36 protein-coding genes, 1 tRNA gene and 3 pseudogenes are annotated in these 42,085 nt (G+C 61.3%); 22 read left to right on the plus strand and 18 right to left on the minus strand.

Annotated features, from left to right (window positions below):
* On the minus strand, positions 1-227 hold a 227-nt coding region (locus J6525_RS38395; protein WP_225648522.1), incomplete at its 3' end, for a helix-turn-helix domain-containing protein.
* A gap of 151 nt (positions 228-378) precedes the next feature.
* Positions 379-1,404: a LysR family transcriptional regulator gene (locus tag J6525_RS38400; RefSeq protein WP_225648523.1), complete on the minus strand. Its 1,026-nt coding sequence runs from the start codon at positions 1,402-1,404 to the stop codon at positions 379-381.
* Positions 1,405-1,905: 501 nt separating this feature from the next.
* Between J6525_RS38400 and J6525_RS38405 the strand changes: the two genes are divergently transcribed.
* From J6525_RS38405 to J6525_RS38415, 3 genes and pseudogenes are all read left to right on the plus strand, one after another.
* A complete protein-coding gene (locus J6525_RS38405) occupies positions 1,906-2,901 on the plus strand; it encodes a helix-turn-helix domain-containing protein (protein ID WP_225648524.1) in 996 nt (331 codons plus the stop codon).
* Positions 2,902-3,115: 214 nt separating this feature from the next.
* Positions 3,116-3,661, plus strand: a complete 546-nt coding sequence (locus J6525_RS38410) for a carboxymuconolactone decarboxylase family protein (RefSeq protein WP_225648525.1) — start codon at positions 3,116-3,118, stop codon at positions 3,659-3,661.
* Positions 3,662-3,701: 40 nt separating this feature from the next.
* A pseudogene (locus J6525_RS38415) lies at positions 3,702-4,040 on the plus strand (DUF488 domain-containing protein).
* Here J6525_RS38415 and J6525_RS38420 read toward each other — a convergent pair.
* The 9 genes from J6525_RS38420 to J6525_RS38460 form a co-directional block, all read right to left on the minus strand.
* On the minus strand, positions 4,037-4,534 hold the full coding sequence (locus J6525_RS38420; protein ID WP_225648526.1) for an OsmC family protein: 498 nt from the start codon (positions 4,532-4,534) through the stop codon (positions 4,037-4,039). The pseudogene J6525_RS38415 and the gene J6525_RS38420 overlap by 4 nt on opposite strands.
* Positions 4,535-4,553: 19 nt before the next feature.
* On the minus strand, positions 4,554-5,240 hold the full coding sequence (locus J6525_RS38425) for an antibiotic biosynthesis monooxygenase family protein (RefSeq protein WP_225648527.1): 687 nt from the start codon (positions 5,238-5,240) through the stop codon (positions 4,554-4,556).
* A 174-nt stretch (positions 5,241-5,414) separates the two neighbouring features.
* Entirely contained in the window at positions 5,415-6,179 is a 765-nt protein-coding gene (locus J6525_RS38430) for an FAD-binding oxidoreductase (protein ID WP_446471737.1), read from the minus strand.
* Positions 6,154-6,759, minus strand: coding sequence for a sulfite oxidase-like oxidoreductase (locus J6525_RS38435; protein ID WP_225648528.1), 606 nt, complete (start codon positions 6,757-6,759; stop codon positions 6,154-6,156). The genes J6525_RS38430 and J6525_RS38435 overlap by 26 nt, the downstream gene beginning before the upstream one ends.
* A gap of 117 nt (positions 6,760-6,876) precedes the next feature.
* The gene (locus tag J6525_RS38440) at positions 6,877-7,290 is read right to left on the minus strand and encodes a cupin domain-containing protein (RefSeq protein ID WP_225648529.1); all 414 of its coding nucleotides are present in this window, start codon (positions 7,288-7,290) and stop codon (positions 6,877-6,879) included.
* Positions 7,291-7,427: 137 nt separating this feature from the next.
* The gene (locus J6525_RS38445) at positions 7,428-7,952 is read right to left on the minus strand and encodes a DUF1003 domain-containing protein (protein WP_225648530.1); all 525 of its coding nucleotides are present in this window, start codon (positions 7,950-7,952) and stop codon (positions 7,428-7,430) included.
* 214 nt (positions 7,953-8,166) lie between these two features.
* Positions 8,167-8,448: a DUF427 domain-containing protein gene (locus J6525_RS38450; protein WP_225648531.1), complete on the minus strand. Its 282-nt coding sequence runs from the start codon at positions 8,446-8,448 to the stop codon at positions 8,167-8,169.
* 215 nt (positions 8,449-8,663) lie between these two features.
* Positions 8,664-9,548 (minus strand): LysR family transcriptional regulator, encoded by an 885-nt coding sequence (locus J6525_RS38455; protein WP_225648532.1) that lies wholly within the window; start codon positions 9,546-9,548, stop codon positions 8,664-8,666.
* A 28-nt stretch (positions 9,549-9,576) separates the two neighbouring features.
* Positions 9,577-9,780 (minus strand): hypothetical protein, encoded by a 204-nt coding sequence (locus J6525_RS38460; protein WP_225648533.1) that lies wholly within the window; start codon positions 9,778-9,780, stop codon positions 9,577-9,579.
* Between the two features lie 402 nt (positions 9,781-10,182).
* Between J6525_RS38460 and J6525_RS38465 the strand changes: the two genes are divergently transcribed.
* On the plus strand, positions 10,183-16,617 hold the full coding sequence (locus J6525_RS38465; protein ID WP_225648534.1) for an AAA family ATPase: 6,435 nt from the start codon (positions 10,183-10,185) through the stop codon (positions 16,615-16,617).
* Here J6525_RS38465 and J6525_RS38470 read toward each other — a convergent pair.
* Positions 16,583-16,972, minus strand: a complete 390-nt coding sequence (locus tag J6525_RS38470; protein ID WP_225648535.1) for a response regulator transcription factor — start codon at positions 16,970-16,972, stop codon at positions 16,583-16,585. The two genes, J6525_RS38465 and J6525_RS38470, sit on opposite strands and share 35 nt — an antisense overlap.
* Before the next feature lie 587 nt (positions 16,973-17,559).
* Between J6525_RS38470 and J6525_RS38475 the strand changes: the two genes are divergently transcribed.
* The 6 genes from J6525_RS38475 to clpX all read left to right on the plus strand — a co-directional run bounded on the left by J6525_RS38475 (position 17,560) and on the right by clpX (position 21,996).
* Entirely contained in the window at positions 17,560-17,754 is a 195-nt protein-coding gene (locus J6525_RS38475) for a hypothetical protein (RefSeq protein WP_225648536.1), read from the plus strand.
* A 253-nt stretch (positions 17,755-18,007) separates the two neighbouring features.
* Entirely contained in the window at positions 18,008-18,643 is a 636-nt protein-coding gene (locus tag J6525_RS38480; protein WP_225648537.1) for a response regulator transcription factor, read from the plus strand.
* 527 nt (positions 18,644-19,170) lie between these two features.
* Positions 19,171-19,632, plus strand: a complete 462-nt coding sequence (locus J6525_RS38485; RefSeq protein WP_225648538.1) for a winged helix-turn-helix domain-containing protein — start codon at positions 19,171-19,173, stop codon at positions 19,630-19,632.
* Between the two features lie 328 nt (positions 19,633-19,960).
* The gene (locus J6525_RS38490; RefSeq protein ID WP_225648539.1) at positions 19,961-20,269 is read left to right on the plus strand and encodes a hypothetical protein; all 309 of its coding nucleotides are present in this window, start codon (positions 19,961-19,963) and stop codon (positions 20,267-20,269) included.
* Between the two features lie 208 nt (positions 20,270-20,477).
* Complete coding sequence (locus J6525_RS38495; protein ID WP_225648540.1) at positions 20,478-20,699, plus strand: DUF6894 family protein; 222 nt, start codon at positions 20,478-20,480, stop codon at positions 20,697-20,699.
* 7 nt (positions 20,700-20,706) lie between these two features.
* Positions 20,707-21,996 (plus strand): ATP-dependent Clp protease ATP-binding subunit ClpX, encoded by a 1,290-nt coding sequence (gene clpX, locus J6525_RS38500; protein ID WP_225648541.1) that lies wholly within the window; start codon positions 20,707-20,709, stop codon positions 21,994-21,996.
* A 76-nt stretch (positions 21,997-22,072) separates the two neighbouring features.
* On the opposite strand, the pseudogene J6525_RS47670 reads toward clpX, so the two are convergent.
* A pseudogene (locus tag J6525_RS47670) lies at positions 22,073-22,153 on the minus strand (hypothetical protein); the annotation flags it as partial.
* A 527-nt stretch (positions 22,154-22,680) separates the two neighbouring features.
* On the opposite strand from J6525_RS47670, the gene J6525_RS38510 reads away from it, so the two are divergent.
* From J6525_RS38510 to J6525_RS38525, 4 genes are all read left to right on the plus strand, one after another.
* Positions 22,681-23,748, plus strand: a complete 1,068-nt coding sequence (locus J6525_RS38510) for a sensor histidine kinase (RefSeq protein ID WP_225648542.1) — start codon at positions 22,681-22,683, stop codon at positions 23,746-23,748.
* 31 nt (positions 23,749-23,779) lie between these two features.
* Positions 23,780-25,648, plus strand: coding sequence for a Na+/H+ antiporter NhaA (nhaA, locus tag J6525_RS38515; RefSeq protein WP_225648543.1), 1,869 nt, complete (start codon positions 23,780-23,782; stop codon positions 25,646-25,648).
* A 42-nt stretch (positions 25,649-25,690) separates the two neighbouring features.
* A complete protein-coding gene (locus J6525_RS38520) occupies positions 25,691-26,095 on the plus strand; it encodes a host attachment family protein (RefSeq protein ID WP_225648544.1) in 405 nt (134 codons plus the stop codon).
* A 308-nt stretch (positions 26,096-26,403) separates the two neighbouring features.
* Positions 26,404-27,135 (plus strand): ATP-binding protein, encoded by a 732-nt coding sequence (locus tag J6525_RS38525; protein WP_225648545.1) that lies wholly within the window; start codon positions 26,404-26,406, stop codon positions 27,133-27,135.
* A gap of 195 nt (positions 27,136-27,330) precedes the next feature.
* Here J6525_RS38525 and J6525_RS38530 read toward each other — a convergent pair whose 3' ends face one another.
* Positions 27,331-28,716, minus strand: a complete 1,386-nt coding sequence (locus J6525_RS38530) for a tyrosine-type recombinase/integrase (RefSeq protein WP_225648546.1) — start codon at positions 28,714-28,716, stop codon at positions 27,331-27,333.
* A 99-nt stretch (positions 28,717-28,815) separates the two neighbouring features.
* On the opposite strand from J6525_RS38530, the gene J6525_RS38535 reads away from it, so the two are divergent.
* The 4 genes from J6525_RS38535 (at position 28,816) to J6525_RS38550 (ending at position 34,140) form a co-directional block, all read left to right on the plus strand.
* Positions 28,816-28,908 (plus strand) — tRNA-OTHER (locus J6525_RS38535).
* 216 nt (positions 28,909-29,124) lie between these two features.
* Positions 29,125-31,908, plus strand: a complete 2,784-nt coding sequence (locus J6525_RS38540) for a UPF0182 family membrane protein (protein WP_225648547.1) — start codon at positions 29,125-29,127, stop codon at positions 31,906-31,908.
* A 528-nt stretch (positions 31,909-32,436) separates the two neighbouring features.
* On the plus strand, positions 32,437-32,832 hold the full coding sequence (locus tag J6525_RS38545; protein WP_225648548.1) for a hypothetical protein: 396 nt from the start codon (positions 32,437-32,439) through the stop codon (positions 32,830-32,832).
* Positions 32,833-33,042: 210 nt separating this feature from the next.
* Positions 33,043-34,140, plus strand: coding sequence for a radical SAM protein (locus J6525_RS38550; RefSeq protein ID WP_225648554.1), 1,098 nt, complete (start codon positions 33,043-33,045; stop codon positions 34,138-34,140).
* A gap of 85 nt (positions 34,141-34,225) precedes the next feature.
* Here the strand turns inward: J6525_RS38550 and fabF are convergent, their stop codons facing one another.
* From fabF to J6525_RS38565, 3 genes are all read right to left on the minus strand, one after another.
* Positions 34,226-35,488 carry a beta-ketoacyl-ACP synthase II gene (fabF, locus tag J6525_RS38555; RefSeq protein WP_225648549.1) on the minus strand — a complete coding sequence of 421 codons (1,263 nt, stop codon included), beginning with the start codon at positions 35,486-35,488 and terminating at the stop codon, positions 34,226-34,228.
* Positions 35,489-35,866: 378 nt separating this feature from the next.
* Positions 35,867-38,176 (minus strand): tetratricopeptide repeat protein, encoded by a 2,310-nt coding sequence (locus J6525_RS38560; protein WP_225648550.1) that lies wholly within the window; start codon positions 38,174-38,176, stop codon positions 35,867-35,869.
* Positions 38,177-38,477: 301 nt separating this feature from the next.
* Positions 38,478-39,596, minus strand: a complete 1,119-nt coding sequence (locus J6525_RS38565; protein WP_225648551.1) for a glycoside hydrolase family protein — start codon at positions 39,594-39,596, stop codon at positions 38,478-38,480.
* Positions 39,597-39,960: 364 nt separating this feature from the next.
* Here J6525_RS38565 and J6525_RS38570 point away from each other — a divergent pair.
* The 3 genes and pseudogenes from J6525_RS38570 to J6525_RS38580 all read left to right on the plus strand — a co-directional run bounded on the left by J6525_RS38570 (position 39,961) and on the right by J6525_RS38580 (position 40,839).
* Positions 39,961-40,377 (plus strand): annotated as a pseudogene (locus J6525_RS38570) (hypothetical protein).
* A 98-nt stretch (positions 40,378-40,475) separates the two neighbouring features.
* Positions 40,476-40,685, plus strand: coding sequence for a hypothetical protein (locus J6525_RS38575; RefSeq protein ID WP_225160057.1), 210 nt, complete (start codon positions 40,476-40,478; stop codon positions 40,683-40,685).
* 1 nt (position 40,686) lies between these two features.
* Entirely contained in the window at positions 40,687-40,839 is a 153-nt protein-coding gene (locus J6525_RS38580) for a hypothetical protein (protein WP_176937076.1), read from the plus strand.
* Positions 40,840-41,235: 396 nt separating this feature from the next.
* Here J6525_RS38580 and J6525_RS38585 read toward each other — a convergent pair whose 3' ends face one another.
* Entirely contained in the window at positions 41,236-41,448 is a 213-nt protein-coding gene (locus J6525_RS38585) for a hypothetical protein (RefSeq protein WP_225648552.1), read from the minus strand.
* A gap of 360 nt (positions 41,449-41,808) precedes the next feature.
* Between J6525_RS38585 and J6525_RS38590 the strand changes: the two genes are divergently transcribed.
* Positions 41,809-41,979 carry a hypothetical protein gene (locus tag J6525_RS38590; protein ID WP_176937075.1) on the plus strand — a complete coding sequence of 57 codons (171 nt, stop codon included), beginning with the start codon at positions 41,809-41,811 and terminating at the stop codon, positions 41,977-41,979.
* The last annotated feature ends 106 nt before the right edge of the window (positions 41,980-42,085 follow it).

Below are 42,085 nucleotides of genomic sequence, written 5' to 3' on the forward strand. Positions count from 1 at the left end.
AGAACGCGCTTACGCAGCCAATCAGCATTGGCACCGGACAGAACCGGCTTCTTGTGACCGCCGATCTTGCCGGGCGAAACGCCCCCAGTCTCCCGTCTCAGATTCTTCCACTTCGTTACACAGGACGGGCTGATCTGAAGCGCCTCTGCAATCGAACGAACTGTCTCTCCTGCATCAGCTCGCGCCAGAGCCCGTTCACGAAGGTCTTCTGAATAGGGTCGCGTCATCCATGCTGGCCCCCGTTCTCCAGCACGGAGTTTGAATCAGAAATCGCTCCCGCTGGGAATCCCGATTCTGCAAAAAAAACAACATGCTCTAGAGCCTGACCGGAAATGAGATGAGTCAATTCAAGAGGCACGTGTGGCGACTGCAACTGCGTCATGCTCCCGACAAGCTCGGGCATGAGGAGGGGGGACTGGGGCTCGTGATTTGGATTAAGGAGCCTGCACCTTGTGCGTCAGCTTTGCGAACATTGTCCTTGTTCGACGCAGGGGCAGATGCGCGGCGGAGCTTATCCAGCGCAGTCGTCCAGTCGCGAACTCGAGCAACCTTGATAAAGGCGTCAAGCGCCGGCGAATACTGCCTCCCCGCCACGGCCAAAAGCTGCACCTGGCGCCGGACGGGGTCGCCCTCAATTGGAATAGCGGCGAGCGACGGCAGCCTGGGAGCGTGCTCTGGCGCCAGGATGGCCCCAAAACCGGCGGATGCCATTTGCTGTAGATGCCTTTCCTGATCGCTCCTGTGCACAACTCTAGGGCCTGGATGGTCGGCAAAACAAGCCTGCTTGAATCGGCCTGCGACGTCGCATCCGACTCTTTCGAGAAATACCACCTCATGCAAGCCTTGGGGCGGAATAATGGTTTGTTTCGCCATCGGATGTTTCCGAGACAAGACGAGCACGTATCGCTCCTCGAACAGCCGCCAGCGATCAATACGCTCGGGTGGTTCCACGGTGTCACCGACGAGTGCGGCATTGATCTCGCCATCCAAAAGCATCGCAACGAGCTCGTCGGCATCCGCCTCGCGCAGATCGACTCGAAGGTCAGGGATGATCCTGGCGAGCTCCAAGAGCAAGTCCGTAATCAGTGCGGCGGAGACTGATGGCACCAGCCCAATCTTGAGCGGGGCGATCGTCTTCTTTTGATAGCCTCGCGCCTGAAGCCGTACCGCCTCCGCGGCGGCAAATATTTTCTCCAGCGCGGGCAAAATCATCTTGCCCAGCTCGGTGAGCTGGGTGAGATGACGTTCGCGGTGAATCAACTCGCCACCGAGTTCTTGCTCCAGTTTTTGTACCGCCTTTGTCAGCGCCGGCTGCGTAACATTGCATTGCTCCGCAGCCCGCGTAAAATTCAGTGTCCTTGCTAAGGCTAAGAAATATCGCACCTGATAAAACTGCAGCTGCATACTCATACTCGAAAGATTTGCCGTGGTTCGGACCGTTCCCATTCCTTGCCATGGTAGGGAGGGGCGATGGTCAAGCGGTTTGCCGCGGAGCTTCCGTGGAAACAGATGTCCGCCGGCTCCGAACTGTCGGCTCGCATCTTGCAGAAAGTGTTCGCACCGACGCGGCTTCCCACTAACGTCACGGTGGCGTGGAACATCATAGGCGAGACCAGTTAAATGTCAGGGTTTGCATCGGGATCGACTCGGCCAACTTTTCATCAGGTGCTCATTTAGATCTTCTGAGGTTTCAGTTCTGGACGATTGGAATGAGGGCCGCGGCAAGCGCGGCACGCTCACCGGCCCAGGCCACGGGTCATGGCGAGCAAATGCGCACCGTCCTGGCCATAAGGCAGCACGTAGATTTGCAATTATGAGTGTACTGCGCGATGAATGCGCTGCCCAGCGACGGCGTTGTCCTGTCCCAACACTAGGACAGCAGCTCACTCAGAGGGTCCGAAACACATGTCCGATAGTCCAAATCTTGTATTGCCTCGATCCGATCTCGATGTGCTGATGGCAACCTTGGATGTAGACGTCATTGGGCTCATTGAGTGTTTGGTCAGTCCAGGTTGGCGCCTGTCATTCGGGAGCGCGGACGCGCCTTCTATCCACTACAATCTTTCGGGAACCGGACGAATGGTTGTGGATGGTTTCTCTGCATTTCCTCTGGTACCTCACACCCTTGTCATCACACCGGCCAAGAAGCCGTTTCACATCGAGGTCGATGACCGCACAGCGGCCAAGACAGTGAATGTGGTCGAAGCGCAATGGGATCCGCGCTTCGGCGAGCGAGTCCAGCGATTCGTCGCCGGGGACGTCGACCCGATGGTCATGCTGATCTGCGGGTACTTTCGTGCCACCTACGGCTCGTCGATCGACCTCTTTGCAGGCCTTTCCACGCCGATTGTCGAGCGCTTCGAACCTGGCGATGAACTGGGGTCAAAGTTGCAGGCTGCGTTGGCAGAAATCAGCGGCCGGCAGGTTGGAATGCAGGCGATGACGACCGCCATCCTGAAGCAGGTGCTCGTCACGCTCGTCCGTCGGAGTCTGAATTCGACCAGCGTTTGGCTCGAACGTTTTTCTATCCTGAGTGACCGTCAAATCGCTCTTGCGTTCGCCGATATGGTGGCGCGACCATCGGCCGATCACTCTGTCATGGCCTTGGCGCAGAAGGCTGGCTTGAGCCGATCCGCATTCATGGCGCGCTTTGCGCGCGCAATCGGATGTTCGCCAATGGTTGCGCTCCGGCAAATGCGGATGAAGCGTGCAGCCGATATGCTCGCCGCGAGAACATTTTCAGTTGAGCAGATCGCTCGGGCTGTCGGATATAGGAGCTGCAGCAGCTTTCTTCGTGCCTTTCGCCAAGTGCATGGATACGTCCCGGCAGAATCTGAAGGTGAAGGGCGCTCCGCGCCGCCAGCTCTTCCCCGGTCAGCGCCGCGAATCGGGCGCAGCTGAGGACGAAGTCCGCGACACGTGACATTAGTGCCCCGGTCAGTGCTCGGCCGATGACCTTCTGTTATCGATTGCATGATCAAGAAACATGATCCGCGAGGCGCGACGCGCCCTAGTCTTCGAGGCAGTCCAGTAGCCACCACTAGCTGAGACAGTCGGCGTCAGTTGCATCGTCACCAACCGAATAATCGTTTGCGGTCTACAGAAGGAGGAGCAAATGCCCCGTATTTCCATTCCGACACGCGAGGACGCCCCCGCGGGGTCCAAGCCGATCCTCGACAACGTCGACAAGTTGCTTGGCTTCGTGCCCAACCTGCACCGCCTCATGTCGATCAGCCCGAACGCGCTCTCCGGCTGGGCTACCCTGATGGGATCGCTTGCGAAGACGCTGGACGTCAAGACGAGAGACGGGATCGCGCTGGCGGTGTCGGAGGCGGACGGGTGCGACTACTGCCTGGCCGCGCACAGCTTCATCGCAGGCAACCTGGGCAAAATCCCGACGGACGAAATCGAGCTGAACAGGGAGGGCCGCTCGAGCGATCCCAAGCGCCAGGCTGCGGTCGCCTTCGCGAAAGCGCTCATCGAGACGCGCGGCAAAGTTTCCGACGCCCAGTTTGCGGCAGTCAGGGATGCTGGGTGGACAGACGCCAACATCGTCGAGATGATCGCGCTGACTGCCCAGTTCCTGTTGACCAACTTCATGAATAATGCGGTGCAGACCCCGATCGATTTTCCCCAGGTCAGTCCCGCGAAGGCAGCCTAACGCGAGGTATCCTCCTTTGGAGGGAACGCCGGAGAATCCAATGTCTCGACGGTCCCCGCGGCTTGGTGTCAAGCGCGTCTACGAGCCGCCCAAGGCCTCGGAGGGCACGAGGGTGCTCGTCGACCGCATTTGGCCGCGCGGGCCCACAAAGGAGCATGCCAGCGTCGACGTGTGGCAAGGACATCGCCCCGAGCGCCGCCCTCAGGACCTGGTTTGGCCATGACCCGAACCGCTGGCGCGAGTTTCACAAGCAGTACTTCGAGGAGTTCCGCGCCAGACGGATCTTGTATCGACGGGCAAAGTCACGCTGTTCTTCGGCGCGCACGACACCGAGCGCAACAACGCCGTGGCGCTCGCGAACTTTCTCGTGGCACACTAGTCGGGGTCGATGTTCGGGATCGGAAGCTCGCTCAAGTCGTCATCATAGCTTGCCGCCGGCTCGACGCCGACGTTGTCGTTCGTGCGGATGTCAGCGCTGAGGCCGAGCGTCCGCCCGACGGGACAAATGTTCGCAGCCTGCATCAGCTGGGCGCGCTCCTCATTGCCAAGGTTTCCTTCGAGCCTGATGGAGCGATCGAAGGAGTCGCGGCCGCCATCCCCGCCATGATGGTACGACACGGCTACCTCGACGTGGGAAAGCGGGATTTTCCACCTTCGCGCCTGCAACCGTATCGTCATCGCCGTGCACGCGGCGAGCGAAGCGCTCAGTAACTCGTAGGGATTCGCCCCCGCCGCCGTGCCGCCTCTGCCGTCGGGGCCGCCGATCGAGAACGCCGATGCGCCGGCACGGCCGTTGAGCGTGCCAGCGCCGTCAAGGTCGCCGGCCACCTCAGCCTGTGGGCGGGGAGCTCTGTCGTTGTTCGAGTTCGTCATCGTGCTTTCCGGAGCGGTGTCAGGCGTGGAGGGTCTCGCCGCCCTTGGCATCTGCGTAGTACTGAGGCGCCTCGCGACGGTCGTATTTCCCGTAGTCGCGCACGATCCGCACGCTCCGGACCCTTGCCTTGTCATTCGGCGCGTAAGCATCCTCGTAGGCTTGCGCTGCAGCGGCGTCCCTCCAGGAAATGAGAAGAATCAGCTCGCCGGGCATAAGTATGGCGTCGAAGATGTCCCAGGACGTGCTGTCGGCAGCCCACGGATTCAGGCCGAGCCACTCGGCACAATCGTACGGGTTGCTGGTGTGCTTCCACTCCGCGGGGCGGGTCGCGTTGATCAGCGTGAGCGTCGTTCCTTCCCCGACTTCGGTCTCGTCGAGCCTCTGCTCCGTGAGGGCGTACCCCGGCGGCACTTGATTGTCAGCAGTGATCTGGCCGACGCGCAGGTGGTAGTCGGCGAGGATTTCGTCGCGGCCCTTCTGCTGGACTTCGTGATGGCGCATGCGGGTACGCCAGCGGACGAGCGACTTCTCGTCCCGCCAGTTCGAAAGCGAAAGGATCCAGCCCTCGCGGGTCAGGCTCTTGTAGCGGATATTGTCGACGAAGCCCTCTTCCTGCTCCAGCTCGGGGCGCAGCATCTTGGCGTTGTCGAGGTAGTCATCCCAGTTCTCTTTATTGGGGAAGGCCTCGAAAATCACTGAAAACATGCTCGTATCCCGCTTTTAAAGTCTGCGACGCAGTCGATCTCGATGTCGAAGTTCCCAGGCAGCGCGCCGCCCTTCACGGCAAAAGACCTTCAAGCCGTCGATATCGATCGTTTTGGACAGCATCCCCGTGGCTCCGGTTTCCTTCATCGACACCTCTCTTGCAAAGATCGTCTCTCAAGCGCCATAGCGTTCGGTCTTGATCGCCCTCGCTTCCAGTCCCAAGGCGAGAGCGGCGTCCGCTGCGATGTCGACGAAGGCGTTCGACCCGCACACGAAGGCGCAGGCGGGCGACATAGTCAGCCGCGCCGCGACGTCAGCGACCATCCTGGCGTCGACCCGCCTGCTGAAGTCGGTGTGGCGCGTCGCTGGCTCGCGTGTCAGTGCCAAGGCTAGCGCGAGATCGGGAAGCGACCTCTCGAGCTCGAGGAGCTCGTCCCTGAACAGTACCTCACGCCAGGTCCTGGAGGAGAGCAACAACGCGACAGGCACGGGTTCGGAGCTGGCTTTCCGATACCGGATCATGGCCATGAGCGGCACGACGCCGGAGCCGGCGCCGATCAAGAGCACTGGTCCGCTGGAAGGCCCCGGCCAGAGAAAGTGTCCACCAAGCGGCCCGCGAAGCTCGATCGTGTCGCCTACTTGCGCGACGTCGTGGAAGAACGGTGAGACCTCGCCGTCAGTGAGGCGCTCGATGGCCAGCTCGATCACTTTGGAATCGCTCGCGTCCGAGGCGATCGAGTAGCTGCGCATGGCAGTGTAGCCGTTGGGCGCAATCAGCCGCACGTCAACGTGCTGCCCTGCCGTGTAGTCGAACGTTTCGGAGAGGCGGAGAAAGAAGCTTTTGATAGCCGGCGTCCTCGTCGCGATCTCGATAATCGCGCAGCTCTGCCATCGCGCTGTTGCGGCAATCGCTTCAGTCATTCGTGTATCGCTGCTCATGCCACGGATCGCCGTACATGTGGTACCCTCGCAACTCCCAGAAGCCGGCTTCGTCACGCTCCGTGAACTGAAGCCCGTTCACCCACTTTGCCGACTTCCAGAAGTAGAGATGGGGCACGAGCAGGCGTGCTGGTCCGCCGTGCTCGCGTGGCAGTGGCTGGCCTTCGTACTTGATCGCGACCATTGCCTTCCCGGTCGTGAGGTCCGCGAGTGGCACGTTGGTGGAGTATCCGTCGTAGCAATGTGCGAGCGCAAACGGAGTGGGTGCGGTAAGGCCAGCGTCGGCGAGGATGTCGTCGACAGCTACGCCCTCCCAAGCGGTGTTGAGCTTCGACCACGAGGTCACGCAGTGGATGTCTCGCGTCATCCTGGTTCGAGGGAGCGCGTTGAACTCCGACCAGCTCCAGGCTTTTACCGGACGAGGTCCGACCTTCAGCGTGAATGTCCAGTCCGCGGGCTCGATCCGCGGCGTGGGGCCGGCCGTAAGCACCGGGAAATTGTCGACGAGGTGCTGTCCCGGGGGAATCCGGCCCGATGGTTCTGATCCGGATTGGGGGCCTCTGAAACCGCGAGTGACCATGGTGGATTTCCTCGTGTCGGTGCGTGGAATCAATCATCTGGCGCGGTCGCGAGCGGCCGGCGCCCGGGCCCGCGCGGGCGCACGGTCACGAACGCCGCGCGCCGCGGTTCCCAGCCGCTAGGGGAACGTCAGGCCGAAAGCGGCCGGATCGGGCTGCTCGCCTTTGCGTGGGACCAAGAAGCGCTCCAGTCCACCCGGCACGAAGCTGAGCAGCAGGGTCGCCTGGTCGCCGACCACCTCGATCGTATGCGGCACACCGCGGGGGAGAGCCGCGTAGGCGCCCGGCCCCACCTCGACACGGGCATCGCCGACTTGCGCGATTAGCTTCCCCTGCACCACATAGAGTAGCTCGTCCTCGCGCGAGTGTGTGTGCAGTGGCGGCTCCTCTCCGGCCCGCAATGTCCACATGACTGTGCCATATTCGCCTCCGGATTGGCTGCTCTCCACTTTGATCTCGACGCTCGAGCCTCCGCTCGAGGTCACCGTCTCGCCACCGTGGGGCGGCGTAAGAACCGGCTGCTGGACTGACATTTTGTAGACTCCTATTGTTGGACCTAGTTGACTTCGCAGTGGCGGCGAAAGGTTGCCGCTCACAACGTACCGCGAAGCATCGAATTTCGCGGGGCGAATGGGAAATGACGTCACGCCATGAAGTCGATAGCCGCGCGTTATGACGGCCCTCCGCCTTCTGAATCGGATTCGCGGGCGCGCGAGGCCGACTGCTGCTGCTGCTCGGTCAGGACCCTGACGGCCTCGGTGAGCTTCAGGACTTCCCACTCGCGGAGTTGGTCGATCTTCTCGTGCAGCAGCTCTATCTCGAGCTCCGCCTTCACGTTGATGCGGTAGTCCTTCTCCGCGGCCTTGCGATCGATGTTCTGCTGCCGGTTCTGGCTCATCATGATGACCGGCGCCGCGTAGGCGGCCTGGAACGAAAGCGCGAGATTGAGAAGAATGAACGGGTAGGGGTCCCAGCCCCTGATCGCGCCCACCAGGTTGGCGGTTATCCAGACGATCAGGATCGCGCTCTGGACGATGATGAAGCTCCACGATCCCATGACGGTGGCGACCGCATCAGCTATCCTTTGCCCCGGCATCAGGCGCGCAACCGCCGGGGGCTCATCCATGGCCTGAAGCCGAAGCGAACGGCTCTCTCGCCTGAGGTCGGCGAGCAGGTCGTGCTCGGCCTGTTCCATGCTGTCCTGGTCTTCCGCCTGCTCTTCCGTGCTGCTAGCAACCCGTTCCGCTTGAGGGCGGGGCCGAGGCAGCCAGCGCCCTGCCGCGTTCTCATCGCGTCGCCAGCCGTTGAGTTTCGCGGCGGTCCGCGATGGCCCGCCCTTAGTACCAAGCGCCGGCAAGCTCGTTCTCGCTCGGTTGCTGCCGCGTGTGCCCGGCGGTCGTCGTCGCGCACTACCTGACGTCAACCCCGTTCCAGAAAGCCACGTAGTCCTTGATGTTCGCGGCCGCCGTCGACGGCTCCGGGTAGTACCACGCAGCGTCCTCGTTGGTCTTTCCGTCCACCACTAACGAGTAGTACCTCGCCATACCCTTCCACGGACAGCGGCTCGTCCTCGAACTCCGCTGTAGGAATTCCTTGCGGACACTCCCGGGCGGGAAATAGTGATTTCCCTCGACGACGACCGTCTTATCCGACTCCGCGATCGTCGCACCGTTCCAAGTCGCCGTCGTCATTCCCTGTTCCTCGTCCTGCTGCGTTGTCGCGATGACTCCGACGCTATCGCGCGCCGCGGCCTCCGCGAAATAACGATCGGGAATGGATTGCATAGCGCTACGCTTCGCCGGCCACCCCACCGTGACGCAGTGCCCAGCCGGTCGATTGGCTGGAAACGGTTGGCCGCCGGCGTGCGTGTCGTGGACATGCGGGCGCACTCGCCACCTCCGCCTTGCTAATGGACTTCGCCCGACCAATCGCGGAGCCGCGCAACTTTGACGAAAGCGTCCAGTGCCGGCGAGTAGCGGCGCCCCTGCACAGCTAGCAGCCGCACCTCCCGCGAAACCGGTTCGCCTTCGAGCGGAATGGACTTGAGCGTCGGAAGGCGCGGCATGTGCTCGGGCGCGAGTATCACGCCCAAGCCAGCCGCGGCCATGTGCTGCAGGTGCAAGTCGTGACCGCTGCAGTGCCCTAGGCGGGGCGGTTCCTCGGGGAAATACGACCGTCGGATCTTCGGGGCGACGTCGCATCCGGCGCGTTCCAGCAACACGGTCTCGCGGAGGTCGTCGATGCCGATCGAGGGCCGGTTTGCGAGCCGGTGTGTCGGCGCGAGAACCGCAACGTAGCGCTCCTCGAACAGCGACCAGTTGTCGATGCGGGCAGGGATGTCCTGCACGTCCCCGACCATTGCGGCGTTGATTTCCCCCTCAAGCAAGAGGTCGACGAGCTTCTCCGCTGCGCCCTCGCGCAGCTCGACGTGAAGTCCAGGGACGAGCTTTGCGATCTCCGCGATCGGATCGAGGACGAGCGACACCGAGATGGAGGGGGCGAGGCCAATCTTCAGTGGCGCAACCTCCTTGCGTTGGAACTCCTGGGCTTTGCAACGCACCGCCTGTGCCGAGGCCAATGTGTGCTCGAGCATCGGAAGGACTTCCTTCCCAAGGTCCGTGAGCTGCGTCAACTGGCGCTCGCGGTAGATCAACTGGCCGCCGAGCTCCTGCTCGAGCTTCTGCACCCCCTTGGTCAGGGCGGGCTGCGTGACATTGCACTGCTCGGCTGCGCGGGTGAAATTGAGTGTGGACACTACTGCGAGGAAGTAGCGAACTTGATGAAGCTCCATGGGCTGTTCTCTGTCAAGTTGCCGCGGACTATACTGACGAGCCTTGCGTCGTTCCCTGCGGACTCGGGCGCTTGTGGTTGTTTACTACGAGAGGGAAGGCGACCTCGGTGACTGTCAACGGCCGCCTGGTCTTCAACGAGGTCGGCTTGGCGGCTGCCGTCGCTGGGCTCGGGCTCCACTCGACGACCGTGCGCGCCGCCGCGAGGAAGGAGATCTCGGAAGCCTTGGTCATGCGCGTCCTCGCTGACTGGAGGTCGAACTGCACGCGGTCTTTCTGGCGCGCAAAGCTGTGAAGCCATCCGCGCTTGCATTCGTCGACTTGCTTGCTTCAAGTACCGTCATGATCGTTCCTTCTGGGTCGCGCTTGCGCTCCGAGTTCCCTTGGAACCGGGGGGCAGGGCGCTTATTGACCCACGTGCGCCGCCATAGCGAGTAAAGCCCGGCAAATCGCTCCAAATTGCCGCTAAAAAGCAGGAGGATCAGCGTCGGCCGTATCGGGCAAGACTAAGAGACGGCTGGCATTTCTGAGGCGATGGAGTACGATTTTCGCCAGGCTGGAAAGAGGCAGCGCGTGTGCGCACGAGGAGCTTGATCAGCCGACTTCAAGCCGAAGCCCGACGTCGGAGACTGACAGATGGTACAGCAGTCGCTGAACGTCGCATGCTCGGACGATAGCTCTCAAGTGTTGTGGGAGGACGGCGAGCGTGTGTTGAGCCGTGGCTGGCGACTGGGCGACAATGGCAACCGGGTCGCGGTGCTGCTTGTTGCCGCTGCGGCCGACCGTCCGTCCCGCTCAAGTCTCGATCGCCTCGCTCACGAATTGAGCTTGAAGGATGAGCTGGAAGCAGCCTGGGCCGTGCGACCGCTCAAGGTGGAGCGCGGCAGCGGCCGAACCATGCTATTGGTGCTCGAGGATCCGGGCGGCGAGCCGCTCGCCAGGCTACTCGGCTCACCCATGGATGTGGGAGGCTTCTTGGCCCTCGCGATCGGCGCCGCAACAGCTCTAGGCAAGCTCCACCAACGCGGCCTCATCCACAAAGACATCAAGCCAGCTAACATTGTGGTGCACTGCGCTGATGGACACGTGCGGCTCACCGGATTTGGCATCGCATCGCGCCTGTCCCGCGAGCGGCAGGCGCCCGAGCCGCCCGAGACCATCGCCGGTACGCTTGCCTACATGGCACCCGAACAAACCGGGCGGATGAACCGCTCGATCGACGCGCGCAGCGATCTCTACGCCCTTGGCGTCACGCTGTACCAGATGCTTACGGGCGTTCTGCCCCTAACAGCGGCCGATCCCATGGAGTGGGTGCACTGCCATATTGCCAGAAAGCCGGTGCCGCCAGCGGAGCGCCTAAAGAGTGTCCCTGCGCCCGTCTCGGCGATCATCATGAAACTGCTCGCCAAGACACCCGAGGATCGTTACCAGACCGCCGGTGGTGCCGAGCGCGACCTGCGACGCTGCCTGGCGGAATGGGAAGCGCGCCGCCACATCGATGACTTCCCGCTCGGCCTGCAGGACACGCCGAACGAGCTGCTGATCCCCGAAAAGCTGTACGGACGAGATCGTGAGATCGCGACGTTGTTTTCCTGCTTCGATCGCATCATCAAGACCGGTGTGCCGGAGTTGGTGCTGGTCTCAGGATATTCCGGCATCGGTAAGTCCTCAGTCGTCGACGAACTACACAAGGCGCTCGTGCCGAAGCGCAGCCTGTTCGCGTCTGGCAAATTCGACCAGTACAAGCGCGATATCCCTTACGCGACACTCGTGCAGGCTTTTCAAAGTCTCGTCCGGTCTATCCTCAGCAAGAGCGACACCGAGTTGGCAAGCTGGCGCCGCGCGCTTCTAGAGGCGCTGGGATCGAACGGACGGCTCATGATCGACCTCGTACCCGAACTCAAGCTAATCATCGAGGACCAGCCACCGGTTCCTGAGTTGCCGCCACAGCAGGCACAAAGCCGTTTTCAACTCGTATTTCGGCGATTCATTGGCGCATTTGCTCGCTCGAACCAGCCACTGGCGCTCTTCCTCGACGACCTGCAGTGGGTCGACGCAGCGACGCTTGATCTGTTAGAGGACCTGTTGCGGCCAGATCTGGGGCAGGGGCACCTGATCTTGATCGGTGCCTATCGCAACAACGAAGTCGCTGCGGCCCATCCGCTAAGGAGAAAGCTCGACATCATCAAGGCCGCCGGCGGAAAGGTCGCGGAGATCAAGCTATCGCCGCTCGCCCAATCGCACCTTGACCAGTTGGTTGCGGACGCTCTTCGCTGCGAGTTAGAGCGTGCTGCGTCGCTCGCGAAGCTCGTGCATATGAAGACCGGCGGCAATCCGTTTTTCGCCATTCAATTCCTGTCTTCGCTCGTCGAGGAAGGATTACTCACATTCGATCATGATGGCGCGCGCTGGTCCTGGAATATCGACCGCATTCACGCCAAAGGTTACACCGACAACGTCGTCGATCTTATGGTCGGGAAGCTCACCCGCCTGCCGACCGAGGCGCAGAATGCTCTGCAGCAGCTGGCTTGTCTTGGAAACATTGCCGAGAGCACAGCACTTTCGATGGTTCTCGGGATTTCGGAGGAGCAGCTCGATACGACTCTGTGGCCGGCCCGCCATCAGGAGTTGGTCGAGCGTGTGGCAGGCGCTTACCGGTTCGTCCACGATCGCGTTCAGGAGGCCGCCTATGGGCTGATCCCGGAGCAACTGCGCGGCGAGGCGCACCTTCGAATAGGGAGACTTCTGGCGGCGCGGACGTCTCCGGAGAAGCGGGATGAGGCGACCTTTGAAATCGTTAATCAGCTCAACCGAGGTCTTGGTTTGATCACATCGGTCGATGAACGCGAGCAGGCCGCGGAATTGAACCTGGCTGCAGGCCGGCGCGCCAACGCATCGACTGCCTACGTTTCGGCGCTCAGTTACTTCATTACCGGTCGAGGCCTATTGGCAGAGGATTGCTGGGAGCACCGGCGGGAGCTCATCTTCGCACTCGACCTTCATCGCGCCGAGTGCGAGCTCTTGACTGGCGCGCTCTCGGACGCAGAAAACCACTTGGCTGCATTATCTGCTCGCGTCACGGATATGGCTGATCGAGCGGGTGTGGCGCGCCTCGGAATCGACCTTTACCTCACGCTCAATCAGCCCAGCCGCTCGGTCGCCGTCGGTCTCGAGTACCTAAGGTACCTCGGCATCAGCTGGTCGCCGCATCCGACGGATGAGGAGGCGCGCCGAGCGTATCAGCGTATCTGGTCGGAGCTCGGCCGGCGCGCGACCGAGGAACTGATCGCCCTTCCCTTGATGACCGACCCGGCATCCCTCGCCGCGCTGGATGTCCTGAACCGGCTCTCTTCGCCGGCACAATACACCGACCTCAACCTCTACACGCTCGTCGTCTGCCAAATGCTCCGTCTTACCTTGGATCGTGGCAACAGCGACGCGTCTGCCGTCGCCTATGGCCGGCTTGGAATGATCGCCGGGCTGCGGTTCGGCGAGTACGATGGCGCGTACCGCGTCGGGCGGCTCGCTTATGAGCTCGTCGAGCAGCGTGGACTATGGCGTTTCCAGGCGGGTGTGTACCTGAATTTCGGAAATATGGTCATGCCTTGGACAAGGCATATCAGAACATGCTGCGAACTCATTGGCCGCGCATATGACGCGGCGCAGAAAGCCGGCGACCTCGTGTATGCGGGGATCTGCTCCGGGCTGAGAGTCCTGAATCTTCTTGCGGTCGGTGATGCGCTTGCCGACATCGAACGTGAAGCTGAAAGGGTACAGTGTGGCCACATACAGCTTGGCACCAACCTCGAAATCATCAGTGTCGCACTCGCTATAGCACGAATGCTGCGCGGCGCGACGGCGAGATTCGGCTCCTTGGATGACGGGCAATTTGACGAGCGACGAATCGAACGCGATTTCGCCAACACTTCGGATGTGACGGCCGGTCAATGCTTGTATTGGATCTGCAAGCTGCAGGCCCGCTTTATGGCTGGTGACTATGCCACGGCGGTTGATGCTGCATCGAGGGCGCAGCCGCTTTTGAGCATGTCCCTCACGATCATGGAGGCGGCCGACTATCACTTCTACAGCGCCTTGTCGTACGCGGCGTTCTGCGATTCGATGCCCGCCGGCCAGCGGACGTCGACTCTGGAGGCCTTGGCCCCTCATCACAATCAGCTCGTCAGCTGGGCCGCGGCCTGTCCGGAAAACTTTGAAGACCGCGCAGCGTTGGTTGGTGCGGAGATTGCCCGGATTGATGGCCGCGCGTTCGATGCCATGAATCTTTACGAACAAGCCATCCGTTCGGCACAGGCAAACGGTTTTGTCCAAAACGAGGCGCTCGCCAAAGAGCTGGCGGCGCGCTTTTACGCCGCGTGCGGCTTCGAGCAAATCGCGCACCTGTATCTGCGAGACGCCCGCGATTGCTACTTGCGCTGGGGCGCGGACGGCAAGGTTCGCCAACTCGTTGCGATGTATCCGCGCCTCAGGACGGAAGAACCCGCACCTGCTTCGACAAGCACCATCGCAGCGTCTGTCGAGCAACTCGACCTCGCAACGGTGATCAAGGTGTCGCAGGCCATATCGGGCGAGATCGTGCTGGAGAAGCTGCTCGAAATGCTTATGCGCACTGCGCTTGAACAGGCCGGTGCCGGACGAGGCTTGTTGATTGTTTCACGCGCGGCTGAGCAGCGGATCGTCGCCGAAGCCACGACCGGTGGCGATTTGGTGACGGTACATGTGCGCGACGAGGACGTGGCTGCGACAGTGCTGCCGGAGTCGGTGCTCCACTACGTCCTGCGCACCCGGGAAAGTGTTATTCTCGACGATGCGTCATCTCACAATCCATTTTCTGCCGATCCCTACATCGTTAAGTGTTATCTGCGCTCTATTCTCTGTTTGCCGTTAATCAACCAGGGAAAGATTACAGGCATTCTCTACCTGGAGAACAATCTGACACCCAGAGCCTTTACGCCCGATCGCGTCGCTTTGTTGACGGTGGTTGCGTCGCAGGCGGCGATCTCGCTGGAAAATTCGCGGCTTTATCGCGACGTCGCAGATCGCGAAGGGAAGATCCGGCGTTTGGTCGACGCGAACGTCATTGGGATCATCATTGCCGACCGCGAAGGTCGAATTCTTGAGGCGAATGACGCGTTTCTACGCATCGTAGGATATGACCGTGAGGACTTGCTTTCGGGCCGCGTGCGCTGGACCGAGCTGTCCCCGCCCGAATGGCGCGAGCGCGACACATTGACCCAAGCAGAACTGAACTCAACCGGGATAGTGCAGCCCTTCGAGAAGGAGTATTTTCGGAAAGACGGCAGTCGCGTGCCTGTGCTTGTTGGTGCCGCTCTGTTCAAAGAAGGAGGCGAGGAGGGCCTTGCATTCGTGCTCGATTTGACCGAGCGCAAGCGTGCGGAGGACCGCCTCCGCGTGCAGCATACCGTCGCGCAGGTCTTGGCGGAAGCGGCCACGATCGAGGAGGTCACTCCGAGAATACTGCGGGCCATGGGCGAGTGTCTGGGATGGGACGTAGGCGCGCTCTGGCGCGTGGACCGCGAGGCCGAGGCGCTGCGCTGTGTCGAGCTTTGGCATAAAGCGTCGATCGAAATCCCCGAATTTGAAAGAGCCGATTGGCAGATCACCTTCAGTCCGGGGGTGGGACTACCGGGCCGGGTGTGGTCCAGCCTCAAGCCCGCATACATTCCGGATGTCGTTCCTGATAAAAACTTGCCGCGCGGACCCATCGCCGAACGCGAAGGACTACACGCAGCGATCGGCTTTCCTATCCTGCTCGGGAGCGAAGTCTTGGGCGTGATCGAGTTCTTCAGCCGCGAGATCAAGCAACCCGATCAAGAGCTGCTCGACATGGTGGCCACTATCGGCAGCCAGATCGGTCAGTTCATTGAACGCAAGCGCGCCGAGGAAGCTCTGATGCGAAGTAAGGATTATTTGGCGGAAGCGCAGAAGCTGACGCATACAGGCAGTTGGGCATGGGATCCCCGCACGGAACAGGTGCTGTATTGTTCCGAGGAAATGTTCCGCATTTACGGATTGGATCCACGGTCGAGCCTACCTTCTCGAGAAAATTTCCGACAGCAGATTCACCCCGAGGATCGCGACTGGGTAAAGGAGAGATTTGAGGAGTCGCTTCGCAAAAAAATTGACAGCTACGCCGAGTACAGGGTTGTTCTGCTAGATGGAACAGTAAGGCACATCAGTGCCTCGGGTCATCCGGTTCTCAACGACGATGGCGAGCTCATCCAGTTTGTCGGTACCGCTGTAGATGTGACGAAGCGCAAACAAGCTGAGGAATCATTGCGGGAAAGCGCGGCGAATCTCGCCCACATGAACCGCGTGAGCATGATGGGAGAGTTAGCAGCCTCCCTGTCGCACGAGATCGCGCAACCGATCGCCACCGCACGCAACAACGCCCGCGCGGCCCAGAATTTTCTGAAGATGCAGCCGCCGAATCTGGGCGAGGTCAGGGAAGCACTTTCCTGCGTCGTCGGAGATGCTGATCGGGCCGGAGAAATCATCGATCGCATCCGAGAGCAAATCAAGAAGACGCCGCCGCGAAAAGAGTGTTTTGATCTCAACGTGGTAATCAGGGAAGTGATTGTATTGGCTCGAAACGTGACCCTCAGGAACGGCGTTTCGGTCCAGACCCGGCTTGCGGAGGGACGACTTTCGGTTCTGGGGGATCGTGTTCAGCTGCAACAGGTCTTGCTGAATCTGATTCTGAACGCGGCTGAAGCAATGGGTTTGATGGAGGAGGGGGTGAGAGAGCTGTCGATCAGCAGCGAGGAGGATCGAGCGGGCGTCGTCGTGGCCGTGCGTGATTCAGGGCCAGGCGTCGATCCCGAGCATCTCGACCGGGTCTTTGACGCCTTCTACACCACGAAGCCCAGTGGAACGGGCATGGGGCTGGCGATCTGCCGGTCTATCATCCACGCTCATGGCGGCAGGCTATGGGCGGACATGAATGAACCCCGCGGCGCCGTGTTCCAGTTCACCTTGCCGGGAGCCGGACGGGAGCTCACGACCCTTCCTCAGGCGAGCTTGCTAACCTGAGAGCCGCGCAAACACATCGAGTGAGATGGTCCTCATCCACCGGCTTACGTAGGTAGCACAGGACTCCATCATTCAGGGCGCGAGCCCGGTCAGCATCATTGGGAAAGGCCGTCACGAGGATTGTGGGAATTGGGTTGCCCGTGTCGATAAGGCGCCGGTAGAGTTCGAGCCCGGTCATCGCAGGCATATGGATGTCGGCGATCAGGCAGGCTGTTTCGGCAAGCTGCGGCGAGGCGAGAAAATCGGCGGCGGACGCGAAAACGTCGACCGTATAGCCCAGCGATCTCATGAGCCTGCACATGGACTCACGAAGGAACCGATCATCTTCAACGACCGAAACCAGTATCTTTTTCATCATACCGCACCCATGGCCGTTCGCTGGACGCGTCTGGGGCAGACAGCTATCAGATTCTAGTGACGCTCCGCATCGAATTGCTCGATCTCTGAGAGGATGCCACCAGTGTGCCGCCTGTGCCCCGTAAACTTTGGTTTATCTGGACAGTGACTACGAAATTCAATCCGGCATGGCTTGTGATCGGGGCTTTCCTCGGATTGAAGCAGTCGCGGGATCAGCGGTCTAACTCCAGGACTCGCTCGAGCGGCCTAAGCCTTCGTATGATCGACGCGCCCCTTTCGGATGCCCGAGCTCAACCCGCGCTCAATTGAGCCGCTGGTGACAATCCTCTTAGTCTTAGTGCATTCGATGCGCACAGGCCAAAAGGAGAAAACAATGCCTTACCGCTGGGAAAGTCAGGGGCCTGACAAGGCAATGCGATGCGCAGTCTGCGAAGGCAAGTTTGGTCTCGTCCGGCATTATTCGTGGCGAACGCCGCTTTGCTCCAGGAAGTGCGTCGATCGCTTCAACGCACGCCGCCAAGCTGACCACAATTGGATGGGTTGGCTCCAATTCGCTTTCGACCAGTCGTCCGAAAACCGCGCGCCATGAAGCTTCAGATTTCATATCGAGGCAAGGAATACTTGAAGACAGCGCAGACTTTGCTTCGTACTGCCAAAACCATGACGGACCAAGCCATTGCCGCTCAGCTTAAGGCTCTTGCTGACGACTACGAGCGGCGAGCAGAGAGGGCTTCGCTCGACGATGCAGCCAAGGCGTTGGCTCGATCTGACGAGCGCTGAATACGCGTGGCATACATGAACTGATGGCAGTTCCCTCAGCACCTATTGGGCCGACCTGAAATCGAACTCCGGCCGAAAGTCGATCCGAGCTTCCGAGGAGCGAGCTGTGTCAGCGCGCGTAGGCCTTGATGTATCCGGCGCGTGTCCATTGGAAAAAGGGGCTGTTCAGGTTCCACGATTAGGATTAGCGTGGTCTGACTGACCTGCAAAACAAGATGCAGGCTGAGTTCGTGATCTCTTCCGAGTGGCAGCGATGCCTGACGCTTCCTCCACCGTGTTGGTCATCGACGATGATCCGGATCTCCGTGCGTCGGTCGGACGCCTGCTGCGATCGCTTGGCATTGACGTTCAGCTATTTGCCTCGATTTCCGACTTCCTTAAATCCGATCTACCGGATTGCCCCACCTGCCTGGTGCTTGATATCAGATTGCCCGGCCAAAGCGGCCTCGATTTCCAGCGCGAGCTAGCTGCGGCAAACAGGGAGATCCCGATCATCTTCGTCACGGGCCACGGCGACATACCGATGTCTGTGCAGGCAATGAAGCGGGGTGCGATCGAGTTCTTGACCAAGCCGTACCGCGACCAGGATCTTCTCGATGCCATTCAGCTCGGCTTGGCCCGCGATCGTGCGCGGCGGGAGAATGACAAGGAGTTGATCTCCCTTAGGCAGCGTTTCGCCTCCCTTAGCCCCCGGGAGCGCGAGATCGTAATTCAGGTGGCGCGAGGCCGCCTGAGCAAACAGATTGCCCACGACATCGGCATCGCCGAGGCCACGGTGAAGGTACATCGCAGCAGGGCGATGCAGAAGATGCAGGCCGGCTCGCTCCCAGAACTCGGCCGGATGGCTGACAAGCTCAATCTGATGCCTGACGCACCGCAACGCTCTTAAAGTGTGCTTTTTGCGCAATCTACTATTCGCGCCGCCGGATGAGCTAAGCAGCCGCGCAATCTGCAAAGCATTCCAGGAGAAAAAGGCCGGCGGGCGCTACGCCGCCGACCATTTCTTGCAACTGCCGGCTCGCGGGGTCCGGTTCCGCTGCGATTCTCATCTCTGAGCGCCAGGGCAAACTAAGAGCGGGCTGCTATGCACTGGCGGTCAGCATCGATTGAATCATTACTCCAGAGGGGCGGCCGACTCTATCGTACGTCAGTATTGCGCGATTGTACGAAGGGAGGTTCGCATACCGACTTTGGCTACTGCCTGTTATACGCCGATTTATCGATCGCCAAGTGACATGCAGATGCGCGGTCTTCGAAGCCCTCTCCCGGCTTGTAAATCTTAGTTTAGGCAACGCAACCAAATCTGTCGTTGCTGCCACCCGCGTCGAATAGCTCGTAGCACTCCAAATCGCCAGATTATTACGGATAACTAGCATCTTTGTGGGGATTAGCCCTGGCAAAGCAAGCGAGGTCATTATGCGATCGAGTGCAGCTTTCGAACGGTTGGAGCAGTTTCATCTCGAACCGGAGCTTGATGTCGGACGCGCCCTTCAGCGTCCGAATGCGGCCAAGCCACACTTCGAGAAACGAACCGAACCAGCGGGCGCAAGGCCAACAGAAGTTTCGTTCGGACCGTTTCGCCTTCTTCGAGCGCAGTTCCTTTTGCTCGAAGGCGACAAGCCCGTGCCTCTCGGAAGTCGCGCTCTGGAAATTCTGATTGCTTTGCTCGAACGCCACGGAGAGTTGGTCAGCAAGCAGGATCTGATGGCTCGCGTTTGGCCCAACATTTTCGTTGAGCCCGCCAACCTCACGGTTCATATGTCAGCGCTGCGTCGCGCATTGCGTGACGGTCAGGGTGGGAATCGCTTCATCGTCAACATCCCAGGACGCGGCTACTGTTTCGTCGCCTCAGTCGCTATGTCGGCTCACGAGAATTGAGCGCAACCGGCGAACCATGGAAAAATTCGGTGAGGCATTACCCTGCTCGCGACAATAGCGGAGCAGCCGTTTACTGTAGCGAATATTCGGTCAGCTCCTGGAGCTTCGCGAACCGCATTTGGCTGGCGACAATCCTGCCGTTGTTCGTGAGTTCTTAGGGCGAGGGCGGGGCCCCTCCGTCGCCATCCGAAACCGTCACTCGCCGTTTCTAAGCCAATGTTTATGTGGCGGCAACTACAGCCGTACCCTGAACAGCCTACGCGCAATAGAAGATGGGCCGGCACAAATGTAAGCCTCCTCTCGACAACTCGCGTTCTGGAGTCCGCTCATGAGGAGAATCACTGTTCTCATCGTTTCTGCTCTGATCAATGCATCTACAATTCCCAGGCTTGCGGCGGCGTCTACGTTAAACGAGGATATTTACGCCGCTCGCGCGGTCTCGGCGACTCTACCCGGCAAGCCCGATAACGCGGCCGACAACCAGAAGACTTGTCGCGCCTACGCCGCTTCATCTTATGATTCCGTGATGCTGCGGCAAGCCGCTGCTGGCCGCGTCGAGGGCGCGCGGATGTTGATTGCGCTCGATTCCGTGATTAACGCGTTCAAACACCTGTTGGCGACGAAATGCGTCAGCTGACCTTCACTATTCTCTGACAATGACAATGACAATGACAATGCGATGCAAGAGGTTTGCAGATGATTATCTTCCCGCTCATAACCACATGGATGTGGTTTCAGATCATCACGGCGTCACCGCTCCCATCTTCGGGCCGTCCGGTTGAGGACAGCTCTGACGCTAGCGCCTCGTTGTGCCCCGTGGAAGTGTCATTCCAGCGAGGTTGAGCATGACCCAGGGCCATTTCTACCGCTCCAACACGAAGAAGGTTTTCGCAGATCGCCGCGGCGCCGTGGTGGACGACCTCGCTGAGGCGAGCCATGTCGTGCAATCCTTCACCAGCGAACTCAGCCTCGAGGATTGGCGTGACTGGGTCATGCATGTCAGCGACGATCGGAACGATACGCTCTTCGTTGTGCCCTTTGCTTTCGTGCTCGGCAAGCCGAATTGAGGCCGCCATGGCAGTTCAGCCACTCTCCAATAATACATTGTATTGCTCGTTCTGCGGCAAGAGCCAGCACGAAGTCCGCAAACTGGTCGCGGGTCCCACGGTCTTCATCTGCGACGAGTGCGTTGAGCTCTGCGTGGACATCATCCGCGAGGAGAACAAGACCTCGCTGGTCAAGTCGCGCGACGGCATTCCGACGCCGAAGGAAATCTGCAAGGTCCTGGACGATTACGTCATCGGCCAGAGCCATGCGAAGAAGGTCCTGTCGGTCGCGGTGCACAATCACTACAAGCGCCTCGACCATCAGACCAAGCACAACGACGTCGAGCTCGCGAAGTCGAACATCCTGCTGATCGGTCCGACCGGTTCGGGCAAGACCCTGCTCGCGCAGACGCTGGCCCGCATCCTCGACGTGCCCTTCACCATGGCTGACGCGACGACGCTGACCGAAGCCGGTTATGTCGGCGAGGACGTCGAGAACATCATCCTGAAGCTGCTGCAGGCCGCCGACTACAACGTCGAGCGCGCGCAGCGCGGCATCGTCTATATCGACGAAATCGACAAGATCAGCCGCAAGTCGGACAACCCCTCGATCACCCGCGATGTGTCGGGCGAGGGCGTCCAGCAGGCGCTGCTGAAGATCATGGAAGGCACGGTGGCCTCGGTCCCGCCGCAGGGCGGCCGCAAGCATCCGCAGCAGGAGTTCCTGCAGGTGGATACCACCAACATCCTGTTCATCTGCGGCGGTGCCTTCTCGGGCCTCGAGAAGATCATCTCCGCGCGCGGCCGCTCGACCTCGATCGGCTTCGCGGCGCAGGTGCTCGCGCCGGAGGACCGCCGCACCGGCGAGATTTTCCGTCACGTTGAACCGGAAGACCTGCTCAAGTACGGCCTGATCCCGGAATTCGTCGGCCGTCTGCCCGTCGTTGCGACGCTGGAGGACCTCGACGAGACCTCGCTGAAGAAGATCCTGACCGATCCGAAGAACGCGCTGGTGAAGCAGTACCAGCGGCTGTTCGAGATGGAGAACATCGAGCTGACTTTCGCCGACGAGGCGCTTGGCGCGGTTGCCCGCAAGGCGATCGAGCGCAAGACCGGCGCGCGCGGCCTGCGCTCGATCCTGGAGAGCATTCTGCTCGAGACCATGTTCGACCTGCCGGGCCTGGAAGGTGTGGAAGAGGTCGTGATCTCCCGCGAAATCGTGGAAGGCACGGCGTGTCCGCTCTACATCTATGCGGACCGTTCCGACCGCGCGGTGGAAGGCAGCGCCATGAGAATCCGCTTGCACGCGGCAAAATAGGAGCTTCCTGCCTCATAAGGACAAGCTTGCGGCTCGACCGGTTGAACAGTTTCGTCCGCAGGTGGGACTCAAGCTCGAAGACCTTACGGCTGACCGTTGGCCGTGGCGTTTTCAATTGGCGCGCCGCAGCCGAAAGGCTGCCGGTCTCGATCGACATCAGCGACGTCGCCTTCCTAGGCTGCTCGCGCGCAACCTCTCATAGCGAAACGTGGTCGATCCACTAGCGTACGCATTTGGCGCGATTTGCGGAGATTTGGATTGCTTCACTCGTGCCGACGTTCCTCGTCGGATACCAATTTGCATCACGGAGGCGGACAGCTTCCCAAGGTCTCGGCGCCCGGCGATCCCTCCCTTCGCCGTGTTCGCCCGCGGCCGGTCCTTCCCCCCGGGGACCGGCCGCCCCTCCTCAGGGCCGTTGGGCAACGGCGCCGGATCGGATGGGCAGGGGACACTTGAATCGACGAGTGTGGAAGCCCAGTCGTGGAGCATAAGACGGATGGAGATTCGCCGCGGCGCGCCAAGCGTCTCTGAGCTATTCCGATAACGGTCGGCTATCGACTCCATGGCGAGAGGTGATTTTCCTTTAGACGGTCATAGACTCAATCTTCGCGCTGTCGTCGCCCGCCCTCGTGTACGGGCCAAAGTCGGCGTTCCGTTGAACGATCGCAAACCAGGAGGTCCGACATGCAGATCAAAGAGACACCCGACGTTTCCTTCCCCCGCGTGGTCGAGAGCCGTCCGCTGGAGGATGTCGTCGTGCTCGCGGACAACGCCGGCGTCGCGCTTGGAGTACCGCGCGCATTCAGCGCGACGGTGCGGAGCGTCCGCGATGACGGCAGCGGCCTCATCGCGTCCCGGTGCGTGGAGATTCCGCTCGTCGGGCGCGACGGCGAGATCTCCGGGATACTGTGCTGGACCGCCCCTCCGTCCGACACGCGTGGCGTATTCTCCTCCCGCGGGCCGGAGGGGGCGATGGCGATCGGCGACGTGGCGCAGTTCGTCGTCCACGACATCAACAACCTTGTCGCTGTGATTGGCAGTGGCCTGCGGCTGCTCGAATGCCCGAGCGACGCCGCATACCGAAAGGCCATCGTCAGCAAGATGCAGCACGCGATCACGCGAGGAGCGTTGCTAAGCCGTCAGTTTCTCGACGCTGCGCGATCATGCCCCGAATCGACCGGCGGGTTCGCCGCAGGCAGCCGCCTTGCAGCGCTGGCGCGCACGCTGGACCAGGCGTTGCGTCCCGACATCACGGTCCGCACCGATATCGCCCCTGATTTGTGGGACTTCAACGCTGACCCGGAGGAGCTGTACTTCGCGCTGCTGAACCTCTGCCGAAACTCAGCCGATGCTATGCCAGGGGGCGGAGCGATCACCGTCGCTGCGCGGAACGTCGAACCTTCCGCTGGTGCGACTTGGGGATTCGTCGAGATCATCGTCGCCGACGACGGGGAAGGCATGCCCGAGGAGGTTCTCTCGCAGGCCTTCACCCCGTACTCCACCACAAAGGCCGCGGGCAGCGGCACTGGCCTCGGGCTCCTCCAGGTCCAGCGCTTCGCCGAAGGACGAGGCGGCGCGGTCTACATAGAGAGCGAGCGGGGTGGCGGCACGCTGGTGCGCCTCTTCCTCCGGCGCGTGCTCGCAACTGGGCTTCCCAGCAGGATCGTCGGCGGGGAGATCGCGTACACGCCGTCATCCAACGGCGGCGTATTCCACGTCGTCAACCCAGCGGCGGCTGCGCCGAATTCGTAGCCCGCGCGAACACCTGGAGATCGGTTCAGCGATGCAGCTCATGATCCCGCCCGGCCGCCTCGACCGTCCGGTCGACCAAGAGAGGGACCACGTGCTCGGCCCCACCGATGCCGAGATCACGCTCGTCGAGTACGGCAGCTACGCGTGCCCGCACTGCAGGGCCGCCAACGAGCGCATCGCGCAAGCACGCGACCAACTTGGCGGCCGCGTCTGTTACGCCTTCCGCCACAGGCCGCTCACGGACAACAGCCTTTCGTTTCGGGCAGCCGAGCTCGCTGAGCTTGCCCAGACGCCCGAGGCGTTCTGGTCCGCGCACGTCAAGCTGATGACGAGGTCGATGCAGCTCACAGAGGACGACCTCGTCGCGGTGGCCGCTGATCTTGGCGTGAACGCCAACTTCGCGCTCGGCGAGGGCGACGCCGTGCGGCGCGCGAGGGCGAGGGTGGAGGCGGACGTCGCAAGCTCACGCGCAAGCGGGGTGAGATTCACCCCGGCCTTCTATATCAACCGCCGGCGCTACGACGGACCCTGGGACGAGAGTTCTCTCGTCGACGCGATGCTTGGCACGCTCGGCCACCGCGTCCGTACGGCAGCCCTGGACTTCGCGAGCTGGGGCCCGTCCGCCGGCATTTTACTGGTCCTCGCGACCGTGGCGGCGATCGTCTTGACGAACTCGCCGATCGGGCCGGCGTTCGAGGCGCTCTGGCGCCAGGAACTCGGCGTGAGCTTGGGTGACGCAGCATTTCAGATGTCCATCCTTCATTGGGTCAACGACGGCCTGCTGACGGTGTTCTTCCTAGTCGTGGGATTGGAAGTGAAGCGCGAGATGACAGTCGGCCACCTCGCAAGCCGCCGCTCCGCCGCGCTTCCGATCGCCGCCGCGCTCGGCGGCATGATCGTGCCGGCGCTTCTTTATGCGCTGGTCATCCCTACGGGGCCGTGGTCGCGCGCGTGGGGCGTTCCGATGGCGACCGACACGGCGTTCGCGATTGCCTTGATCGCCGTGATGGGCGCCCGCGTTCCCGTCGAGCTGCGCATCTTCCTCACCGCAGCGGCCATCGTCGACGACATTGGTGCGATCGTCGTCGTCGCTGTGTACTACTTCGGCGATATCCACCCTGGCTACCTGGCCGCGGCCGCGGCGGTGGTCGTTGCGCTGGCTCTGCTGAGCCGGTCGAGAGTCTACCTTCTCTCGCCCTACATCCTGTTGGGCGTCGCGTTGTGGGCGTTCGTCTACGCGGGCGGCCTCCACGCGACGCTGGCCGGCGTAGTGCTGGCGCTGTTCGTTCCGACGCGCCCGCCTGCCAACCTGGCTGCTCTGATGACGCAGGCCAGCACCATCATCGCCTCCGAGGCCCGGCACGAGGGTGAGGTTCTCAGGCACGGCCCCTCCACCCCGGCGCTGCACGCGCTCGACGAAATCTACGACAGACTTGAATCGCCCGCCGACCGGCTGCTGCGGCACGCCGGCGCGCGGTCGAGCCTTGCTGTCCTCCCGATCTTCGCACTGGCGAATGCGGGCGTGGCGATCAATCCGGGCGTCTTAGTTGGGCATGCCTGGCTCATGGCCGCAATCGTCGCTGGCCTCGCCATAGGAAAGCCGCTCGGCGTCTTCCTCGCGGCTGCCGCGGCCGTGCGCGCAGGCATAGCCGTCAAGCCGGCAGAGTACACGTGGCGGCAGTTGGCCGGGGCGGGAGCCCTCGCTGGCATCGGCTTCACGATGTCGCTCTTTATCGCCGGGCAGGCGTTTCCAGGCGCTCCCGACTTCTCGGCCGCCAAGATCGCCGTGTTCGCCGCGTCAATTCTTTCGGCCGTTGTTGGGACTGCCCTGCTCTGGGGAGCTTCGCGTCAGGACCTCATCGAAGAGGCGCCGCAGAGCGCCAGCATGCAAATATCATAGCCCGCCGGCACTTATGCGGGATCGCAAACAGGAGGTCTTTCGATGATTCTACCTACCGGGACGACAGTAGCAGTCGCTGACGGCGAGACGGTCCGCCTGTTCCGCAATTCGGGCGTGAAACCTGGGGTGCATTTGGTCGAAATCACGGCGGCTCCGCCTGCCCCCGCCCACTCAGGCTCGGGGGCGCGCCATCACACCGGCTCTGCCAACCCCGATGGCAGGCGGCTCGACGAGGACGACTTCGCGGCAGCTACGGCGGCGTTGCTGAACAAGCTCAGCCTGGACGGGACCATAAAACACCTGGTCATTGTCTCCGATCCCAGGACCCTGGGGGAGATGCGCAGGCACTTCCACCGCGATCTGAGAGGCAAGATCATGGGCGAGTTCGCGAAGGACTTCAGCCGGCGTCCGCTCGAGGACATCGCCTCATTGATCGCCAACGCCTGACGCGCCTCTGGGCTGCCTCTGGCATTCTAAGCAGCATCAAGAGGAAGCAAGGTTCTTCTGCTTGCTCGGTGTCACGTTCCAATCTCTCACGCGACTAACCGGCATCTCGCATTGAAGGAGCCTCCGCATGACCGAATACCTAGTCGCCTGACGCGCCCGAGCATCTTCTATACGAGTCTTGCAGTAGTGCCAGCAGAGATCCTCTTTGACGCGATAGAGACCGAATTGGAGCGCCGCGGCGTGGGGTTATATTGCTCCCCACTTGGTCCTGCGGCAGGTGCCAGAGAGAAAGATCGTTGGAGCCCGAAATGACAAAGCACATTGCACCCTTACCGTATCCCGATGGATCGTTGCTTCTTCGTGAGTTCAACCACAGAGTAAATAACGAGCTCACTAACGCTATCTGCACGATTTCAGCCAAAGCGGTGAGGTCCGATGACGCGGCAGTTAAGGCCGCGCTCCTCGATGTGGTAGACCTCCTGCATGGCTGCGCTGATGTTCACAAGGCACTACGCACGCCCGATCCTGGGAATCTGACGGACGCCGCAAGGTACCTCCAGCGTCTTTGCTTCTCCATCACAAAATACCGACTGGACCGGCAGAGGATACGTCTCGTGTGTTCGGCGGATGATTTGCGGCTGGAGGGCGAACGCTGCTGGAAGCTTGGGTTGATCGTATCTGAGCTGCTCAACAATGTGGCACGACATGCTCGGTTCGACGATAGACATCCGGAAGTGAAAGTGAAGCTGCTGCTTGCAGGTGACGTCGTAAGGTGCGCGGTCTCTGACAATGGCTCGGCACCTGACCTCACTGTGCGCGGTCGCGGGCTAACAATCGTCGGCGGGTTGGCCAGTAGTTTGGGTGGCCGCGTTCATGCGTCTTGCGCCGCCGAAGGGGCTTCCATCCTTCTCACCTTCCCATTGACTGAATCCGAGCAACATGCCGCCCGCGCAGCTCATGTCGTCTTCAAGCGAAGGAAGGTGCGTCGTTCTCGCAGGTTCCAGGTCGCAAGAGCCGAAGACGCCGGCATTGATCTATGAAAAGACGGGTACCCCAGGTCGCCGCGCAAACCGTAGCTTCCGAACGTGGGGTCGGAGGACGCATTTCGCGGTGAAGAACACGTGGCGCGCAGAGCTCAAGCCACTGCCGTGTTCGAGAAGGAGAAACCGCATCTAACGCGTGCGATACCGGCGCCAGCAGATGAATGAATTCGATCAAGACCGCAGGATGATCTCTTACGCGCGTTTTGCCATCGGCACCACGTTTCCATCACTCGCCGGTACCAGGGATACGACCGCGGCCCTTGCGAGGTCCTCCAAGGCGGTTGCAATGTATTTCGCGTAGTGCCGCTCGATCATTTTGACTGAGGTGTTGTGCAGTTTGGCGACCTGCTGAATGGGCAACCCCTTTCGGAGACCGCGCACGATGCTTGAGTGCCGCAAAGCATAGGGTATCACCTCCGGCATACCGGCGCGCTCGCGAATGGCCTTCCAGGGTCGTGCAAGTTCGGCTCTTTTCCACGGACCGCGTTCAGACTTCTTCCACGCGATGCCCCCTGGCTCCTGTTCATGGATCCATCGCTCGAAAAGAGAAGCATCGCTTGGCCGCCCAGCGATCGCGGGCAAGAGCACCTCGATCACATCGTCGCCCACTGGGACCGGGTCTGATCCGCCATTGCCGCCGCGCCCCTTGTAGGAGCCCGGCACCATCAGACGCCGTGCCGAAACCTGCACGTCGCCGACGCGCATTCGCCTGACCTGGGCATACCGCGCGCCGGTCGCGGCCAGACATACGACGATCCGATATAGGTCGCCATCAAATCCTTGCTGCTGATCGACTTCACGCGCAGCTTGAAGGATGGTGCCAACCTGCTCATCTGTGAGAATCTGGTTATCCCGAGCAACCGACATATCATCATCATCATCGATCCGCTCGGCTTTGAAGCCGGCCTTCACAATGGCGAGGAATGTCGGGTTTAGCTTCTTCCGATCTGCGGAAAGGCGCGGCCACGCTGCATTTAGTGCGGCCTTGAGGTCATTCATGAACCGCTGCTTGGTCGTGACCTTTAAGTCCTGCGGCAAACTCTCACGCCACGTTATCAAGTCGTCTTCTTTCAAGGCATGTAGACGCACCGATGCGAGAGGGGCGGCTTCCGCAGCTTCCTGAATGCCGCGCTTTTCTTGACCAAGAACATAGCGCCGCAGCTTGGTGCCGGCGTCGGACCGGATGTCGCGACCTGTTCGGCGTCTTTCTCTAGCGTCGCGTTCGTTGACGTAGGATTCCACGGCCGAGCGCACGGTAGGAGCCGGGCCCGCCGCCTGCGACGCGGCTTCTGTTCTGGCTAGAGCTACGGCCTCCCGTGCCGTTCTCACGGCCTGTTCGAAGGTCAGAATCCAGTCGACGGGCTTGTCATTGACGTCGTTGGCGACGCCGACTGGCTCCTGCTTGTAGTTGCCGCCTTCGTGGTGGTTACGCCAGCGGACAAACCAAACGCCGCTCTGTCTTCCTTTGCGATAGCCCAGATGCGCTTCCGCATCGAGGCGACGCCAATGCACGCCAAGCTCGAGCCTGGAGCGCGCTTTAGCCGTCGTGACCTGAGCCTCGGTGAGTGTCTTCGACATTCGTTTCTCGCATGCTTATACGTCGAATATCCGTTGAATATACGACCCTGTACGTCGGCGAACGATACCGGATTGTGGCTGCGCAAGCTATTGAAATAATTAGATATTGGCGAACAGTGGCGAACGAAGACGGACCCATTATTTGGCCCTCTCAAGGCTGAAACAGGGGTTCGATTCCCCTAGGGAGCGCCAAATGTTCGCTATTCCACGACATTTTACGATACGGCTCCATTCGCCGGGAGCTTTCCTGCTCGACGACTGATTGATCACGCCGGCCGCCTGAGCAGTTGCCGCCTTGTGCTCATTTGCGTCCCGGTGACGCAGCTTCGAGCCCTCATCGCGCCTTGGCGGGCAATCCCCACCACGAAACAAGCGGCGGGCGTCCCTCGTTTCCGCTATGATGAAGCCATGACGATCGGGATTACCGGACCCGGCCGGAAAGGATCACGGCAAAGTGGCGTGGTCAGGCTGATCGTTGCGGCCATCGTCATCACGATTTGCCTGATCCTGCTCTCGTTCGCGAGCGACTTCCTGGTCGATTGGCTGTGGTTTTCATCGATCGGCTACCTACAGGTTTTCCTGACGGCGATCGGCGCCAAGGCAATCGTCTTTCTCTCCGTCTTCGCGGTGACCACCGTCGTCCTCTCGCTGAACGGAGTCCTGGCGGTGCTGTTTGCCATGCAGCAGCCGCTACAGAACCGAGTCGCCCCGGGGAAGGTCGCCGGTTTTACGGCGCCGCCCGATCCGTTCGTAGAGCTGCGCGACCAATTAGCCCGGCCGCGGTTTGTCGCGCTCGGTGCGGGCGTGCTCGCCGTGCTGGTTGCCGCAGGCGAAGTCGGCAATTGGAACATCTTCCTGCAGTTTCTCTACCACGTGCCCTACGGTGCGCAGGATCCGCTCTACAACAAGGACATTGGGTTCTATCTCTTTTCGCTACCCGCCTATATCGCGATCAAGAACTGGATGCTGCTGACAATTATCCTGGGCGCGCTGTTTGCCGGAGCGATCTACTGGGTGCGCGGCGACATCGAATACGATGTTCACAACCGTTCAATTTCGCCGACGGTGATCGCGCATGGCTCGGCGCTGATTGGCCTTCTGTTCGCGGTGAAAGCCTGGTCCTATGGGCTCGACCGCTATCTGCTGCTCTACGGCGACAATGGTGTCGTGGTCGGGGCGAGCTACACCGATGTCCATCTGGGGCTGCCGGCTCTGTGGTTGATGATCGGGCTTTCGATCATCGCGGCGCTCATCGCATGGGCCAATTTGCGGGCGTGCACCTACCGGCTTCTTGCCGCCGCGTTCATCCTCGTCGGCGTCGGCTCTGTCATGCTGTCGAGCCTCGTCCCTTCGCTTTTTCGGCACTTCGTCGTCAAGCCGACGGAGTTGGAGCTGGAGAAGCCCTACATCGAACGCAACATTGCGCTCACCAGGCAGGCCTACAATCTCGACCGGATCGCAACCAAGCCGTTTGCCGCTGAACAGAGGCTGACCTTCAAGACGCTGGAAGCGAACAAGGCGACCATCGACAACATCCGGCTGTGGGACTGGCTGCCGCTGTCGAATACCTACGCGCAGCTGCAGGAGATCCGTACCTATTACAAATTCCACGATCTTGACGTCGATCGCTATTGGCTCGACGGCTCCTACCAGAGCGTGATGCTCTCGGCCCGCGAACTCCGGGCCTCCCTGCTGCCGGCGAACGCCCAGACCTGGGTCAACCGCCACGTGCTGTTTACGCACGGCAACGGCGCAGTGATGAGCCCGGTCACCCGCAAGAGCACGGAAGGACTGCCGTTCTTCTATTTGCGCGATATTCCGCCCGTTGCCGACGGTGGCCCCAGGATCGACGAACCGCGCATCTATTTCGGCGAAGAGAGCGACGACTACGTCATCGTCAAGGCCAGCATCCCGGAGTTCGATTATCCGAAGGGGAAGGACAACGTCTATGCGGCCTATGACGGCAGCGGCGGTGTGCCGATCGGAGCATTGGGATGGAGAACGCTGTTCGCCTACTACTTCAACGACGCGAATCTGGTCCTCTCAAGCTATATCACGGCCGACAGCCGGATCATGATCCGGCGCAACATTACGGAACGGGTGCGCACGATCGCCCCATTCCTCAGGCTCGATCATGATCCCTATCTGGTCGTCAGCAACGGTCGGCTGTTCTGGATGCAGGATGCCTACACCACGAGCTCCTATTTCCCCTCAGCGCAGCCCGTGCCGGAGCTCGATCTCAACTACATCAGGAATTCGGTGAAAATTGTCGTCGATGCCTATAACGGGACGGTCGATTTTTACCTGATCGACCCAAGCGACCCCATTGCAGCGACCTACCAGCGCATCTTCCCGGACCTGTTCAAACCGTTCATGGCCATGCCGGCGGATTTGCAGAAGCATATCCGCTATCCGGAGAATCTGTTCCTGATCCAGGCGCGGCTGTATCAGACCTACCACATGGAGCAGGCCGAAATATTCTACAACCGCGAGGACTTCTGGCAGTTTCCGCGACAGCCGGGCGGCGACGGCACTTCGGTGATGACCCCCTATTACATCATCATGCGGCTGCCCGGCGAGCCGCAGGCCGAGTTCTTCCTGATGCTTCCCATGGTACCGAGCCGTCGCGACAATATGATCGCGTGGCTCGCGGCGCGTTGCGACGCCCCCGACTACGGCAAGCTGATTGTCTACGAGTTCCCCAAGGACAAACTTGTCTACGGGCCGTTTCAGATCGAGGCACGGATCAATCAGAATACCGAGATCTCGCAACAACTCACGCTGTGGAATCAGATGGGCTCGCGGGTGATACGCGGTGCGAACCTGCTGGTGATCCCGATCGAGAACTCGATCCTTTATGTCTCGCCGCTCTATTTGCGCGCCGAGCTTGGACACCTGCCGGAGCTGAAACGCGTGATCGCGGCCTACGGTGAGCACGTCGTGATGAAGGAGACGCTCGCTGACGCCCTGGCCGCGTTGTTCGCGGAGCCCGGTGCGGTGCCGGCGGTTTCAAACGCAACGGAAACGGTGTCCCCTGCGGGCGGGTCGGCGAGCCCGGCGCAGCAGGCGCTCGATCACTACAATCAGGCGATGGAGCGATTGAAGGCTGGAGACTGGAAAGGTTTCGGTACCCAGTTCGATGCCCTGCGCGAGCCCCTTGAGGAAATGAACCGACGCTCCGCCGGTCACTAGAGCATGATCCGGAAAAGCGTGTAGTGGTTGTCCGAAAAGATCGTGTCAAATCAAAGGGCCAGAGCGGGATGACGATTCGAAGAAAAGTCATCGCGTCCAATGGGCTCGGGGAATTGTGAGTGCGGACGCACGCCTCAATCGGGTATTGTTAAAGGTCGCATTGCAATTTCAATCACATAGAGTTCGCAGTTTCGTTCCGATTGGCGCGCCATTGAGCCCTCATCCGCAAACCCGGAACTGACCGGCTTCGGCACGCAAAAGCGGCCATTTCGAGCGCATGCCTGCGGCTCCCGATTCAGATTGCGGTGCCGTTGGCCGCGATCACATTCGTGAACGATTGCGCAGGTCTTTCGGAACGGGCTCGCGCGAGAGCGTGCCCTGGTCGTTCACCTGTTGCGCACCTGATCGGCGCAGACGCGATAGCTAGACTCCGCTGCAAATCCGCTGCTATACTTTCAGTTGCTCGACCGGCGTAAGGCACGCGCCGACATTTCGTTTGATTGCGATATCGCGAAAAGGAGCTCAACGATGGCGATTACGCTGACGGTCTTGGCGAGCCTGCTGCAACTGCACGGGCCGGGTGCGACAATCGAAAGCGATCATCAGGGTATCGACGCATTGCTGAGTGGTGTGCGCGAGCAGAGCCTTCAGGAACAGGGCGCTCAGGAACAGAGCTTTCAGGAACAGAGCTTGCAAGAACAGAGCCCTCAAGACGTACAGGGCTTCCAGCTGGGGGTAATTTCCGGCCAGCCTCAGGCAACTCAGGTCTATTTCAGGCGCGGGGCCTTTGCCAGGGGGCCCTATGCGGGCGGCTTTCGCAGGGGCGGCGGCTACTATCCGGGCGCCGGCGCATTTCGCAGGGCCGGCGGATATTATCCCGGAGCAGGCGCGTTCCGGCGAGGTGGCTTCGTCAGGGGCTACTAGAGCATGATCCGGAAAAGTGGAAACCGGTTTTCCGAAAAGATCATGCTCAAACAAACAGATGAGATCATGATGCGGTTCCGTGGAAACGCATCATGATCTAGCCCGATCGCAGCTTGCTGGTATCCGCATGTCGGTTGACGCTTCAAATTCCGTCGCGTTCCAGGAGCAGCCGATCACGCAGTTGCTGGTCAAGGTTGCGGCGGGTGCAACATCGATTGCTCCTATTGCTACTGGTTTCGCGATGCGGCCGTCTATGACAAGCCCAAGCTGATGAGTGCCGAGGTGCTGCAGCAGCTGTTGCTGCGCCTCGAACAGCACGTCGCCAGATACTCCCTCGTCGACTTTCCCGTGATCCTGCACGGCGGTGAGCCGCTGCTTTGGGGCGTCGATAATTTTCACCGTTTTGCGGAGGGCTGCGAGGGCATTTCATCCCGGACCGGCTGCGAGATCCCGATCGCGGTGACGACCAACGGCGTCCTGATCGATGATGAATGGCTCGACTGCTTCGAGGCCCGCAATATTTCGGTGGCGATCAGTATCGACGGGCCGGCACATATTCACGACGCTCACCGCAAGACGTTTCAGGGGACCGGCACCCATGCCGCTGTGGAACGTGCCGCCCGCATGCTGGTATCGCGCGACATCGGCGTGATCGCCCTCGCGGTTTGCAACCCGGCCTACGCGCCAAAGGAGTACGCGGATTTTTTCGCGGCGTGCGGCATCGCCAACTACGACATCATGATTCCCGATGCGACGGTGGACGAGAAGCCGTCGTCCATTGCCCCGTTCTATAACGGCCTTTTCGACTTGTGGCTGGAAGCCAATCGCACGAGGCCGACATCGAATGTCCGCATCATTTCCGACATGGTCGCGGCCCTGATCGGCAACAACGCGCCGACCGAAGGTGTCGGCCACAAGCCGGTCGAGCTTTGCACGGTCATGACCGACGGCACGGTGGAGGCCCACGACGTGTTGCGCATTGCGGGTGACGGTTTCACCAATACGCGGTTCAACATCTTCGATCACGCGATCGACGACGTCAGGACCGAGCCGCGCTGGAAGGCCGCACGCGATGCGTCAGTCAATCTTTGCGAGAAATGCCGGCAGTGCAAGTTCATGAACGCCTGCGGCGGAGGCTATCTTCCGCACCGCTTCTCCACGAAGAACGGTTTCGACAATCCGTCAGTTTATTGCGACGATCTCTATTCGATGTTCGAGAACATGCAATCCGTGCTGGAACGTCATCTCTACGTCCGCAAGCAGGACGGGGAACGGATTGGCGTGCGCAACGCAGCGGCGGACGGTTAGGCAATTCGAATCAATCGGCAGTTCCGCTTTTGTAGATGACGCGGCACGCGCGGTAGCTGTCCATTGCGCGCAAAGCCCGACCGTCTCAGGACCACCGTCGAAACACCAGGCTGGCGTTGACGCCGCCAAATCCAAAACCGTTCGAGATCGCGTGTTCGATCGCCATCGGCCGCGCGACGTTCGCGACGAGGTCGATGCCCTGCGCTGCGGAATCGGCGTTCTCCAGATTGAGCGTGGGCGGCGCGACCTGATCGCGCAGCGCCAGGATGGTGAAGATCGCCTCGATGCCGCCGGCGGCGCCGAGCAGATGTCCGGTCGCCGACTTGGTGGCGCTGACGGCAATTCCTCCCGCGCGCCCGAACACGCGCTTGATCGCCTCGAGCTCGGAGAGATCGCCGACCGGCGTCGATGTCGAATGCGCGTTGAGATGCTGGATCTCGCCGGGCCGCAGCCCGGCCTGCTGCAGCGCCGCCTCCATCGCGCGCCGGGCGCCGTCGCCATCTTCCGGGCCTGCGGTGATGTGATAGGCGTCCGCCGTCGTGCCGTAGCCGATGAGTTCGGCGATCGGCTTCGCGCCGCGCCGAAGCGCGTGTTCGAGCTCCTCGATCACGAGCACGCCAGCGCCTTCGCCCATCACGAAGCCGTCGCGGTCGCGGTCGAACGGCCGCGACGCCCGGGCGGGCGTGTCGTTGAACGACGTCGACAGCGCCCGCGCCGCTGCAAAGCCGCCGAGGCTGACCGGATCGATGCAGGCCTCCGCGCCGCCGCAGATCGCAACGTCGGCTTCGCCTGATCTGATCAGGCGCGCGCCGTCGCCGATCGCCTGCACGCTCGCGGCGCAGGCGGTCACCGGCGCGCCGATCGGACCCTTGTAGCCGTAGCGGATGGTGATGTGCCCGGCCGCGAGATTGGCCAGGAAGGATGGAATGGTGAACGGCGACAGCCGGCGCAGGCCGCTCTTCTCCGCGGTGCGCACCGCGTCCGCGATCGCGGGAAACCCGCCGATCCCGGATGCGATCACGGTGGCGGAGCGCTCCCGCGCAAGCGCCTCGGCCGGCATCCAGCCGGCCTGCGCCACGGCCTCAGTCGCGGCCAGCAGCGCGAACAGGATGAACCGGTCCATCTTCTTCTGGTCCTTGCGCGGGGCCGCGGAATCGGGATCGAACCCGCCCTCGGCATCCCCGGCCTTGTCAGGAACCTGTCCCGCGACGCGCGCCGGCAGCGCGGCCGCCCACTCCGGCAATGCCGTAAGCCCGGAATGCCCCGCCAGCAGCCTCGACCACACCAGTTCGGTGCCACAGCCCAGCGGCGACACCGTCCCCAGGCCCGTCACAACAATTCGACGCATGGCTCTCCTGTTGCGCCCCTGGTGCGAACCGGCATGGCCGGGATTCGAACCTGCCCGGGCGCCGGGTCGTTATATGATGGTTGTCATCTATTGTCTCGACCGGCCGGCCGTCAAGGGATTGACTTCGCTCTCAGCGCTCCGTTCGTCTGGCGGTGGGGACGTGGCCGCTCGAGGCCGGAACAAGGGGCTGATGAGCGATTGCAGCTAGTGTGCAGAATGCGAAGTTCGTGCGATTTCGCGGCAGCCACTTTCACGAACTTCGCATTCATAAAGCACACTAGAATTATAGTTTGCTAGTGTCCTTATCGAATCCGAAGTTCGCTCCGAAGGTGCGGCAAATGATGCGAACTTCGGATTCGGGACACTAGCCAGCAACGATCACGCCGGGACGACGATATGGTCCGGCGCAATGCCCGCGCGGTGACGCTCATACATCGCCGTATAGGCGGCCTCGATATGCCCGGTGAAACGTTTGGTATCGAACAACGGCGCCGTCAGCCGGTTGGCCGCCAGCCTGGTTCTGAGCGCCGCGAGCCTCGAAGGATCGGTCGCAAGATCGACCGCCATGCGCTCATAAGCCTCCGGCGATTCCGCAACAAGCTCGGGCAGGCCGACCGCATGGAGCAAGCTCGCCGCGACCCGGCTGGCAAACGTGTCGCCGAGAATGGTCAGCACCGGCAGGCCGGCCCATAGCGCATCGCTGGCGGTCGTGTGGGCATTGTAGGGAGTGCTGTCGAGGAACAGGCCGGCGAGGCGATGGCGTGCGAGATGGTCGGGCAACGACATGCGCGGTGCGAACACAAGGCGCTCCGCAGCGACGCCACGCGCGACCGCCTCCTTGCGCAGATTTGCGGCAGAGTCGGCGTTGGCTTCGAGGAGCCACAACATGCTGCCCTCGACACGGCCGAGAATCCTCATCCACCGATCGAACATGTCAGGCGTGATCTTGTAGTTGTTGTTGAAGCAGCAGAACACGAAGCCGGTCGGCGCCAGCCCGACGTCGCCGCGCGAGAACACGCGATCGGCAATGACGCGTTTGTCGTCGTTGGCCTGATAGCTGTCGGGCAGGGCGACCACCTTTTCGCTGTAGAATTCGCGATGGTGATCCGGGATCACGATGCGATCGGCGATGATGTAGTCGATGAACGGGGCGCCGAGTGTTCCCGGATAGCCCAGATAATTGACCTGGATGGGGGCGGGCCGGCGGCCAAGGACTCTGGTGCGGGATCCCCCGGTAAAGCCTTTCAGATCAACCAGGATGTCGATCTCCAATCGTCTGATCAGGTCGGCGACCTCATCGTCGTTGATGTCCCGCACCTCGACAAATCGATCGAACGACGCCTCCAGCCGTCGACGCATCTCCGAGGGGTCGCTGGGCGACCATGAGATTGCCACCGTCTCGAATTTCGACCGGTCGTGGCACTCGAACATCCCTGCCATCAAGAGCGATGTCGCGTGGTTGCAGAAATTCGACGAGAAATAGCCGATGCGAATTCGATCGTGATCGTAGCGCTCGCCCCGCCAGCGCTGGCTTGCGGACGGCGGATGATTCTTCGCGGTCCATCGCGTGGCGCATAGCAGTTGGTCGGCGGTCGATGAAGGAACGCTACAAAACAGGAATGGCGGCGTCGTCGCGTTCCGAGTCCTGATCGACTCGATAAGTCGGTCGCGCTCGGCGTCAAAGTCGGTCCAGTCGCACATGTGGGATTTGGCGTGCAGGCGATAGCCTTCGATCTCCGCCTGGTCCGGTTTGAGCGCGACGGCCTTGTCATAGGCGGCGAGTGCCTCGTGGTGGCGCGCCAGCGTGGATAGAACCTTGCCGCGGTTGGCGTAGGCAGCCGCATCGTCGCCCTTGTGCTGGATCGCCTTGTCGATGCTGGCGAGCGCCGCGTCGTGATGCCTGAGCCTGAACAGCGCCGAGCCGCGGTTGTTGTAGGCCTCGGCATAGTCGGGCCGCAGCGCGATCGCCTTGTCGTAACTTGCAACTGCCTCTTCGAGACGATCCAGTTCGATCAGCACGTTGCCGCGATTGTAGCACGCGCCGGCGATTCCCGGCGCCCGGTCGTAGCTCGCGAGCGCATCATCGAACCTTTTGAGGTCGTTGAGCACGTTGCCGCAATCGTTGTGGGCGCCGGCATCGTTGGGCTTGAGTGCAATCGCCCTGTCCAGGCTCGCCAGCGCCTCATCTAGCCGCTGCAGCTTCCTCAGCGCGGCGCCCCTGTTTCGATGGGCATCCGCATGGTCAGGCACGAGCGCGGTCACGCGATCGAAGCTTGCGAGCGCCTCCTCGTGGCGTCCAAGCTCCGCGAGCGTGATTCCGCGATTGTAGAGCGCCGGCGCGAGGTTTTGCTTGAGCGCGATCGCCACATCGAAGCTCGCGAGCGCTTCGTCGAAGCGACGCAACGCGCGCAGCGCGTTGCCGAGGTTGCTGTGCGCGTCCGCGACGTTGCCGTTGAGCCTGATCGCGCGCCGGATCAGGTCGACGCCGCGCTCGCTGCGGCCGGTCTGCGCCGAAATCAGGCCCAGCAGATGCAGCGCATCGAAGTTGTCCGGCTGCTGCCGGAGCATGTCTTCATAGATCTTTTCTGCTGCCGCGAGCTGCCCCCGCTGATGCAGCGCGACAGCCTGCGCGAAGGCGCGCTGCAAGGCGGTCTCGCTGGATTTTTGAGATTCACCTGTTTCGGGCATCAGACGTCTTCACGCGCTCCGTGTCCGGGTCCTGGCTCACGCCGGCGGACATGTCGCGTCCTGTGCCCGCGATATGGATCGCCCGTTGATTAAAGGTTGAAAACTGGCAGATCGCCCTCGATTGCGCAACGGCCTCCAGGAACAGCTCCAGGAACAACTCCACCAATAGTCGGGCCGAAGCGGATGGTCCTCGGTCAGCCCGGCGGCTGCCTCGTCAGCCGCAGCCGAACCCGTGGACGGTCACGACGGAAGCGGGGGCGTCCGGAGCATCAAGGCCGGCGCTCACGATGCGCCTGCCATTCTAGCTCGAACACGCGTCGTTGCTGAGAAGCGGCGTCGGGTTCTCGGTCGAATTTTCGCCGCCGCGATACCATGGCTTGAAACGAAACCCGGTTCTCGCATACGACCATGGCGCGGTCAGGGATAGGGCGCTGCCCTCCGTCGTATATTCCGAGGCGACGTTAGGGTCTGGATTGTAGAGCGAGAAGATTCCGCGCCAACTGCCGTCCGGCTGCTCCTGGGCGTAGGACAGGTCCACCTTGTTTCGCGAGACCGAAACCAGACGGTCCGAAACGTGATCGAACACGAATGGCCGCTCGAACCAGATCGTCGTCTCGTCCTGCTTGATTGCGACGTTGGCCTCCTGTCTTGCCGTGCCGCCACCGACCAGCAGGGGAATCCCCAGCGGCACCGCGACATCAGCGGTGGCGGTGGCATTGAGACGGTGCGCGGAAAGCGTCGATGCAAAACCGTCGGGCCGCGCAATGATGGTCTTCTTCGTGAACGGGCCGTGCGGGCTATCTGCCGTGGCAACCAGCGCGACCGCATTCTGCGTGTTGTTGTAGTAGCCGTGATAGAAGATGACATACTCGCCGTTCGCGCGCCGGCAGGCATAGCTGATCGACAGCCCGGACGCTTCCTCGGGCAGTGAGGGCGTGATCACGGCGCCACGGCGCGTGAACGTCATGCCGTCGACGCTGGTCGCCAGCTTGATCTGCTTCGACGCGCGGTCGAGGTAATAGATCATGTACGGCTCGGCTGCTCCGGGCTCATACACCACCTGCGCCGGGCCGATCCCGCCGGGCTCGGACGCGTCCGACTGAAAGGCGATTCCTTGCGGGATCCAGGCTCCTTCGTTGGTCGACGTCCAGAGTCGCAGCTGAAACCAGCCCGTCGTATAAGCTGACGCGTAAAGACGCCTTGTATGCGCATCCGGCGCGATCGCGGATGGCCACGCCAAATGAAGAACGCCATCGGGCGGCGACAGCGCCGGCGTCAGGCTCGACACCAGGCCGTCGTCGCCGAACTCCCAGATGTGATAAATGCCGCTGCTTCCGAGGCCATTGAGAAACCAGCTTCTGGCAATTGCGCCGCCCGGAAAAATGCTGAGGATGACAAAAAGAAGTCCCCGCACAATCATGAAATTTATCCTGGGTCGTGCCGTCTATCGAGCAAACAATTCCGCTGTGATGACACACTCGGGCGCCCGTTTCGCCCGGAAATTTGTTTCTGAAAGTAGAACTGATTCCGGATTGAGACGCGCAGGACGTGCCGGCGGATTCAATTGCCGATAGGACTCGCCGTCGATGACGCGACGCTGCAGAGTCTTCTTGAAATCGCTGCCGCGGCGGAGATCAGATCGTATTGCACAACGATCGACTCGCTGCCGCGGACTGCAACCAGTACAACGACTGACCGGCCTGATTTCGGTACTCAGCACCGGTTCCGCGCGACCATATCTTGGGAATTTGCAACGACAGGAGAATCCGGCTTTTGTGACCAGCATGGGCTCTAAATCTCGGGAGTACTTGTTCGGACGACGGTCAGGCATCTGGCCGAGCGCGCCAAGGAGGCTCGGCTCGAGGCGGATGGTGCGGCCTGCCGGGCATGGAACGCCCGCATGCTCGCTTTTCAGGGGCCCGCCCAGCCGTCGCCGCGCTCGGCGATGCACTCAACGCCGGTTTCCGCTACCTCGAAGTGAAGTGCCTCGGCTGCGAAACGCATCAGACGGTCGCGCTCGATATCGTGAGGCGGCCGAAGTTGACGCCGATCCACGAGCTGGAGCGCTATATGCGCTGCAAGCTGTGCTCGCGACGCTCCGGCTACCCGTTCAAGCGCTGCCATCTTGTGGTGTGGTACTGCGGACGACTAAGATCTCCGCCATGAACCCGCCCTCAACCTGGTGGCCGGGAGAGCGCTGACACCGTCGCAGAGCATGCTGCGCCCAAAATCCCACCTCACCATTGGAACATTCCAGGCCTTACCCGCTTGTTCCGAAATCCAGAACGAGTTCACTAACGTGACGGATGAACTTGAATATCTAGCGCACCGATTGGTGATTATCGAGCAACCCGGCGGTGGGTTCTTGGTCGAAGTCACGCCGATCGCCGGCGGCCAGACCATCAGAACAATGACCTATCAACGCACTCAGGAAGCGATCGCTGCAGCGAAGCGGACAATCGACAAGCATCCCGAAGGCAGGCGACCTGCCAATCTGGCCCGGTCTTAAAGTGGCTGACCGCTCCTACTCCGACCCGGAGAAAGCCGCGCGCCGGATCATGGAGCACGCCCGCGCCTTCGAGCCGATCCAGGACGGCCGGATCTACATCGAGAAGATCAACTATCCGATGCTCTGCCAGGACAAGGCGACGCCGGCTGAGTAGTGGGCCGGCTTGGAGTACGCCAAGGATCAGGGCTGGCTCGAGTCATTCCCGTGGCCCTGACGCAAATGGCGCGATCACAGCTTTCTATCTTGGCGCTGGCGCTCCTGCGTTCATCGACAGGGCGCGCGCAGGACTTCAACCAAGCATGCCGACAACAACGGCGGCCAAGTCTGATACCCCAAGAAACGGCCCCAGCACCCTTGGAGGCAGTGCTGAGGCCGTTCCTCATTCCCATTGCTTGCCGAGCCGCCGCTGTCGGTAATCGGGCTAGCCCCTCTGGGCCTCAAAAAATTGTCCTTAATGAAACCGCCCTGCCCAGTGCCCGGATGATCGAGCCAAAGCGTGAGCCAGTCAATTAACTTGCGTAAACCAAAGGTAAATAAATCGTCCGGATGCTTAACGCGGGGCGCCCTTCCGTCGCCTTTCGATCCGCCTCACGGCGTCTGCGATCCGGTGGAATACCGGGGTGAAGTCGGGAATGTCAGCCATCGCGACCAGCACGGCCCCAACCCAGAAGAAGGTGCCGGGCTGAAACATGGCGAGCACGCAAAGCGTCGCAACGAATGTGGCTTTAGTCTTCTGCTCCGCCGGCACCATTTGCGTCGGCATGCACAGGATGCAGAATAGGACAATTCCAACCCCATGAACAGGACTAGGAAAACGCCCATGCCCAACGTGAGCGCGTCGGTTTGACCTGGCTCGGTGACGAACCAAGGCAAATGCGCAGCATGCCGCTCCTCGACCATTCCACGAAGAGAGCTTGCTCATGGTGGCGATAATTGACCCAGATCAAGCGTAGGCATCCAGGGTTGGATGCAGGGTGTCCTAATTCTCCTCTGCGAGTGTCCTAACTAGGACAGCGCCCGATAGTCTGAGCGCCCGACGGTACACCGCCGGCATTCGCATCTAGCGCACGGTTGACGCGTCGCATGAGTTCCACAAATATGGTCTCGGCATCGGGAGCCCAAAATGAAGGACATGCAGGCGCACTTAGAGAAGCTTCGCGTCGAAGCGGAAGAGTGCGAGCTGATCAGCAAGCTGGCGACCAATCCGACAAAGAAAGAGCTGTTTGCCAAGCTGGCGGCACGCCACCGGGAGCTAGCTGATGAGGTCGAGCGGACCATGAAGGCCTCAACCTAGGAAGTCCGCTACTCAGCGACGCGGGAGATTAAGGCCACCCTGCGCAAGTGGCCTTGCATGGCTCCATTCCTACAGTGGGACAATTTCCCGTAGCATCCCGGTGCAA

The sequence above is a fragment of the Bradyrhizobium australafricanum genome, assembly GCF_020329495.1.
GTDB lineage: Bacteria > Pseudomonadota > Alphaproteobacteria > Rhizobiales > Xanthobacteraceae > Bradyrhizobium > Bradyrhizobium australafricanum.

Coding starts and splice junctions, on each gene's coding strand:
- J6525_RS38400 (WP_225648523.1), bottom strand. CDS start 1,404: ATGCAGCTGCAGTTTTATCAGGTGCGATATTTCTTAGCCTTAGCAAGG.
- J6525_RS38405 (WP_225648524.1), top strand. CDS start 1,906: ATGTCCGATAGTCCAAATCTTGTATTGCCTCGATCCGATCTCGATGTG.
- J6525_RS38410 (WP_225648525.1), top strand. CDS start 3,116: ATGCCCCGTATTTCCATTCCGACACGCGAGGACGCCCCCGCGGGGTCC.
- J6525_RS38420 (WP_225648526.1), bottom strand. CDS start 4,534: ATGACGAACTCGAACAACGACAGAGCTCCCCGCCCACAGGCTGAGGTG.
- J6525_RS38425 (WP_225648527.1), bottom strand. CDS start 5,240: ATGTTTTCAGTGATTTTCGAGGCCTTCCCCAATAAAGAGAACTGGGAT.
- J6525_RS38430 (WP_446471737.1), bottom strand. CDS start 6,179: ATGAGCAGCGATACACGAATGACTGAAGCGATTGCCGCAACAGCGCGA.
- J6525_RS38435 (WP_225648528.1), bottom strand. CDS start 6,759: ATGGTCACTCGCGGTTTCAGAGGCCCCCAATCCGGATCAGAACCATCG.
- J6525_RS38440 (WP_225648529.1), bottom strand. CDS start 7,290: ATGTCAGTCCAGCAGCCGGTTCTTACGCCGCCCCACGGTGGCGAGACG.
- J6525_RS38445 (WP_225648530.1), bottom strand. CDS start 7,952: ATGGAACAGGCCGAGCACGACCTGCTCGCCGACCTCAGGCGAGAGAGC.
- J6525_RS38450 (WP_225648531.1), bottom strand. CDS start 8,448: ATGACGACGGCGACTTGGAACGGTGCGACGATCGCGGAGTCGGATAAG.
- J6525_RS38455 (WP_225648532.1), bottom strand. CDS start 9,548: ATGGAGCTTCATCAAGTTCGCTACTTCCTCGCAGTAGTGTCCACACTC.
- J6525_RS38460 (WP_225648533.1), bottom strand. CDS start 9,780: ATGACCAAGGCTTCCGAGATCTCCTTCCTCGCGGCGGCGCGCACGGTC.
- J6525_RS38465 (WP_225648534.1), top strand. CDS start 10,183: ATGGTACAGCAGTCGCTGAACGTCGCATGCTCGGACGATAGCTCTCAA.
- J6525_RS38470 (WP_225648535.1), bottom strand. CDS start 16,972: ATGAAAAAGATACTGGTTTCGGTCGTTGAAGATGATCGGTTCCTTCGT.
- J6525_RS38475 (WP_225648536.1), top strand. CDS start 17,560: ATGAAGCTTCAGATTTCATATCGAGGCAAGGAATACTTGAAGACAGCG.
- J6525_RS38480 (WP_225648537.1), top strand. CDS start 18,008: ATGCCTGACGCTTCCTCCACCGTGTTGGTCATCGACGATGATCCGGAT.
- J6525_RS38485 (WP_225648538.1), top strand. CDS start 19,171: ATGCGATCGAGTGCAGCTTTCGAACGGTTGGAGCAGTTTCATCTCGAA.
- J6525_RS38490 (WP_225648539.1), top strand. CDS start 19,961: ATGAGGAGAATCACTGTTCTCATCGTTTCTGCTCTGATCAATGCATCT.
- J6525_RS38495 (WP_225648540.1), top strand. CDS start 20,478: ATGACCCAGGGCCATTTCTACCGCTCCAACACGAAGAAGGTTTTCGCA.
- clpX (WP_225648541.1), top strand. CDS start 20,707: ATGGCAGTTCAGCCACTCTCCAATAATACATTGTATTGCTCGTTCTGC.
- J6525_RS38510 (WP_225648542.1), top strand. CDS start 22,681: ATGCAGATCAAAGAGACACCCGACGTTTCCTTCCCCCGCGTGGTCGAG.
- nhaA (WP_225648543.1), top strand. CDS start 23,780: ATGCAGCTCATGATCCCGCCCGGCCGCCTCGACCGTCCGGTCGACCAA.
- J6525_RS38520 (WP_225648544.1), top strand. CDS start 25,691: ATGATTCTACCTACCGGGACGACAGTAGCAGTCGCTGACGGCGAGACG.
- J6525_RS38525 (WP_225648545.1), top strand. CDS start 26,404: ATGACAAAGCACATTGCACCCTTACCGTATCCCGATGGATCGTTGCTT.
- J6525_RS38530 (WP_225648546.1), bottom strand. CDS start 28,716: ATGTCGAAGACACTCACCGAGGCTCAGGTCACGACGGCTAAAGCGCGC.
- J6525_RS38540 (WP_225648547.1), top strand. CDS start 29,125: ATGACGATCGGGATTACCGGACCCGGCCGGAAAGGATCACGGCAAAGT.
- J6525_RS38545 (WP_225648548.1), top strand. CDS start 32,437: ATGGCGATTACGCTGACGGTCTTGGCGAGCCTGCTGCAACTGCACGGG.
- fabF (WP_225648549.1), bottom strand. CDS start 35,488: ATGCGTCGAATTGTTGTGACGGGCCTGGGGACGGTGTCGCCGCTGGGC.
- J6525_RS38560 (WP_225648550.1), bottom strand. CDS start 38,176: ATGCCCGAAACAGGTGAATCTCAAAAATCCAGCGAGACCGCCTTGCAG.
- J6525_RS38565 (WP_225648551.1), bottom strand. CDS start 39,596: ATGATTGTGCGGGGACTTCTTTTTGTCATCCTCAGCATTTTTCCGGGC.
- J6525_RS38585 (WP_225648552.1), bottom strand. CDS start 41,448: ATGCCGACGCAAATGGTGCCGGCGGAGCAGAAGACTAAAGCCACATTC.
- J6525_RS38590 (WP_176937075.1), top strand. CDS start 41,809: ATGAAGGACATGCAGGCGCACTTAGAGAAGCTTCGCGTCGAAGCGGAA.